This window comes from Dehalobacter sp., from assembly GCA_023667845.1.
GTDB lineage: Bacteria > Bacillota > Desulfitobacteriia > Desulfitobacteriales > Syntrophobotulaceae > Dehalobacter.
The window spans coordinates 230687-288357 of sequence record JAMPIU010000206.1; the positions used below are offsets into that span (position 1 = coordinate 230687).

The window sequence follows — 57671 nt, forward strand, 5'->3', positions numbered from 1 at the left end:
CAAAAATTGCCACATTCACAAAACAGGGAGAACAAATCCTTAAACGGTAAGGTTTGGCTGTACCATCACTCACAATATGGAAACCAAGATGCCCTTTGGAATGCTCGATACGGTGATAGACTTCTCCGGCAGGAGGTTTAATTATTTTCGGGACCTTGGCCAGAACTGGACCTTCCGGAATTTCTCTATAAGCCTGTTCTAAAATTTTGACGCTTTCAGCCATCTCTTCCATACGAACAATATAACGATCAAACGTATCCCCAGTCTGACGGACCGGCACATTGAATTTGAAACGGTCATAAATTCCGTAGGGCTCGTCCCGGCGCAGGTCATAATCAATGCCTGAAGCCCTGGCCGAAGGACCGGATATCCCGTAAATCAAAGCTTTTTCGCGGGAAAGCGGGGCAACCCCCTTTGTACGGGCCTGGAATATCTCATTGCCTGTTAAAATACCGTGGTACTCTTCCATGCATTTCGGCATGATATCGAGCAGTTTGCGCAGGGCAGGCATAAATTCTTCGTTCAGATCAGCAGCAACGCCACCAAACCGCATATAATTCGGCATCATGCGGCTACCGGTTGCCATTTCAAATAAATCTAGAATTGTGTCTCTCTCGCGGAACCCATAAGTCCAAGGTGTGAAACCGGCCATGTCCAGCGCCATCGAGGAATAAAATACCAGGTGGCTGGCAATACGCTGAAGTTCCGCCATCATCACCCGGATATATTCAGCCCGTTCAGGAACCTGATCGGAAATACCCATCAATTTTTCCACCGCACGGACATAAGCCTCTTCATTCAATATGCCTGAAACATAGTCCAGCCGTCCGTTGTACGGAATAAACTGGGTATAGGTGCGGGACTCCGCTAATTTTTCAATGCCGCGGTGCAGATAACCGATATGGTTCACGCACTTGGTAATATATTCGCCCTGCATCGTGAACACACCGCGATACACCCCGTGCGTACTGGGGTGCTGAGGACCAAAGTTTAAGTTCATCTCCTGGGTTCTTATGTCATTCATTCTTACACCTCAAATTCTGTTTCGCATTTTGGTGTTTAATCAGCCTGCTGCGTAAAATCTTTGCGCAAAGGATGTCCGGCAAAGTCCTCCGGCAGCAGAATTCTTCTGAGATCAGGATGATCATTAAATAGAATCCCCATCAAATCGAAAACTTCCCTTTCGTGTACCTGAGCCGCTTTCCAGACAGAACTGACCGACGGTACCCAGCAGGGATTCTCTTTGCTTATTTCCACTTTTACAGTCAAATAATGCTTATGCTCAATCGAAAACAGGTGATAGATCACAGTGAAGTTTTCCGGATAATCCACAGAGCTCAGATTCATCAGAACATCGAATTTGTACTGTGGATTTTCCCTAAGTTTCTGCATGGTCTCCACAAGCTTCAAGCGGGGTACTTTTATGGAAGCTTCCGTATTGTCCTCAAAGACTTCCGCTTGCGCATCCATCTTCTCATTAAGAAAGGCAACCAGCGCTTGACGATCAATCTTTTTATCCATTCTGCATGATCCTCTCCTTGTTGTTCTCAGCGAACTTTCTGGGATTCGTCACTTTTTTCCGCAGCTCGAGAAGTCCGTAGAACAGTGCTTCCGGTCTCGGCGGACAGCCCGGTACGTAGACATCTACCGGCAAGAACGTATCGGCTCCTTTCACAACACTATAGGAGTCTTTGAACGGACCACCGCTGATCGCGCAACTGCCCATTGCCAGCACGTATTTCGGTTCGGCCATTTGTTCATACAGTCGGGCAACAATCGGTTCCATTTTTTTCGTGACTGTGCCCGCGATAATCAGAAGGTCGCACTGACGCGGCGAAGGTCTGAATACTTCGGACCCGAAACGCGCGATGTCATAGCGGGCATCTCCGGCCGCCATCATTTCAAACGCACAGCAGGCCAGACCGAACGTCAGCGGCCAGAAGGACCGGGAGCGGCACCAGTTCAGCGCATCTTCGATCTTGCACATGATAATATTGTTTGGCATCTCATATTCCGGCACTTCAACTTTATAGTTTTTCTTAACTACATCCATTCCAGAGCGCCCTCCTTCCAAGCATAGGCAAAGCCAAGAATGAGAATCGCAATGAAGATCACCATCTCAACAATAGCAAACAAGCCCAGATTTTGGAATAACATGGCCCAAGGATAGAGGAAAATTGTTTCAACATCAAAAACCACAAAAATTAAAGCATACATAAAGTAACTAATTTTGAAACGAATCCACGTATCCCCCTGGGTATCAAGGCCACACTCGTAAGTCAACAATTTTGCCTTGGTTGGATTGCTAGGACAGAGCAGCCTCTGAACCACCAGCAGAATTACTGGGAATACAATTCCCCACGCTAAAATTACTGCGATCCCTGCGTAGTTAATTAACATTGTCTACCCCCTCTATATATAAATGAAAATGAATTTAGATTCTCACCAGAGAATTATTGCAAGATGCGTGCCAGAAGTATCCGACACTCAACTTATAAAAATAAAGGCCCAAATACAGGCTTTTTCTCAAATTGTTAAAGCCTGGTAAAAACAAAATATCATTCCGAAAAATTCATAAGTGTACAATTTATTTTCAATTTGATCAATTGAAACAAAAAAGAGATGGTAATCTCAGTCTTTATTATACCATCCCTCTCCTATGATCTCATTATCAACTATTAAGAATAAAAAACCTTAGGTCTATTTTGTTTTCCAAAGCCCATGCAGATTGCAGTATTCCCTGACCTCGAGAACGGCTGCAATATCTACTGGGAAAAAAGCCTCAGGCTTCTGTCCTGGTTTTAGCTCGGCACGACAGATTTTATCTGCAGTCAGAACTTCAATAAACTGAATAAAATGTTTTTCTTCCATGGGGTGCTCAATGCTGCCAACCGTTACTTTAATGCCCTTTTCTGTTGGCTGGACCATCGGAAGATGTTTTTCCAAACCCATATCTTCTGAACGTCCCTCAAGCTTTTCCATGGGCTGACCGCAGCATACCAAGGCCGGGGCCCCTGTGTGAACAATCTCCACAACATTGCCACAGACGTTGCACTTGTAGATCTCTCTTAAATTCGTCATAGGATATTTCCCTCCAATTTCTCTTTCATTTCTTCCAGTTGATCCTCTTCCGGAATATATTGGATCCTGATATTTTCCAGGGTTTCAAAACCGCAGTCCTTCAGATACTGCTCGACTTGCCCGATACTCTGGCCGCTCCAGCCATAAGAACCGAACGCCAGTCCAATTCTGTCTTTCGGAGCCAGACCCTTAAGATAGGTTAAGAAACTGGCTACACTCGGCATCAAATTATTATTCAGGGTCGGTGAGCCGACGCAGATATATTTTGCTGTGATCACTTCAGTCATAATATCTGAAATATGGTTATTTTTTAGATCCATAAACCGGACGTTATAGCCCTTTTTCTCAAATACATCGCTGATGCTCTCCGCAATGATCTCCGTTGCGTTCCACATCGTGTCATAGACGATCACGGCCTTTTTCTCCGTGGCATTCGTGGACCATTTTTGATACTCACTAAGAATTGCCGGGATGTTGGAGCGCCAGATCAGTCCATGGCTGGTCGCAATTACCTCAACATCCAGTCCGCCTAAGGTTCCTAAAGCTTTTTGGACCTGACCGCCGTACGGCAGGACAATATTCGCGTAATATTTCCTGGCTTCTTCCAGGATGACCCCAAGCTGGAGTTCATCATCAAATCTCTCGGTTGAAGCAATATGCTGGCCGAAAGCATCATTCGAGAACAGAATTTTATCTTCCTCAAGGTAGGTCACCATATTATCCGGCCAGTGTACCATTGGGGTCTGGACGAAAGTTAGATTCCTCTTGCCGATATTCAGGACATCTCCTGATTTGACAATCCGATAGTTCCAGTCTTCCTGGAAATGCGCCTTGAGCCCTTTTTCCCCATTGGGGGACGTGACCAGGGTTGCCTTGGCGGCAATCTCCATGATTTCCGGCAAGCTTCCTGAATGATCCTGCTCGACATGATTGGAGATAACATAATCAATATCTGCTGGGTCAATTACGTCCGAAATCCGTTCCAGCATTTCGTCAAAAAGGTAATGTTTTACCGTATCAATTAATGTAATTTTCTCATCAATGATCAGATAGGCATTATATGTACTGCCCCTTTGAGTCAGATACCCATGAAAATTTCTGATGTTCCAGTCAATTCCGCCTACCCAGTATACATTCTCCTTAATTTGAATTGCTTTTATAGGAATCACCTCATATCTTTGTCTTGATATTCCCTTCCTGGAATTCACATTTATTGATTATTTTTTCTTAAAACTAGTTTATAATATTTTTATTATTTTTTCAATATCTTATTTATTAGGAATCATTATAACATAAAGTTATTTTTAGTCATTAGGCAAATTATTCAGTGAAAAAAGGAAATCATCACGCCCTTCAAGAATATATCTTCAAATACAATGGAAGACTCTATTTTTGCATGACAAAGGAGGATGAACACATGTCTTGTTTTAATCTTATGGCTGTAGCTGTTAACCATAGGGCGAAAAATGCTGCCGAAGTACAGGGCGTCTTGACAAAATATGGTTGTTTGATCACCGTAAGACTAGGTCTTCATGAGGGCGGTAATGTATGTTCGGACTCAGGGTTAATCATTCTTCAGCTTTCCGGTACTCCCGAACAAACAGAATCTTTTGCTGGAGATTTGAACTCGATTCCCGGCGTCAACGCCAAATTTATCGAGATCTGCACCGAGTAAGAAACCTACTTTTAATCTTTTGTCATTTTTTACTTTTTTACAAATTATGCTAAATTATTTACACCTTTTGTAATCAGATAAAGATACGAATACTACGATAGAGTCGAAAAGGAGGTATCATTTATGTCGAAAACCCAAGTAAGCGAATTATTAAAAATTCTTGACAGAGAAATTATGACAAAAAAAATACTCTCCGAACTGAATAATTATATCAATTTGAAAGACTCAATCATTGCGGTTATGAAGCATTTAAAGCAGATCACTAATTGTGACGCTATCGGTATTCGCATATATGATGGCAAAGATTATCCCTTTTATGCCTGCGAAGGCTTGCCTGAGATGCGAATTTCTGAAGAACCACCCCTGTGTTCCGTAAACCCTGAACTCAAAATCCTGAAGCTCTCTCAGGATGAATTCTGGTCTACAAAGTGTGTCTGCATGGATGTTATCCACGGAAAAGCAGACAGGAACATTCCTTTTTTCACTTCTCTGGGAAGCTTCTGGGCCAATGATCTGCCTTCTGTCCTTAAAACCAAGGATAAACATTGTATTGCGGCTGGCTTTAAATCTGTGGCTTTGATCCGTATCATGGCCAGGGATAACTGTATCGGTCTGATTCAGTTGTTGTGCAAGTCAGCGCCGTTTTATCTTGATATGATTCTTTACCTCGAAATGGTAGGGACCTACATCGGCATGGCTATCAACAACAGTCTGACCTATGCCCGTATGAAGGAAGCCTACGATTCTCTGAATCAGCTCATCCCGATATGTTCAAGCTGCAAAAAAATTAATACGGAAGAAGAAAATTGGATCACAATTGAAGAATACCTATTCCAGCAGACTGGTTCTGAATTCACCCATACTATTTGCCCTGAGTGCATTGAAAAATTGTATCCTGCGCTCTATCATAAACTCAAGGAAAAGGAAAATAAAGAAGAAGCGTTTAAAGCTATGTAATTACAATACCATTATGAAGGTAAGTCTGAGGACCACAATAGCCGCGTGCCACGGATGGCACAATACAAAAAGCCGCGCTCCGCATCGTGCTCCGCTCACAGCGGAACTGTGGCCCCCAGACTGATATCATAGGATAACTTGCTGAAAGCCCAGAGATTTTGGAATGTTAGCGAGGATTCCTGTTCAAATCTACACTACCCAAAAAAGAAAGACATCATATGAAATGACATCTTTCTTTAGCCAAGCTTAGTTACCGTATAATGTTTAATAGTTCTGTGCAATCACTTCAAAGTACGCTTGCGGGTGGTCACAAACCGGGCAGGTCTCAGGCGCTTCAGTCCCTACATGAATATGTCCGCAATTACGGCATTTCCAGGCCGTATTTTGTTTTTTTGCAAATACTTCCTTGTTCTGCAGATTCAGCAACAGCTGTTTGTATCTTTCCTCATGTTCTTTTTCTATTTTTCCAACGCCGTCGAATAATGCGGCAATGTCATCAAATCCTTCTTCTCTGGCCTCTTCCGCCATTCTGGCGTACATGCTGGTCCATTCTTCTCTTTCCCCTGCGGCAGCTGCGACCAGATTTTCCGTCGTGCAGCCAATTCCCTGGAGTTTCTTAAACCAAATCTTCGCATGTTCTTTTTCATTTTCTGCTGTCTCTAAAAAGATGGCGGCAATCTGCTCGTAACCCTCTTTCTTGGCAGCAGATGCGAAATAGGTATATTTGTTTCTCGCCTGTGATTCTCCGGCAAAAGCCTCCATTAAATTTTTCTCTGTCTTTGAACCTTTTAAATCTTTCATTTCATTACTCCTCTCTAACTTTTTCAACTGGCGCCAAGTACCTTGTCAACTCAGCGGGAACATGTAGATTTGGACTGATATGGTGCTAGACAATTGATCTAATATTTGAGGACCTAGAAAAAATTTTAAATGATTCAAAACAATTTTGCAATAGTTTTTTATAATAATTATCAATTTAATATGATTATTTATACCACGTAATTCTTCAACACACCTATCTTCTCAATATGAGCTTCTACCCTGTCTCCAGGGTTCATTGCTCCGATCCCGCCAGGTGTTCCGGTCATAATAACGTCGCCTGGCAGCAAGGTCATGATTGCCGACAGATATTCCACGAGCTCAAAACATCTGAAAACCAGATTCTTTGTGTTGGAGTTTTGGCGTACTTTCCCGTTCAGGGTAAGCTTGACGGCCAAGTTGTCAGGATTAGCGATATCAGTCTCAATCCATGGTCCCAGCGGACAAAATGTATCAAAACCTTTTGCTCTTGACCATTGACCGTCTTTATTTTGAAGATCCCTGGCAGTCACATCATTTCCGACCGTATAACCAAAGATATATTCAACGGCTTTGCTTTGCGCCACATTTTTTGCTTTTTTGCCAATCACGATCGCCAGCTCCGCTTCATAATGCAGGTTTTGCGTTTGAGGCGGATAGACAATATTCTCTTCAGGTCCAATCACACTCGTAGAAGGCTTAAGAAACAGCAAAGGTTCCGCAGGAATGGGCTTGCCAAATTCAATCGCATGATCCCGGTAATTCAATCCGACACATAATACCTTGGACGGTTCAACAGGTGCCAGAAGATGCACATCTTCCAGCGAACATATCCGGTCCGTTACCTCATAAACTCCAAAAATATCCCCTTTGACATAGCGGATCATCTGACCTGTCAATACGCCGTACCTAACCTGGTTTTCTGCATCCGTGAATCTAAGAAATTTCATGCGTCTTTACTCCCCTCTATGATTGCCTTAACCCATGACATACCGGTAAATAAAAAGATAATGCACGATACTCCCTGCTAATATAAAAAGATGAAATATTTCATGGAACCCAAACTTTCCCAGTCTGATCCGCTGAGGTTTCACAGCATAAAAAACCGATCCGACAGAATATAACAGTCCTCCTAAGATTAGAAGAAATAAGCCCTGGCCAGGCATAGCCAGAGAAATTGGGTAAATAAAGAATACGGCAATCCAGCCCAGAAGCAAATAAAAAGCGGTATATAACCAGCGGGGAGCATTGAACCAGACAAGCTTTAAGACGATCCCTAAAACGGCCAGCGTCCAGATCCCGATCAGCAAGCCCATTCCCAGTGCACCCTGCAATGTGATCAGACAAATCGGCGTATATGTACCTGCGATCAGAACATAGATCATACAATGATCGATTTTTCGCAGCGTACGGATGACCTGTGCGCTGGAGACTACCCAGTGATAGATCATCGAAGCAGAATAAAGCAGAATAAGACTCCCCCCAAAGACCAGGGCAGAACCCAAATAGGCCATACTGTCATGTTCCAGCGACCGCAGTAGAAGCAGAACCAGCCCGGAAAGCGAAAGTACAGCCCCGAGCATATGGGACATTGAATTGATCGGTTCCCGAATTCTTAAAAACATTTCTTACACTCCCGCTGAAGATTTATTCTGGTATAGAATGTCAAAAACTGTGTAGATACAAAATGAGGCGGGAAACCCGCCTCATTTTTTATTTTTGCAGTGACTTTGGTGTCTTTGGCTGATACGCCCAAAAACCACAGGCAAAGACAGAACTTGCAGTAGCGAGGAGTACGAGCATGGACGCCATCAGTGTGTAGAGAATTTTCTTCATGTTGTTATCCCCCTTTTTTTATTAAATACAGGCAGAAGGGTCATCGTCTGGAAAACGATCCCCAATACTGCACTGGTATTTACCAGGAAGTTATTACTGACTAACACTACACCAATCGTCAGGATAACGAAACCTATGGAAATAATCTTAAGTTTTCTTCTGAAATTTTGAGAGTGAATAGGTTTGGCCTCACAGTCCACCGGAGCAAGAATAGCAACTAGGGCTAAAGAAAACAGTAAAACGGCCAGGAGAACACCGGAACTCTGGAAACCGTAGTTAACAATTTCCTTGGCAATAACACCAAGACTAGAATAAACTACCGCCCCAAAAGCCAGACACTTTAGCGGCGTATCGAAATGAGCCCCACCGGATACTCTCCGTAGAAATCCCCCGAAAACAGCAGCGATGACCGTGGGTACCAAGGCTTTAAAAAGAAAGGCCATTCCCATTATTGCCAGAAAACCCAGCACTGTTAAAACAAGTGACTCAATACCATAAGCTACGATTTCTTTTTTATCGTTATCAAAATCCAGTTCAGCTGTCATATTACGGGAAATACGCTCGCTGATTTGAGAGAGATCCATTTTCTTCCCCCCTGGTATACTTATCTTCTAACATGTTTTTTTACTTTTAAAATGATTAAACTCGCTATGAATAAAACAAATACTTGAGGTAAAGTAATAAATATCCTTAATCCAACATCTGTGTTTAGCATCTCAGCTGAAACGTGAAATAATGGCATTAACAAAGCTAAACAAACTGTCTCACTAATAATTAAGGCTAAAAAGCTAAGAAGGCTTGCTACCAAACCAGCATAAAAATTACTCTTACCCCAAACAAACAAAAGAACAAATAAAAAGACCAACATAATCACAGTGTGTAAGCCAAACAGAATTGAAAAAACCCGAAGTAAATAAGAGGTCAAAGCCAAAATTATCCCCATGGAAACAATTTTTTTCCAAGCAAAAGGCATGTCTGCAATAATATAGGCTAAAGTGACAACAGCGATCTGCTCCGGTATTCCTTGCAAAATGAGTGCTATTATCGGAATTTTCATTGATTTCCTCCTTTGGCATTATATGCATCTAAATTCTACAGCTTTGGTATTTTCCCTTTATTAATCTCAAAAATATTTCATAAGTCCTATAGTTTTTTGTAGTCCGGCAACTCAATCGTTAGATCTGTTCATTTTCATTATTGCTATAATTATTAAGCGGGAAAGTAATAAAAAATGTGGTCCCCTCCTCTCCTGTCAAAAATTCAAGCCTGGCTTGATGTCTGCGCACAATACCTAAAGAAATCGCAAGGCCTAAGCCTGTCCCATTCTCTTTCGTCGTAACGAACGGTGTACCCAGAGTATCCTGAACACTCTGGGGAATCCCTTTACCATGGTCTTGGATTGCCAGAACGACCCCTTCCTGAACCTGGTACGTTTTGATGTAGACCTTTCCCTTCGTAGCAGTCTCTTCCAGAGCATTTCGGACTAAATTAAGGATAAGTTGTTTAATCTCTGACTCATTGAGATCAATGCTTGGAATATCATTCAATTCCAAAAGCAGCTCTTTGCCTGAACTATTCGCATCAGCCTGCAGCATTGGGTACAACCGGTTAATAATGTTGTTGATATTCTCCTCTTTTGTTCCTTCAGCACTAACTTTGGCCACAGATAGAAAATCGGTAAGGATCTCATTGGCTCTGTCAATCTCCGTAATCATCAGATCCATGTATTCTATCTTAAGTTCCGAATCAGACTGGCCCTCCAGCAGTTGCAGAAAGCCCCTGACCGTACTCAGCGGATTTCTGACTTCATGGCTGATCCCTGCCGCCATTTGTCCGATCAGGTTGAGCCGCTCTAGACGCTGCATTTCTCTGTCTCTTTGTTTCAGCTCAGTGATATTCCTGACAAAAACTGTGAGGCCTTGTTTAAACGGGTAGGCATGATACTGAAAATATTTATTTTCCGGAGAGATATATTCCTCCCAATGCAGAGAGATATTCTCTTCTAAAGCCCGTTTCAGGTTGACATGCGTTGCAGAATCAGCTAACACACTGTAAACGTCCCAAATATTTCTTCCAATCAGGTCTTCAAGATCGTGTCCCATGTTTCTCTTCATCTCTTTATTGACATAGGTAATGCACCACTCTCTGTCCAAAGCAAAGAATCCGTCACCAATGCCCTCCATGATGGTCAGGAGTTTGTCATTAGAGCTTTCCAATTCGATATTCAATTGATACAAGTTTTCCAGGTGATTTCTGATCTCTTCAAATACCGGTTGAAGTTCCGGCAGCCTTTCCAGGTCCTCCACGTTTTCCAGACTGTTGCTTTTTATTGTATGGGCAAAGGACTCCAATGAAGCCTTGATTCTGACAATATTCTTTTTAATAATGGCCAGAACAATGATCCAGAGAATAATGCTTGGGATCAGCACTTTAGCATATTTAAACGATGACAGATAAAAGATATTATTGGTTCCCATCTCGGCCCAGGTGTAACCAATCACTGTATTCTTGTAATAAGATGGTATCGCAACCGCAACAATGCCTTGACCATTCCAATCAATGACGCCCGTTTGATTGACAAATTTCATAGTCCCGGATTGAAAAATCTTAGCGGAGATCCCAGCATCAAAGTGATTCGTAGCGACAGATTCCACACTAGGTGCAAAAATAATATTCTGATCCATTTCCTTGTCAAAATAACCTATACGGATATTGGAATACTTCGCGGAAAGGTCAGCAATATCTTGTCCGAGCAACGTATTGATTTTTACTATCTTTTCTTCTGCTGAAAGATTGTCATTATTCTTATAAAGCTGGATATCCGTATATTGCGCCTGGATTTGATTTTCTAAAACTGATGCTACACCCATCAGTTCAAACTCCTTCTTTAAAACCTCTTCATTCCAGTAAATATTTGTAATAAAAAAATACAAGATAAGAAAGATACAGAACATAAGCAAAGTTATCTTAATCATCGTCGACTGAATAATTGATTTACTGAATCCCATTTTTCTACCTCTTTCCACAAATGCCAATAACGTTTCAAAATATGCTCACTTGTGTAAACAGCTAATTATATATTACTTGTTGATATTACTTTCCATTATTTCAGAACTTTGGCATTAATTCAATAAGTTTCTTAAGAATAAGAAGCAAGAAACTGCAAATAATAACAGAAAAAAGTAACAAAGGAAGTATTTATATGGGATATTTTACAATAAAAAGTAGGAATTGGTCTACAAAATTATTCTGCTTTTTTATTATTTCTTTATTGTTGTTTCCGGGATGCAGCATGCTGAATAAAATTACAGGCAAGCAGCCCGAAGAATCGGTAAAGTCCGAAACAGTCCCTAAACAGCTCGAAGACATCGAGTCATCGATCGAAAAAATCTTTAGCGTTTTAAAAGGGCCATCCCTCATGGCGGAAGAAACAAAAGACCAGAATGAACAGACACAAGCCGGTGGACAGAATCAAGCAGGTAGTCAGAGCCAAACGAACGGTAAGAGTCAAACCGAAGGAGGCAGTCAGCAGAAAGAGCAGTCGGGACAGGACACCTCCGGACAGGCAAAGACGACGAATCAGACCCCGGATCCGTTACAGCAGGCAGCACTCGAAATTAGCCAGCTCCATAATCTCTGGAATGAAGTTATGCCTAAAATCAATCAAAAAGGCGCTGCCAAAAAACTCATCGAGAATTTCAGCGATGCCCTGAATACTCTTACAGAATCCGTGATTACCAAAGACAAAATGAAAATCATGATGGCCTTAAATGCCCTATATGAGAAGATTCCGGATATTTATGCGCTTTATCAAACCAATACTTCTCCTCAAATCAAGAATATCATCTATTTCAGCCGAAGCTCCATTTTGTTCGCCGAGTCTAAAGACTGGGAAAAAGCATCAGCGGCGATCAAAGAGCTTAAATCATCCTGGGCCATGTTCAATAACGCGCTGGAAGGAAAACAGCAGGATGATTCCAGCAAGCTTGACCTGTCCATTCTGGAGCTCGAAAAAGTAGTTCAGGAAAAAAATACGCAGCTGGTGCAAATCAAAGGGAAAATTACGTTGGCCAATATTGCCGCACTCGAAAAGTCCTTGCAGGCAGCAGAGCAGAGCAAAAAGCAAAAGAAATAAACAAAACCCGTCGACAATAAATGGGTTTTAGAAGGCACCCTTCATATGTCTCCTCACGCTTAAGATCTAATAATTGGCGTATCCATTTGCGTTGCAAACAGGTTCCTCATCCCGCTGAAGCTTCCACGGGTTGAGATCCAAAGCAATATAGGCTTGTTTCAATCGTTTTGTATTCTGCTATTTTAACAAAAATTATTGGTAAAACTTCATCCATTTATATTTTAGACATAATTGTCCATACAAAGGAAAATCATGTACAATTAATTCTGTATTCCGGTATTTTTTTTCTGAAGGACTTTTTACAGCACGCTCGATGCCTTATAATAGTAGGAATAAGATGATTGATTTCAAGGCCAAAGGAGATACCAAATGAAAATACAGAATTTTAATAAAGTGCTGGTCGCAAACAGGGGAGAAATTGCGATCAGGGTTTTTCGGGCCTGCAAAGAGCTCGGGATCAGAACCGTTGCTATTTATTCGGAAGAAGACAAATACGCTTTGTTCAGAGCGAAAGCGGATGAATCCTACCTAATTGGTGAGAAAAAGAAGCCGATCGAAGTATACTTAAGCATTGGTGAAATTATTAACCTCGCCCTAAAAAAGGGCGTCGACGCCATTCATCCCGGCTATGGCTTCTTATCCGAAAACCCGGAATTCGCGGAAAAGTGTGAGGAAGCCGGTATTGTTTATATCGGACCATCTGTTCATACACTTGAAAATCTTGGGGATAAAATCAAATCCAAACTGCTGGCCCAAAGTGTAGGCGTTCCTGTCATTCCCGGCGTGGACAAACCGATGACTTCCGTAGACGAAGCTGTGGTCTTTGCCGAGAAATATGGATATCCCGTGATTCTGAAAGCGGCAGCAGGCGGCGGCGGCAGAGGAATGCGCGTCGTCTACAGTGAAAAGGACCTGGAGCGTGAATTTAATAATGCCAGAACAGAGGCTAAGAAGGCTTTTGGCATTGAAGATATTTTTATTGAGAAATATCTGGAAAGACCCAAACACATTGAAGTTCAAATTCTGGCCGACAAGTACGGTAATATCGTTCATCTGTATGAGCGGGACTGCTCCGTGCAGCGCCGCCATCAGAAAATTCTCGAATTCACACCAGCTTTCTCAATTCCGCAGGAAGTCAGAGATCGACTGTACCAGGATGCGCTTAAACTTTCCAGAGCTGTCAATTATGTTAATGCAGGCACTGCGGAGTTTCTGGTTGACAAGCACGGCAACCACTATTTTATTGAAATGAATCCCCGGATCCAAGTCGAGCACACAATCACTGAGATGACGACAGGGATGGATATTGTTCAAAGCCAAATTCTGGTCGCTCAGGGCTACCCGCTAAATTCGAAAGAAATCGGAATTTCGTCCCAGGAATCGGTGGTTCCGCGCGGATACTCGATTCAGTGCAGAATTACCACGGAAGACCCGCTCTCAAACTTTATGCCGGATACAGGGAAAATTGACGTATATCGGACGAGTTCGGGTTTCGGTATCCGGCTCGATGGCGGCAACGGCTACACCGGTGCGAACATCTCACCTTACTATGACAGTCTGCTTGTTAAGATCATTTCCTGGGCCAGAACATTTGAAGGGACTACACAAAAAGCAATCCGTTCCGTTAAAGAAATGAATGTCAAAGGGGTCAAGACCAACGAAGCCTTCCTTATCAATGTCATGAATCACGAGAAATTCTTAAGCGGAGAATGTGATACCCATTTTATCGATGACACGCCGGAGCTTTTTGACATCAAACCCAAAAAGGATTACGAAACAAAGCTTCTGAAATATATTGGCGAAAAAATTGTCAACGAAGTCAAGAGCACCAAGAAAGACTATAACATCGCCCCAGTCCCAAAGATTGAACTGCCTTCCGAACGTGCAGGAATCAGAGGCATCCTGCAGCAGCGCGGCGCTGATGGCTTCGTATCCTGGGTGAAAGACCAGGACAAACTACTGCTGACCGACACGACTTTCCGGGACGCGCATCAGTCCCTGCTGGCAACGCGGGTTCGGACCAAGGATCTTGTGTCAATTGCCGAAGCGACTTCCGTCCTGGCCAATGAGCTGTTCTCTATGGAAATGTGGGGCGGAGCCACGTTTGATGTTGCCTACCGCTTTTTACGGGAATCACCATGGCGCAGGCTGCAAAAACTCAGACAGCTTATCCCGAATATCCCGTTCCAGATGCTTATCCGTGGCGCCAATGCCGTAGGCTATACCAACTACCCCGACAACCTGATCAGAGCCTTTATCCAGGAAGCCTCAGTGCAAGGCATCGATATCTTCAGGATCTTTGACAGCCTGAACTGGCTGAAAGGTATGGAAGTGGCTTTTGACGAAGTGATGAAAACCGGAAAAATTGCGGAGGTTTGCTTATGCTATACCGGGGATATCCTCGATGAAAGCAGAGAAAAATACTCGCTGAACTATTACCTGAAGATGGCGAAAGAAATCGAGAAGATGGGTGCCCATATACTCGGTATCAAAGATATGTCCGGCCTGTTGAAACCCTATGCCGCAGCTAAACTGATCAAAGCCCTGAAACAGGAAATCTCCATTCCTATCCATCTGCATACGCATGATACCAGCGGAAACGCTGTCGCCACGATTCTGATGGCGGCAGAAGCAGGGGTGGACATCGTCGATGCGGCGCTCAGTCCAATGGCAGGAACCACGAGCCAGCCTTCCATGGATTCAATCATTGCTGCACTCCGCAATACCAAGATGGATCCGGGAATGGACCTCGATGATATTCAAAAGCTCTGCAATTACTGGAGTGAAGCCAGAACGTTCTATGAGCAGTTTGAATCCGGACTGAAATCCGGAACTGCCGAAATATACAAATATGAGATCCCTGGAGGCCAGTATTCCAATCTGAAGCCGCAGGTGGAAAGTTTCGGTCTTGGCCACAAATTTGATGAAGTCAAAGCGATGTATATAGAGGTCAACCAGATCCTCGGTGACATCGTCAAGGTTACCCCTACCTCCAAAGTGGTCGGAGATATGGCCATCTTTATGGTCCAGAACGGACTTACCAAAGGAAATCTGCACGAAAAGGGAAAAACGCTTGCGTTTCCCGATTCGGTCGTCGACTATTTCAAAGGGATGATGGGCCAGCCGGAGGGTGGCTTCCCAGAAGAACTACAAAAAATTGTTCTGAAAGGTCAGGATCCGATTACCTGCCGGCCCGGTGAAATCCTCGAATCGATCGATTTTGAAAAAATTAATCAAAAGCTCCAGGAAGAATTCCATATAGAGCCCAATATCCGGAACGCCCTGAGTTATGCGCTTTATCCGAAAGTATACAGCGATTACCTCAAATCCCTGGACGAATTCGGGCATCTCTATAACCTGGAAAGCCACGTCTTTTTCTACGGGTTGAAAGAAGGCGAGACCAGCGAAATCGAACTTGACGAAGGCAAGACCATGATCTTGAAGTTGGTTGAAGTCCGCGATGTGGATGAAGAAGGTTATAAGACGCTGCTTTTCGAGATCAACGGCAACAGAAGAGAAGTACGAATCTTTGACCGGAACTTTGAAGAAAAAGAAAAGGTCTCCGTCACCCTGATGGCAGACCCGAATAATCCAAAGGAGATCGCCTCATCGATCACCGGAATTATCTCCAAAGTATTTGTTAAAGAAAACGAAAAAATTGTCAATAAACAAAGTATGCTGATCATTGAGGCCATGAAAATGGAGACGAATATTATGGCCCCAACGGACGGAGAAATCGAAAGCATCCTGATCAGCGAAGGCCAACAGGTAAAATCCGGCCAGTTGATTATTAAACTCAAGTAAAAGCCATCGTTAATAAATAAACCTTAAGTAATAAGATTCCGTAAGAATTGCGCAGACAAACCTATTTTTGTCTGCGTTTTCTTCATCCGAAAAAAAGAAAACCCGGCATAACAAAGTCCGAATAGCGACACAATGTGTCCGCCTCGACATCTGTAATACCGGGTGTTTTTTCAATCATGGTTATTTACAGTTTGGCAGCCGTTTCTTTAACCGTCTCTGCCAGCTTTCGCAAGTGATCGATCGTGGCTGCATTCTCCTGAGTGGCCGCAGCCTGCTGCTGGGCGATCTGTCCCGATTCTTCAGCTGCATTCGTCATGTCGGTGACCGCCGAAGAAATCGACTCAATGATCTGACGGACTTCTTCCGCTGCTTTTTTACTGTTTTCGGCTAACTTCCGGATTTCCTGGGCAACTACACCGAAACCGCGGCCGTGTTCCCCGGCCCGGGCTGATTCAATTGCCGCGTTTAAGCCAAGCATATTCGTCTGATTCGAGATGTTTGTAATGGTGTTGATAATGACTTCAGTTTCATTGATTTTCTGGTTAGACTCCTGCGCTTTCACTGTAAGGCTCTGACCGACTTCGGCCAGTCTTCCGGCTCCCATGGCGATCTCCTCGACTGCCGAGGCAATCTGATCAAGATAATCAGACAGCTGTACAGCGACCTCATTAACATCCTGCTGTTTTTTCCTTCCGCTCGCACAGATCAACGTTCCGACAGGAATTCCGTTCTCATCATGTATCGGTATATTAACTCCACGAAACAGGGTTCCTGTCCGGACATTAAATACGGTCTTCCTGTTCTCATTCACACATTTTTCGGTAGCCGTTCCAAAAACTTCATTACCGACTTCAATACCAATAGTAAGCTCTTCTCCTTCGGATGCCTGAAGATACTTTTTCCCATCCGTCACATATAAGGCCATATCAGGAGGAAGAGCCTTCACAACATAAGGCAATATGCCACAGAGTGCGTTAATTGCATCTTGTCCCTTGAACAATTCCATTCTATTCCACCCTTACTCAAACAAATATTTGTACTTTATTTGGTATTCGACGTAATTAAGCCAGATTCCTTTTTGTTAAATAAATAACTTGTATATCCAACTTTGCTTTTATTTATCAAAATTTTGCGACATAAAAAATACCCGCTTAAACTTCCTCTGCCTAAGCGGGCTCTTGGTCTAAGTGGGCCGTATTTGAATGTACCAGATAAAAAATCCCGCAAGCAGGAGGAATACTGTCGTGGCAGTCCATCGGAGAATAGACAGGACCCCTTTCACTGAACCGGCGAGACTTTCAAGATCTTTTTCTTTTTTGACACATTCCATCTCCTGCTCTTTAATCCTTTCATCATGACTGCTGAGCATCTCCTTGATATCGAAGCTAAACTCCATCAGCTGCTCACACAGACTATCCATACGCTTGGATTCCAGCACCGAGGAAGATTCCAGGATCGTCAGCCGTTCATCATGCTTTTTGAGCCTCTCTTCATGCTCTTTCAATCTTTCTTCAAGTCCTTTCTTACTCTTTTCATTTTCAGCCGTCATGTCCTTTCCTCCCTTCGTTTTCTTATTGCAACACCTCGCTGATTAAAGCATTATCTTGGTCGTAAGTCAGGAGATAGGTCTTGATTACCTTGGCGGTCACGCCATCTTCGTGATAATAGGTATCCGTCCGCAAGGAATAATACGGCGGAGTTCCCCTGCTGAAGACCGACCGCTTGGCAAGCTTCCCATTCTCCCGTTTCCACTGCAGCTCAACAAAGACGCCAAAAGCGTCTTTGTCGAGCTTATACAGGCTTAAACATTCAAAATGTGCCATCCGATCCGCAAAATGTTCCGTAAGCGCATTGTCGATTGCATCCAGGTTGTCGTTATAGTCTCTTGGCTCCACCTGTTCGGTTTCGGTGGGTTTTTTTAGATAGAATTTTGGGGTGAAAAGTGGCATTTTTTTAGCCTCCTTCAAAAACAATTGTCAGAATAAACATTATTTTGTCCCCTTCTTGGAACACTGTAAATTTTTCTAAAATAATAGATGATTATCCTGGCTTCGTCGCTATATAAGTCTATTGCGCAGTAATGTAATCATACTCTTCCTGAGTTATTTTTGATTCCGTAAGAAGGTTATTCAATTTTTCAATGGTAACTTTTCCTGACGTATAAAGCCTCTTTAAACTCTCCACAAAAATACTCATCAGATGATGCCTCCATCAATAAGACTTAACGTATATTCGTCGATGGCCTGTTCTTTAATTCCGTCTGCTGATGCTTGCCATACTGGATTGATACCAACGACACCGTCGATAAGCGTGTTTTTGAATGGTGCTATTTCTAGGTCTGTTTCGGAAATGCTTAGATTCTGCTCAATATACACGCAACCATCACAGAGTATACCATTCTCTACTTGGCGTATATCTACGCCTTTTGCCACAACAACATTAAGTGGATTAAGAATAATTTTCATAACGTACCTCCAAGTTAATAATCAGTATTTAAGGCATATAAATTTGCACTTTTCCGTCTGTTATTGCTGCACTTTTTGCTACACCATCAATAAATTCACCGCCTGCTGTGACAGCTGACAGTTTTTTCGCCTTAGAAGCCCCGGATACCATAGCAGCACATGAATAATAGTTTGAATCATTGATATAAAAAACTAATACTGAATTATTTCCAACTGAACAAACAGAACCATATACGGGATTATTTGGTGATATACAAATCGCAACCTTTTTCTGGATACTATTTATACCATACACACTAATTATTATTCCGTACGTCCATCCAGAGGCACCCCACTGATTAAACACAAATATTTGATTAGGACTAATTGTCACACAACCCTTTGGAATAACAGTCGTCTCAGTAGACAGCGTTATTGGTATAGACCATGTAGTGAAAGAGGTTCCATCAAAGTAGAAAACCGTAGCCATCAAACATACTGAGCTAGCACCCCTATAAACAGCAATTATTCTATTGCCAGAAATTACTGCTGACTTTATATAGTCCGTTCTTTCATTAGCTGTAAACGCTATGCCACTGGAACCCCCCACTACATGGTTATCCTGACCTACTGTTAAAAGATACGCCACACCTCTTTGATTACTTCCGTCTGTAATCCCAATGAAAACTTTTGTTGGTGTAAGTTTAGATAAAGTAATATAATTCATTGCAAATCCTGTTATAGGCGTATCTATAGTTAAACAAGTAACGGTAAGCCCAGAAATAGAACATACCATTGTATATAAATAATTCTGTGCTGATACATTTCCTGCAACTAATACTATTGTTTCGGTAAGAACTACTATTTCTATGTTGCCCATACTGCTTGGTGGTGTATATAAAATAGTTGCATTACCTACAGAAAGAGCTGACCCAGAGATGCTTATTGCAAAAAGATAAGGGTTCCCTGAATTTACATAGGTTACTGCTACTAGACTATCTGAAAGTACGGTTGCTTTAACTTCTGTAATACTTCCAGACATCAGATTTGTTCTTTCTCCAACAGTTATTGACGTCCCAGATATAGTTAAAATATGAGCGTATAAAACTGTGTTCTGATAATAGATTGCGAGGGCCTTTCCCGTTGCAAGTGGGAGAATTATTGAATGTGCCGAAGATGCTACAGTGGAAATGTAAGTTAGACTTCCACTGGTACATGTAGGATATAATCCTACAAAATCACCAGCTGATAATGCTTGACCAGCGTTTGTTTCATATAGGTTACCATTTATCTGCATCCCAGGATCGCCAAATATACTTGCTTTACTCCCCAACGAATTACTCAACAATCCCTGCATTACGAAGTCACCTCGTTTACTCCCCAGATATAATAATCCATATCTGTAGCAACTTCACCTTTGACTTTTATCGTCTTTGTTGTTGCTACTGGAATATTGAGATCGCTACGAATCAAGGCGTCGCCCGTGGGAATGGCTTTAATATATGGAAGAATTCGCTTGTCATCAATGAGAAGTTCTGCTTTTTTGTCGGCGGCATTGGCGTTTGAAATACAAAATCCTTTCATTATGAACGTGGTGTTTGCGGCTATTGTTGCCACAGTTACACTACCTGTGGTAAGCGTTCCGGAATACACCTGATCTGAATATATTTTAGTCAAGGTAACGGCACCCCCTTAAATTCAAGAATTGTAAATCTGCATTTCTAGAATTGTATCCGCTTAGAAATGTCGCATAATCCGCCATATGCTCCGTTAACGCATTTCCGATATTGGTATCAATTGCCTCCACCAAACTATTATGCGCGGATAAACTAACATTTTCATTGGCCAATGCTTTCGGTAAGTTGAATTGAGTCGTATATTCCGGCATTCTTCTTCGCTCCTTTATCCTTTATTGTTCACTTTAGATTGGTTCCTGCTCCGGATTCCAGGTTTCAAATTCCGCCCAGGTGAATTGGGCTGCATCCAGCCCCCCCCAGGTTAGCCCTGCCCCATTCAACGCTGACCAAGTCAGATACGTATACAGATACTCGACCATGAGGTGCGCTGGAATGACCCGATTAATCGCTGGCTGAAAATCGGACATATTTGGGGGAATACCGTAAATACCGGTAAACTTGATCTGCACTTTGTTCTGCCCTGGAAGTTCCAGGACATCGACATTCCCGTTTTGGTAGCTTTCGGCCGTTGCTTCGATCAACGCAGCGGTGGTCGTACCGGCACCCCTAAGTTTGGATTTGATAACACTTTGCCTGTAGCTTAACGGTTTGCTTTCATTTACAGGTATATCAAGGTACTCTTCCCAGTATTTGATCCCCCAGGTAGCGGTATCAACAAAGCATTGGGAAAGAACATCCTTGATGGTGTCTTCCGCCACTCCGGTATCCTGTCCAAGGGACTCCAATACCGATTTGATTGGCTCTTTCTCCGTTAGCCAGTTAGGAAGATAGGTTTTGACGATGGCTGTCCGGTCACTCATGCCAGCGTCACCGTCCCGGCTATAGCAACCCGGCAATTATTAAAGGTTGTGCCGATCACAATATTTGCTGTTCCGCCGTTAACCGTAAGTCCGGTATGGTCCAGTATCCCGGGCGTCTCAAGCAGTGTGCTACCGATCCTGGCAAAACTGACATAATCCTGTTTGAACGCAATGTCTTTCAGATGCTCAGTTAATAGTGCCCGAAAAGATGCTGTCACTTGTTCCAGATTTCCGCCAGGGTGACAGTCGCCGCCACATTGATATCGACTCCGGCAGCGGATTCGACCGTCACCTCCGCCCCGACCGGTCTCATTGACTCGATATGCGTAGCCGCGGCTGCCACAATCTCTGGTTCAGCCGGTGTTTTCTCCGAATCTACGATAATGACTTTTACTGTCCCGGCTCCATCCCATAATGGAAAAACCTTAGCATCGCCTACCCCTGTGACCTCTCCTGCCCACTGCTGGTAATGGGCTGCATTGCCGCTCGTTGCCGGATTCCGTACTTTTAGTAATAGCCTGGAAAGAAGGTCTTCATCGCTTTCCTGATCTGTCCCTCCGGTTATCGCGCTTTCATTGGTGATTTCCGTGACTCCCTGCTGAGCGATCTGCACTGTTTTGACTGCCCCAGCAGGAATATTTCCTGTGATACCCGCTTCTACAGCCTGAATTGGAATATTGGCAGACCCATTTTCCTGAATGATAGCCGCTTCCGTCGATTCAAATTCAATCCCGCCTTCGGTCAAAAAGATAATACTCTTGCCGATTGCCACACCCGGATTCCCTGAGACTTTGACAATTCCGGCAGCTTTCAGCGCACTTTTTCTGGTTAGTCCGCGCTCGTCAGCCCGGTAATCAAGATACTGCCCGCTGGTCGTCTGTGCAAAAGCCAGAGTCAAAACCAAATCCAGATTGGTATACAGCTGGGCAATCTCCAGGGCTGCAGGTGATAAAGTATCATGGATAAAACTGCCTTCCGAAGTATCCATCCCGGAAGGTACTTTGTTTTTCAGTCTTTGCAGTATTTCCTCATAAGTTTGTGCTTCAAACAACAACATTCACCTCCCCATCGTCGGTTATAAGGCTGCACGACACTTTCAATGTCGTTTCCTCCAAATTGACCTTTAAATTTTTAATATCTCGGATATGCGGATTGACCAGCAAGGCCTCTGAAATGTACCGCTTCGCTTCACTCAAGGCCGCCTCTTTGCTTAAACTTTGGCCAAAAAGATCCTCCAGTTCATGGCCGTAATTCCAGGAATAAGCCAAATATCTGTACCTTGGCACACGTAAGGCTTTCATGGCCCAGGTTTTCACTGCATCCTGCCCGGTTACGGTGCTTAGCTTTCCGTCGACCAATTGAAAACAGTCGCGGTCGAAATCCCAGGCGTATTCCCTTGGTATGGTTGTTTGATTACTTGCTGTGGCATTTTCTGATGTAACAGTTCCCAGGATAAATGGGAAAATTAACTCACCCATTTGGGGTCACCACCTTGCTTAAAACGATATAGGTTTGTTCTTTTTCCAAAGGAAGCAAAGCAACAAAAGATCCTTTTTGCAGACAGTTCCCAACCTGAAGCACACCCTCGGTGGTTTCCCCATAGCCTTCAGTTGCATTAAGGGTAGCCTGCCGATCATGGTCAAGCAGAACATCGGAGATCAGCAGGTTTTCCTGATCGAGCTGAAGGTCGCCCATTTTGATCCGGAGCTTCGGCGGCGGATTCGTCACCTGGCCGACACGGATATAGGGCGGATTATATTTTGCTCCCTGGGCCTGCATCAGCATTACCAATTCTGAATAAGGGTTCTTCGGTTCCATGTTGGTCCTCCTTGTTTGCTTATTCGATATTGCTGAATTTCAGCCCGAGGTCCATCATATAGCTGCCATCCTGCCAGGTATGGGCATCCGTCGCGATTTCAAACAACCCCTTGAGTCCTGTAAACGGTTCTATAATCTTTACTGATTTACCGGTAAGACATTCACTGTTCCCCAGGACGGAAATATTTCCGTCCCGTTCCAATCCTTTCAGCATGTTTTTCGCTACAGTTTTTGGATCGCTGCCGGCTTCCTTTTGATAAATTTCCTGAAGAACACCGTATTTCTTCATCCATTCCTGGCTCTCGACTTTACCCAGACTGTCTCCGTTATCGTTATAGATCATGACCCGGTTGATCATATTTTCAATGCTTTCAGAATAAGTGGCATCCGTAATATTCAGATTCGACCCAATAACTAGGGATGCTGTAATCGTCCCTTTTTCGAGTACGGACAACTTTCCATTCTGCATTTGGACGTTGTATTTTTTGCCGGTTTGCTTACCCGCTGCTGTGTAAGCCGCTGTAATAATCTCATACGGACTTTGCGCATTGACAAGCAGGTTTTGGATAATACCGGTTTTCTTGAGCTCCCCGACCGCGAGAAGGAAATCACTGGCGATCCTGGCTGCAATTGATTCAGCCGTAGTCTTCTTAAAGTTATAGGTTGCTTTGGATTTTAGTAAGTAGATCAGGCTGTCATAGGCCATTACGCGGATCATATGATTTGACCTGGATCTTTCCTGGTAAAAAATAACCCCTGCAAACAGCTCTTCTCCGTTATCATCCAACAGTTTGAGCATGTTGCCCGGGCTTAAGCTTATTTTCGGGATGTTTTCATCCGTTGAGGCGGTCACTTCAAGTTCCATCTTTCGGGCTGCCTGTTTTTCATCCCCGCTCCAGACAATTTTTTTGGTCAATTGGGTAATGTCGGTCCTTTGGCTGGGTTCAATCAAATAGATTTTCATAGCTTCAGCACCTGCCCAGCATAGATCAGACTTGGATTTTTGATGTTATTCTTCGCTGCCAGAGTCGGATACTTTGCCCCATTGCCATAGAACCTTTTGGCAATAGCCCACAAAGTATCTCCCGATTTTACGGTGTAGGATGAGGGCACATTTCTGTCGGATGATCTGGAGTTTTGGGATTGCGATGGACTTGTCGAAGATGTTATTGATTCCGTCTGCGCAGTGATTTGCCGATATTCCTTCAGTTCAAGTGTGAAATAAACATCTCCGGTACCTTCTCCCTTTTCGCCGTACTGAAATCTCTCTATGGACGCCGAAATATTGATGTCCGTAGAGGTAATAATCAGTCTGACCGGTTTTCCGGACTTCCGCCAGCTTTCAATGCGGCTGACACAGTCATAAGGAGACGGGAATCCGCTATACTGGCAAAAATAATACGCTTCCTTTGGAAAGAAAGAGTTCAAGGTGATCGTCGCCAGCTTTTCTTTGCCAATCAGGTTGATTTCCCCGGCATCCTGTATGTTAACCGTTGTATTAAGATTACCCTGAGTAATATCAAAGGAAGATGGTGGAACTGGAAGCTGCAGTGTCTCCGTATTATTGTAGTTTTTGAGCCAAAATTCCATAGCTTTTCACCTCCTGACTGCTAAGCCATGTTTAGAGCTGTCATCTTGATATTGCTGACCAGGGCATTAGCGATCCGATCAATATCGGCGTCCTCACGGACGATAATCGTATCCGAGAGTTTGGCAATACTGACCAAACCAAAACCGGAACGCATATTGTTGGTTTCCCTTTTCGTAAGAACAGATTCGCCCTCATGCAGGAGTGCAGGATAGTTATCATAAGGGACGCGGGGAATGCCGATGGCAAATTGTTTCGTTTTATTTTTTTTCCCTTGACCAACAACTTCTATCCCTGTTGAATTAAATAGTTTTTGTAGCAAATTATCTATTATTGTTGCAGCAATTGATCCGACAACAACTGATATGACCGCTAGCGCTAAGGGATTCACTGCAAGGCTGCCTAATAATCCTGCAAACCCAAGGGAAGCACCTAGCGTTCCCAGTCTCCCCACTAATATTTTGGGAATTTGTTTTATCATTTGTTTTACTAACCTTGAAAAAATTCCTTCAAATATAGATTTTAATCCAACCTTTCCGAAAATTTCAAGTTTGTCCCTAAATCCAAGTGTGCCTTTTTCCTTTTTTGCCGTAGCTATCTCATACATTATTTGTGGAAGAATAGTTAACGGTTTAGTATGACCTTTCACAAAAAATTTTTGGGATTTTTTCAGTTCTTTTAAAGCGGTTTCAGAAAGCCAATCGTCAAAGATAGAATACATTCTTTGTATATTATCAATGATAAAGCTACCTAAATACGTCGGTTTAGATTGTTTATTTTGAGAAGGAGATTTAATTTTTTGGTTTTCAGTATTATTGTATAACGCATAGCGATTAAAATATGGATTAGAATTTATCAGGTTACTGCGATATTTCTGACCTTTGCTTAATTCCTGTAAAAAATTCCCCCTTAAAATAGTTGTATCTTGCAAAATAATCACCTAGCTTTCAATTGTTCTATAAAGCATTATTTTTAACAATAAATAATTTCAGCATTAAGAGTATCTCTCGTTTTCTGGCATAAACGTTGATAATCCAAGGTATTATTTATTGTTCAACTTTTAATTCCCGAATCTCCCTCTCATAAAACGCTCTAATCACAATCTTCTCCCCGTACGGCAGCGAGACGAGCACAGATGGACGGATGCCTTTGGTCACCCAATAGTAGTACAACATTTCTGCCCAGCCATCCGTGCTGATTAGTTTTTTATTTCTTTAATCACGTCGTCTCCGAAGCCGCTGATTTCGGAAATAACATTGAAAATCGTTACAATCTCCCCCGGAAGCAGCAGCTTTTTAACCAGCTCAGCCGGTGTGGGGACTTTAAAATGGGCCATCAGCGCTTTATCCTTCAGATTTGGCTCAATGATTCCCGCCAGTACCGTGGCCATCTGGACTTCTCCCATGTCGATCCCCTGAATCTGGCCATTGGTAAAGTCAGCAGCAGCTTCCTGGATTTCATTGTATTTAGACGGCGACAACGCTTGACAGGTAAATACCGCCTGGCCGCCAAATAGAGCAGACAGTCTGGGAATTTCCACCTTCCGGGTTGGAAGCTTAAATTGATCTGTATCTGCTTTTAACAACAGCTCCAATGTATTCATTTCTTTTGATTCCTTTCTGATTTATACTTTTAAAACTTTGAGACTTAGTTTTGCTTGGTTCAAAGTTCAGCGTATACAAGATAAACTCTGCCCAGCATTAACTCGCATCAATCAGCGTGGCTGCTGAGCAGGCAAATCTCTTCTAGCAGGACGATCCCAAAGTTACAACTATCACTATCCCTAGATTAGGTCTCCGTAATGGATGGCCAGCGACAAGCGGAGCACGATGCGAAGCGCGGGGTTTTGTGTCACGGATGACACAACGACCGAAAGCGGCCATCCATTATGGAGACTATCTCAAGCAAAAACTACTGTATCTTTGATGTAAATATGATTGACCAAAAAAACTTGTAACTCTGCTTACCCTTGAACCATCCCCGGATCAATCACATCCAGCAAATCAAAATCACTGAAGGTAAACGGAATCGTCTCCTCGCCGTTTTTCCCTGCTTCCCAGTCGGCCAGGGATACTTCGTCAAACATCACATTCTTTAGGGCGACACGTTCCGAGCCATAGGCATCGGGGTCCGCCAGCTTGGAAACAATCGTACAGATGGTCCCCTTGCCATTTTTTATGTCCTGCGCGATCTTATTGATCATCCGGCTGGAAACCTTATGCAGCTTCAGGCTTCCTTTGCCTTCCCATCCGGTGACCTTATATCCTTTCGCCATTCGGCCGCAGATCTGGACATCACTTTTCATCAGATTAATCTTGGCCTGAAGGCCGCTGCATTCTGCCACCTTTTCATCATCCAGCCAAACTTCGCCGTGAGTTCCGTTTATAATTCTTTCAGGACTCAGTGCCATATTATTTTCCTCCCTTGTCTTTTTTCTAAATATTATTTAACTGGTAAACTCACTTGGTGCGTTGACTAGAGAAGCTTTCACTCTCCCAGACTAGGTCTCCGTAATGGATAGCCAGCGTTAAGCGGAGCACGATGCGAAGCACGGCTTTTTGTGCCACGGATGGCACAACAGCCGAAAGCGGCCATCCATTATGGAGACTATGCCAAGCAAAGCTACCGTATCTTTGATGTAATAAAGTTATCAAATAATTCACTTAGATGCTGATTTTCAGTTCGAAATCTTCGATCGCATCGACGATTTTGATCGGTCCGGAAAGGAAGATCTTGTCTCCGGTATTGGCCTCTTTGATTTGCTGATCTGTCATTGTACTGGTATCTACCCCAACGGACTGCAGGTAAGTTTTCTGGGCGGCAATGTCGATATCGACAGAATTTTTCCCGCGGTCCAGCAGCTGCTGGTTTTCCAGAGATTCGTAGTAGGCCCGGATCGCGGTAATCAGCAGGCATTTATTGTCGTAAGTATTAGGCAGTTTCCCAATATACGCATCATTCGTGGTCTTCTTAATATCGGCATAGATCATATCCATGATGTCCACAAGCTTGATCTTCTTAAAGGCTGCACCTTTATCCGCAGTCGTCGTGGTCAGACTGTTGACAGCGCGCGCAATCTTCACCTTTTCTCCATCATTCATCAGCATCAGTTTCCCGGCATCGATCGCCGTGTCAAACTGACTGTTTGTTAAATGCGGAACATCGTCAACTTCGGACAAGACCTGGAACGTCGAACTGATTGAAAGCGGATTTCCTGCCAAAATTCCAGCAATCCTGGAGCAATAATTTGCCGCGCTGTATGTGGATCCGCCGATCACGATACTATCTGTGGCAAAATTGATAATTCCTTCGTGGTCGGCAGCTGCATTCGGCAGAACGACTTTGACTCTGAGGTTTTGTGTGCCTCTTAAGCCTTTGAGCCAGGTTGCCATCGAAGCTGCATCAGCAGAGCTGATCCCAGGGACTGCTAGATAGTTCCATTGCGACCCTTCCAAATAGGTCTGAGCATCCGTGTAATTCTCGGCTGTGGTTGGCAGGATATAGACCAAAAGCTTCAACGGCGGATTCACCCCGCCGGTTAAAGCCAGCTGAAGTTGTTCCTTGTTCGCGGTGCTGAGATCTGCGGGAATATCACTGCTCGTTTCGTAGACATTGGCTCCATTGTGGACACTATCTTTCAGGATTAGTGCCACAATTCCGCGCTCTCCTCGGAGGATGGCTGTATTTGCAGCCTCCTGAAATAGAATGTTGATTTTGGGTAATGGCATATTTTTTGCCTCCTTTTTTATTTCCAATTTCATCAATCTGACTACTTTAATTAAAATAGGTTACAATTAAAAACGTTTATACCATCTCAAGAACATGTTCACATATCAAACTGAATCTGCACACTTCCCGCTAGCTCAGTCTGTCCGGAAGGTTCCGGTCTACTTTCGGTAGTATCTAGGTTAAATCCAAGATAAATTTCTTTTCCTTTCGGTCCTCCGGTGATTTGCCGAATCTTGATTTTCCTGTCTCCGATACTAAAGAAGCCGCTGCTGAATAACTCCCGAATGTTTTCGTAGACTGTATACTGCATCGCTTTGTCAGGGTTGTTATTGGCATTCAATGCCGCATTAAAAATGACATATAAAATAATGTTTCGGGCATAAAAATGCTGGTTTTTATCTGTCTGTGTTTCCTGAATAAAGACCACAGAAAAAGAAGGTCTGCTAAAACCTTCCTGCATTTCTTCTAGATAGATGTCATAATCCGGATAAGCGGTCTGGACCAGACTGCTGACTGCATCAATGATTGCTTGCATTTTTTGTTCTTACCTCCTTTCTACCAAATCTATATTTTATGCACTCCGGCCCCTCCCTGCCTTCTGGATTGCATCATACCCGCCGTCTCCGGCACTCCGTTTTAGAGACTTAAAATAAAAACGCCCTTACAAGGACGTTCCAATTAAGTGCCAAACTATGTTTGATGTGATTCTTACTGTACTCAGCATACCCGAAATTTTGCTTCAAAATCGGCAAATACCCGGAAAAAATTCGGAAAACTTTATCCGTTAGAAACCTTTTATCCAGATATGTTATTTGAATTAGATATGTTTTTTGCCTCAGATGATCCTTGTCTTTCAAGATCATTTTTCAAATTTTCTTTGTCCATAGCCTGCAAAACAGCTTTCTCCTTCGTTGGAGCCACAATATAGTCATGGGCCGCTCCGGCAATCAACGCGACAAGAAAAGCATTGATGACGGCCAAACCAATGTTTTCGCCACTAACTTCTACTCGAATGACCAGTGTCCAAATGATAATCAGGAAGGAAATCAGGACAGAGGACGGACGCACGATCCAGTCCCCTGACCCGTCTTTGGAAATCCTCTTTCCCAATATTTTCAGGTAATCTTTCAGAAAAGATACAATGACGTAGACAGCGATTACCGTGCCGCCGAGCGATGAAAGATCCTGCAGGGTAAAAAAAGTCTGGGGTAGTGTAATCGTATCCATAATTTCCTCCTTACTTGCCTTTACAGATATCAAGCACTTTTTGGCAGGTATCGTAACGGTCCGCACCAATGATATTAATTGATTTTTCTGCTGCTTGATAATCGTTGCCGATCACATAGACTTTTTCTGCACAGTCAATGAACTCTTTCGTCACATTTGCGAGGTAACATACCGGTGCCTTTAAATGATCTGCCAGATAAGCTGCTGCTCTTTCATCGGGGCCCGGATTGCATAAAATAATGTTTTGAACCACCTTTTTTCCCTCCTCACTTGAATTCGCAGAAATATTTTTTACAGGTCCTTCTTTGTTCTCTATCCCCAGAAAAACAGCTGGATTAATTTCGTTATTGTTTGTCCAGGGCGCTCTTCTGACCTCAAAATGAAGATGAGGGCCGGTGGTGTTTCCGGTTCTGCCCATCATACCGAGAATGGTACCTTCATTGACTGTCTGTCCGCGACTCACCTTCACGGAGGCAAGATGGGCATGGATCAAATCGTAATTGCCATTCCTGGTTCTCAGGATAACGTAATTTCCCCACCCTGCCGGATCTGCACCCTGACCACCGGCATAGACTGCCTTAATGACAGCGCCCGCAACAGCAACATATATGGCTCTATTTTCTGAGACCAGATCAATTCCCTCGTGATAGCCTTTACCATATACACTATTTTTGACACCATAGGGGTAAGATACGCTTGCTGACTTTAAAGGCATCATCCGCTTTCCCACCTTTCCGATAGACCAAAGAAAATAAGACCTGTCCTTTATTAGATAAATATTCATAAAGTCTCAGGTCTTATGCATAATATGTGGCTTGTCTCATTCTTGTGCTATTAGCCGGATTTAACGAGGTGTTTTACCTTCAAATAATCGCTGAGTTTCTGGTTAATATTTTTCCGGCGATATCTTATGGTCTTTTCGTCCATATTCAACGCCAGTCCGATTTGCAAATTACTTTTTCTTTTTAAACCATAATACTGTTCACAAATCATCCGTTCCACAGGATCCAGCAAGTTCAGCGCAAAACCAATTCCCTCAATGGAAGATTCCAGATGCATGATCTCCATTTTTAGCCTAATCTTTTTTTCAAGCAAAACCACAAGCTCCCTTTGCGATCTTTCCATGGAGCGTGTAAATTCCGCATAAGCTTGCGCAGTTGGATCACAGACCAAGCCGCTTCCTCCTCCCGTGACGGGGCGATAACTCGATACTGTTCCTTTCGAAGGAATAAGCTGATTTACATCCAATAATATTCTTCTGATATCTTCGGCGTTTTTTTCCACCGCTTCCAAAGCTCTTTTCTTGACCTGCCGTTCATCTAATTTCCGGTAATAGCTTCGCAAGGCGGCTTCCATACCTTTCATAGCGGTGTCGTTCATGTTCACCCTCCTCTCCGGTTGTTCCTGTATGTTCTTTATGGAGAATACTTCCACTGTAATAAGCATACGTTATTTTCAAGGATTAATTCGGCAAAAGCCAGGAAAAAATTCGGAAATCTCTTTGCATGTCTAGCACCTTGTCAACCCTAAAATTATTATATAATGACGACAACGCGGTATTACGAGAAATCTGCCGCCAGGGTATATAAGGTTCAGGGCTGACAGGTTCTCGTTATTGATTCACACACAAACAATCCTGCAGGAAAAGGTTGAGTTTCTGATTAATTTTTTTCCTTCTGTACCGAATCGTTTTTTCGTCCATCCGAAGTTCTTTGGCAATTTGAAGATTGCTGTACTCCTTAAGGCCGTAACACTTCTCACATATTGTTCGGTCAACAGGATCAAGTAGACTTAAGGCATAAGTGATCCCTTCAATGGCTGATTCAAGATAGATGATCTGACTCTTCAGTTTGACACCGCGGTGTAGTAACGCGGCTAATCTCTTCTCAAATTTTTCTACGGATGAAGTAAATTCATAATAGTTTTGCGCAGACCTGTCGCAAACGTACACACAACCGCCTGAAACAGCCATATATTGTGTAACAATCCCTCTGGAAGGTACCAGTTCGTTGACATCCAGCAAAATATTCCTGATCTCATTAGCATTTTTTCTAAGGTTTTCAATAATCGCCTTTTTTACCCACAGTTCATTCAAGCTTCGATAGTAATTTTTCAGCATGTTCTCCGTGTCTGTCATCTGTGATTTTTGCAAAGCCTCACACCCCTTTTTTGCTCGCAACCAAATGTCCTTACGCTTTAATTCAAAGCGTATATTAATTATATTGCTACATTGCGTAGCAGTCAACTTCTATTTTTGGAATTTTATGTTGTTATTTATATTTTGTCCTATTGAATTGCTACTCATTGTAGAGTAAAATATTTTCTTAGAGGTGATGATGTGAGTTTTGGTGAAACTTTAAAATATTTGCGCCGGACGAAGAAAATTACGCAGAACCAGTTGGCCTTACACCTGGAGGTATCGCGTTCAGCTTTGTCTTTGTATGAACTTGGTTTAAGAGAACCGGATTATAAATTTCTGCAGAAAGTCTCCGATTTTTTTGGGATCTCTCTGGATAGTCTGCTGGGCAAAAACCCTGCGATGAACGAACTGCCGAATTTTAATAACGGGCATACCATTCCTGATCTTGCTATGGTTCCAATCGTCGGCCGAGTCCCCGCCGGAACCCCGGCCATTCCTTTCGAAGATATTGAAGATTATTTGCCGGTTCCCCGTTCGTTTGTCCGCGAAGATGAATTGGTCTTTGCCCTGAAGATTAAAGGCGATTCGATGATTGATTTAGAAATCAATAACGGCGACCTTGTGCTGGTAAGAAAACAGCAAACGGCCCAAAACGGGCAGACGGTAATAGCCAGGATCAACGGGGAAGAAGTGACCTGCAAAAGGTTTTACAATGTTGATAATCGAATTACGCTTGAACCGGCCAACCCTACCTACCGGGCGTTGGAACCTGATCATGTTGAAATTGTTGGCGTTGTGTTCAAAGTCATCAAAGATATCTTCTAAAAGAGGAAGTAAAGGAATAAAAAAAGCAAAAGACTTCGTTTCACTTAATTCGAAACGAAGTCTTTTGTTTGGGGAATAAGCTGTTGACTATTGATCCATCAGCTCATTTCTAGATAAGTATTTTCTTGCTTCCTTTTTTGAATAGAGGATTGCTTCAACAAGCATTTTTTTATTTTCAAAGACTTTTGGTCCTGCTAATATTTCCGGCGTATTGTCATCCTCAGACAGGCAGAGTCTGGCTTTTTCCCCCATGCAATCAATGATCCAAACTCTTATCTTCATAATGATTTCCTCCTCCTGATGTAAAAGAAGATCATGAAAGGAAATATTAATGGTTTTACTGCCGTGAAGCCATAATTTTTTTATTAATATCAATTTTGTTAAGACAGATCTTCATGTTGAAATTGACTAAAAATTTATCTGTTATCTCCTCCCTTAGTATTTGGCTCAAAATCTTAATGAGTAAAAGTAATTATACCATTTACTTCCTGCGAAAATTGTAGAAATACTTGATTTTCATAAAAAATGACCTTAGGATAGTACTTTCGTCCTAAGATCAATCTTCGGCATAGAATAAAAAGATCTATTCAAAGATCACAATCACAGCAAGCCCTTCTCTCGCAGGATTTTAACAATACCAGCTGTTGATTCGCTGCGGTCCATAGTGTAGAAATGGAGGCCGCAGGCTCCTTCTTGGAGGAGTTCTTCGCACTGTGCCACAGCGTATTGAGTACCAAATTCCAACAAGGCATCCGCATCACCTTCCGGCAATGCAGCGATTCCTTTTTTCAATTGTTCCGGTATGGTTGCGCCACAGTTTGCTGCAAGCATTTCCATCATTTTGACACTATAGACAGGCATCAGTCCGGGAATAACAGGAACGGTAATGCCGCTCTTTTGGCAACGCTCCAGCAAATGATAGAAGTAAATATTGTCATGAAAGAAGTTGGCAATGACAAAATCCGCGCCTTGATCCACCTTATACTTTAAATATTCAATATCCTTTTCCAAACTTGGCGCCTCAAGATGACCCTCGGGATATCCTGCTACCCCTATGCAAAAGTTATAATTCTTTTTGGCAAACGTTACGAGCTCATAAGCGTAGTGAATGGTATCCGTAGGAATTTCCTTCGCTCCGTCTTTGCCCAGATCTCCGCGCAGCGCCAGGATGTTCTCAATCCCAAGGTCCTGGTAAGCATCCAGCACTGCAGCCACTTCGTCCAGCCTTAAACCATAAGCCGCGAGATAGGCAACAACTTCGAGCCTTTTCTCCTGCTTCAGTTTCTTGACCAGTTCATAAGATCCTTCCCTTGTTGACCCACCTGCCCCGAAGGTGACCGAAACAAAACTCGGATTAAGGCCTGCTAAGACATCAAGTGTCTTTTCGAGGGTTTCTGCATTTTTTTCCGTCCGTGCGGGAAAATATTCAAAAGATAAGGTTGGCTTGCCGGTTTTGAATAATTCAGATATTTTCATACTTCTCTCCTTATCCATTTTTTTATTGTTATTACTGCGTCAACCATACTGCGTTAACGTTTAGGCGGTTACCAGGTCATGGTGATTGACAGCTGCTAGTGATATATTAATTCAGAACGATGATTTCTGCAAGCATATACTTTTATAACAAATACTTTTATGCAGATACTTTTATAGCGTTACTTTTGGACACTAACGGCATTTTATTATGTATATAGAATACATAATTCTTTATGAAAAGCATCATCTTGTTTTCTTTTTTCTGATAAAATGGCTGTGAGGCTCTTACATCAAAATACTCTATTTCAGCTTTATTTTTATAAAGAAAGGAAATACAACATGCCAAAAAGAACCGATGTTAATAAGATCCTGATTATTGGGTCAGGTCCCATCGTGATCGGACAAGCCTGCGAGTTTGACTATTCGGGGACCCAGGCCTGTAAAGCGCTTCGCAAACTGGGCTACAAGATCGTACTGGTCAATTCCAATCCTGCCACCATCATGACAGACCCCGGAATTGCTGATGTCACCTATATCGAACCATTAAACCTTGAAAGTCTGACGAAAATCATTGCCAAAGAACGTCCCGATGCCCTGCTGCCGAATTTGGGTGGTCAGTCGGCCTTGAACCTTTCCTCGGAGCTGCACCAGGCAGGCGTCCTTACGAAGTATAACGTTAAGGTCATCGGTGTTCAGCTGGACGCGATTGAACGTGGTGAAGACCGAATTGCTTTCAAAGAAACCATGAACAGGCTCGGCATTGAAATGCCCCTCAGCAAAGCGGCCTACAGCGTAGAAGAGGCTGAAGCGATTGCCCAGGAACTCGGGTATCCGGTCGTTATCCGCCCGGCCTACACCATGGGCGGAACGGGGGGCGGTCTGGTTTACAATGCTGAAGAACTGAACGTAATTGCGAGCCGCGGTATTGCCGCAAGCCTGGTCGGTCAGATCCTGGTGGAAGAATCCGTACTTGGCTGGGAAGAACTCGAGCTCGAAGTCATCCGTGATGCCAAAAACCAGATGATCACCGTATGTTTTATTGAAAATATCGATGCGATCGGTGTCCACACCGGCGATTCTTTTTGTTCGGCCCCAATGCTGACGATCAGTCCTGAGCTTCAGGAGCGCCTGCAAAAATATTCTTATTCTGTCGTCGAAGCCATTGAAGTCATTGGCGGCACCAATGTGCAGTTTGCGCACGATCCGAAGACCGGTCGGGTCGTCATCATTGAGATCAACCCGCGTACTTCCCGATCCTCAGCATTGGCCTCCAAAGCAACAGGTTTGCCGATTGCGCTGATCTCTTCCATGCTGGCGGCAGGGCTGACCCTGGACGAAATTCCGTACTGGAGAGACGGCTCTCTGGACAAATATACACCTTCAGGCGACTACGTTGTTATCAAGTTTGCACGCTGGGCGTTCGAAAAATTCCCGGGTTCCGTGGACAAGCTTGGTACCCAGATGCGCGCCGTCGGCGAAGTCATGAGTATCGGGAAAAATTACAAAGAAGCGGTGCAAAAGTCCATTCGCTCTCTCGAGATCAACCGTTACGGCCTAGGCTTTGCGAAAGATTTCCACCAGCGGTCTCTGGACGAACTGATGGCCTTGCTAACTGAACCAACCAGCGAGCGTCAGTTTATCCTTTACGAAGCACTGCGCAAAGGCGCAGATATCCATGATCTGTACGCTTTGACCTATATCAAGCCTTACTTCCTGCAGCAGATGAAAGAACTTGTGCTGCTGGAAGAAGAAATCTTAAAATACAGCGGCCAAAAGCTGCCGGATGAACTGCTGACTCAGGCCAAAAAGGACGGCTTTGCAGACCGTTACCTTGCAATGCTCTTAAACTTAAGTGAAGCGGAGATTCGCAAACAGAGAGCTGCTCTGGGGGTAGTGGAAGGCTGGGAAGCTGTTCCAGTAAGCGGCGTTGAAGATGCCTACTATTATTTCTCTACCTATAATGCTCCCGACAAGACCACAAGCAGCAACCACCCAAAGGTAATGATCCTCGGCGGCGGACCGAACCGGATCGGTCAGGGCATAGAGTTCGACTACTGCTGCGTGCATACCGCCTTTGCGCTGCGTGATCTTGGCTATGAGACCGTCATCGTGAACTGTAATCCCGAAACGGTCTCCACGGACTACGATACCTCCGATAAACTTTATTTTGAACCGCTTACCGTCGAAGATGTTCTGAGCATCTACGAAAAAGAAAAACCACTCGGCGTAATCGTGCAGTTTGGCGGCCAGACACCACTGAACATTGCAGATGAGCTCAAAAAAGCCGGTGTCAAGATTCTCGGTACAACGCCGGAGACCATCGCGCTGGCTGAAGACCGTGATTTGTTCCGTAAGATGATGGAAAAGCTGGATATTCCGATGCCGGAATCCGGAATGGCCGTCAACCTGGAAGAGGCCCTTGTTATCGCTGACCGGATTGGTTATCCTTTGATGGTCCGCCCTTCATTTGTTCTGGGTGGACGCGGCATGGAAGTTGTTCACGACGCGGAGATGCTAAGCCGTTACATGGCAGCTGCGGTAGGTGTGACGCCCGACCGGCCGATTCTGATCGACCGTTTCCTGAGCAATGCGATCGAAGCGGAAGCCGACGCGATTGCGGACGGCAAGGATGCTTTTGTACCGACCGTCATGGAACATATCGAACTGGCCGGTATCCACTCCGGAGACTCGGCCTGCGTCATCCCGCCGATCAGCATCCCTGAAAAACACCTCGCGACGATTGTGGAATACACGAAAAAAATTGCCCAAGAGATGAACGTTATCGGGCTGATGAACATGCAGTATGCAATCGCCGACGACAATGTTTATGTTCTGGAAGCAAATCCGAGAGCTTCAAGGACTGTGCCGCTCGTATCCAAAGTCTGTAATATTTCCATGGCCCGGATCGCGACCGAAATTATGATGGCTGTCAATGACGGTAAGGAAACATCCGTCAAAAACTTGACTTCCAAGACAGTACCTTATTTTGGAGTCAAGGAAGCAGTCTTTCCGTTTAATATGTTTACCGAAGTTGACCCTGTGCTCGGACCGGAAATGCGTTCAACCGGTGAAGTGCTCGGCCTGGCTGATTCGTTTGGTCTGGCTTACTACAAAGCACAGGAAGCAACCAAGTCCCCGCTGCCGGAATCGGGTACTGTGCTGATCAGCGTCAATGACGACGATAAGCCTGCAGCGCTCGATATAGCCAGGAACTTTACCCAAATCGGCTTTAAAATCATGGCTACGGAAGGGACCCACAAATTCCTACTGGAGAACGGAATCGAAGCCGAAAAAATCAAGAAGCTGTATGAAGGCCGTCCGAACATTGTGGATAGCATCACCAACAAGGAAATCCATCTGGTGATCAATTCGCCGTCCGGCAAACGCAGCAAACATGAGGATGCCTATATCCGCAAAGCGGCGATCAAGTATAAGGTCCCATATATCACCACGATGACCGCTGCCGCGGCAAGCGCCAAAGGCATTGCCGCCTATGGCGCGAATGGCGCATCTGGAATTACCTTAAAGTCCCTGCAGGAATATCATGCTGAGATTAAAAGATTCTAATATATAAGGATGTGAGACCATGATCAAGATATTTGTTAACGGCGGCGCCTGCGGCTTTATGACCAATATTGAAGCCAACGCTGAGCGCCAGAATGCGAATATCAAGATTAATACGGAATGCCCCAGCCTGAAACCTTTAAGCGAAGAACTGAAAACAATCAATGGCTATGAAGAATGCTTCGGCAAAATCGGTGATACCTCTGTCTTTCAAATCGCGCGCCAATACTGTAAGCATGCCGCCTGCCCTGTTCCTACCGCGATTATCAAAGGTGTGGAAGCAGCCTGCGGCCTTGCTCTGCCCAGAGATATTGAGATCAAGATCACCAAGGAAGAGTAGCTCATCAAGCAAGACCATCTTATCAAGGAAAGGTTAGCATATAAAAAGAGGATTTTCGAATCATCAGACTGATACCAGTTTTTTTGTTCTCCACCTATTTCGTATTCTTCACCACTCCGAGCTTTTCCATGACCTCCAGAAATTTGACGGAATCAATGGGTTTGGATGCATACGCGTCACACCCATATTCAAAGGCCTTTTGCACAAAATCCGATTCAGCCAGAACGGTCGTCATAATGATCTTGGCTTGTTTTTCACGCAGAACCCCTTTTTGTATTTCCAGATCACGAATAGCCTTTAACGCCCTGACTCCATCAACTTTCGGCATCATGACATCGAGACAGATCAGCTCATAAGGGCTCTCTTCCTTAAGCGACATCAAATAAGCATCGATCGCTTCCAGTCCGTCAACAACCAGATCGCACTCACCATATTCTGATAATAATTTGTACAAATATTTTCTGCTGGCTAAATCGTCTTCAGCTATGAGTATCTTTAACATCCCAGTCCCTCCTATTACGTCGTTACGTCGTTACGTCGTTACGTCGTTACTTCATTGCCTAAGAGCTTAATTGCTAAGCGACTTTTTGAAAACATAATACGCTTCTTTAAATAAGCTGAAATACTCAATCTCATCCTCAATATTATTTTTTCTTCTCGCCAATTCGATTTTAAAAGCACAGAATTTTAATTCATCTGCTTCGATCTGATTGCACAGGTTTTTCAGCCGGTTGGCAATCGGTTCTATAGCTTCATATTGCATGCTCTCAAAATGATCGTCGAGTTCTTTAATGCAATGCTCGATTTCCTGCATTGCCAAGGTATAATGTTCAGTGTCTTTATTCTCAGATTTATTTGTAAAAATAATTTCGCCATGGTCCCCAAGCTCAACCTTATCCGGAAACTCTTGCCGGTTTTGACTCACCATACCAATTCGTTTCATCAGACCATTGATGTCAATCGGTTTTGCCAGATAACTATCTATTCCCATCGCCAGAAACCTTTGTTCGTCACCCTGCAAAGCATAGGCAGATACTGCAATAATTGGTGTATGGGTTCGGCCGCCTTCAGATTCCCTGATAATTTTCGTTGCTTCTATCCCGTCCATCACGGGCATCTGGATATCCATCAGGATCAGGTCATATTTTTTTTTCTTAAAAAGATCCAAGGCCTCCAAACCGTTGTCTGCAGTATCGACCTGATGGCCCCTTTCCTTCAGCATGCGGCGAAGAAGGACTTGACTTACCTTATCATCTTCAGCAAGAAGAATATGCAAAGGCCGGATGATTGGGCTGATGTCAGGTCTAAGGAACGGTACCGTTTCGCTTTGTATTCCTATTTTAAATTTGATCGAAAAATAGAACGTGCTTCCTCTTCCTTTTTGACTGCTTACCTGCATGGTCCCGCCCATTAGCTCGACTAGCTGCTTGGAAATTGCCAACCCCAGGCCTGTTCCGCCATATTTTCGGGTAATAGAACTGTCGACTTGGGTAAACGTTTTGAACAGGAAGGTCTGATCTTCTTCGGAAATACCAATTCCGGTATCCTGGACAGCAAATCTCAGTTCAATGTCCTGATCTGTCTTCAGAACGTTGTTTACAGTGACAGATATTTTACCGGTGTCCGTGAATTTTATCGCGTTATCAACCAGGTTATTCAGGACCTGCCTAAGTCTGTTCGGGTCACCGATCAGATACTTCGGGATGCTGGGATCGAGATCGTACGTTAATTGAAGCCCCTTTTTACTGGCCCGCAGCGTATGCACCTTCGAATTTTTCTCAACCAGATCATGCATGTCAAAATTGATATTCTCAACAACGAGTTTCCTGGCCTCAATCTTGGAAAAATCAAGGATATCACTGATCAGCGCCAGCAGGGAATTGGCACAGATTTTGGCCGTTTCGAGGTTATCCTGTTGTTCAGGATTCAAGTCAGTGGACAGCGTTAAATCAATCATTCCGTTGATACCGTTCACCGGCGTCCGGATCTCATGACTCATGTTGGCAAGAAATTCACTTTTGGCCCGATTCGCGGCTTCAGCTTCTTCTTTGGCCTTGATGAATATCTCCTCATTCTTTTTTCTCTCCGTAATATCCCGTGCAATGAGAATGAGATAGTCTATATGATTAAGTTTAAATTGCCGTATATTGATCTCAACGGGAATTTCTCTGCCATTCTTGGAAATATGGATATCTTCAAACACATAGGTTTGATAATTTCGAACTTGAGTCATTAATATATCCACTTCTGCTTTGCCTATTCTGGATATCATTTTCGGTGAATGCCCAATCAACTCATCCCTCGTATATTCGAGTGCTTTACAGGCAACTTCATTCACCTCGACAATCGCAATCTCACCATTTTCATTGATCTTCTCCAGGAAAATGGCATCTTTGGCATTTTCAAAAACGCTTCGGAATTTTTCTTCACTCTCGATTAGTGCCCGCTCCGAAGCTCTCCGCTCGGATATATCCCGTGCCAGGGAATATATGCACGTTTTGCCATCAATATTCATCAGATGCGCACTGACTTCAACCGGGATCTCCCTTCCGTCTTTAGTGACCTGCACATGTTCGGCTGTATCGAATCCCTGCTGTATCAGCTTTTCCAATTGTTCAATTTGATCTTTTGTATCATATTTAACAATATCCGGCAGATATAGCTGAAAGAGTTCCTCTCTCGTATAGCCGAGTCTTTGACAGGTAATATCATTGACTTCAATTATTTTCCCGATCCGGTCGTCATTCTCAATAATTTCAACGATGTAGATTGCATCCGTAACATTGTTATATAAATTCCGATACCGTGTTTCGCTATCCTGCAGCTGTTTTTCAATTTTTTTACGTTCGGTTATTTCTCTAAGGACGCACAACAATACCTGTTCACCATTGATCATCGTGGTCTGTGCGCTCACTTCAACAGGAACTATACTTCCGTCTTTCCGTCTCGTGTTTGTTTCGATAAAGAATCCTTTTTCCACGGCAATCTTCAGTTGTTCTCTGGCAAACGTCATATCTTCTGCAAAATCAAAAACTGTTTTTTGCACAATTTCATGATGATCATAGCCATAAGCTTTCAAAGCTGCTTTGTTGGCTTCAAGAATTTCCCCATCCTGTGAAACGAACAGGATCATATCCCTGGCATTCTCCGACAACAGTTGATAGCGTTTTAAAGCGTCTTCAGCAATTTTTCTGTCGGTGATATCCAGAATAATGCCGATTAGTCCAGCATACTCTCCTTCAAGGTCATAGTATGGGCCGCCGGAACTGAGACACCATCGATACTCCCCATCATAATGTCTTAAGCGGTGCTCATATTCAAAAGATGTATGGTCCGCTTTTGCATTATTTAGTATTTCTTTATAAGCGTCTTTGTCTTTTGGATGTAATGCTGATAACCAAGAACTGCCTATACATTCTTCAAAGCTCATACCCACAAAATCCAGTAGATTTTTATTCACATAAGTTATTTCTTTTTCTGCGGAACGCCAGACGGAAACTGGAAAATAATCCAGTAGCTTCAACTGGAAATCGCGAGACTTAATCAGTGACTCCTCAAGTATTTTTTCTTCGGTGATGTCATTTAACGCAATAACAATATTTCTTTTGCCGTCTACGATTAGCGGGGAGATACTGACATTGAACCATAATTGTTTTGTTTTGCCGCCAAGGATAAATGTCTGGGAGAATTCAAGCCCCTCAATAGATTCATTGTATTTTAGTGCCCGCAAGCCGGCACGTGTAATCTCACACTGCTTGCATTTCGCTGCGTAGCCGCAGCCCTTGGGATTTTGAAAACCGGCTACACATTTGAAAGCTTGGCCGAATGTTTTGCCAAGTACATCTTGTTCTTGCACATGCATCAGTTTGAGCGCCGCGTTGTTTACGTGGCTGATGTGCATCAGCTCATCGACAATGACCATATTGACCGGCGACGAATAAAAGATCGTCCTAAAATTTTCTGCTTCATTTTTATAATCGTTTTCAATTTCTTTGATTCTAGTGATATCCCTGAAAACAAAGATAACTCCTCTGACCTCACCGTCATCTTCAATTACTGGGGAACTGTTGCCCGAAATATAGATGATTTGGCCATCTTTTTTGATCAGGGCCGAATGGTTTTTTAGGCCCAGAGCTTCCTTTTTTCTGATGGTAAGTTCAATCGGGGAATTCATCATTTTCTGGGTTTCGTTATTGATAATCGGAAAGACTTCTGCAAATATTTTACCCTGCACCTCTTCCGGCAGCCAGCCCGAAAGGTTAGCGGTAGAATCGTTGATATATAAAATGGTTCCCAGATGATCTGTGTACACGACACCATCTCCGATGCACGCTAAAGCCAATGCCATTTCATTTGTTGTGACAATGTAATTTTTTTTGTTATTCATTGGCCTTCATTCCTTACTTCAGCATCCTACAAATCAACTGAGGGATGTTCATTAAAGAAGTTTGTCTTTCAACGGCCCCGATATCATGAGCAACTTTCGGCATACCGTAGACCACACAGGAATCCTGATCCTGACCGATCGTTCTGGCCCCTTTTCTTCTCATCTGCAGGAGTCCCTTGGCCCCGTCGTATCCCATACCGGTCAAAATGATGCCCAGCGCATTTTTGCCTGCTTCCTTGGCCACAGATTCGAATAAAACATCGACGGAAGGACAATGACCGTTGACCTTCTCTCCTGCAAAGCACTCAATCCTGTATCGATTGGCTATCTTTTTGATTCTGACATGCTGGTCCCCAGGCGCAACCAAGGCCATTCCCTGTTCCAGGTAATCTCCGGTCCGAGCTTCCTTGACCTTCAGCTTGGTCTGATTATTCAGCCGTTCGGCAAACATCCGGGAAAAAACAGGAGGGATATGCTGGACGATAACGATCCCAGGCATATTCGCAGGCAGTCGCTTCATAATACTGCAGACGGCCTCCGTTCCGCCGGTGGAAGCGCCGATCGCAATGATTCTTTCCGAATTCTCGGCATGCTGGCTTTCAACTTTTTCAGTCGTGTCCTTCATGGACGGGATAATCCGGGCGACGGAGGCTACCTTAATCTTAATCTTCAACTCATTCAGAAAGGTTTCCACTCTCTGCGCGGCATTCATATCCGGCTTGCCGACAAACTCGACAGCCCCGGCATTCATCGCATCAAAAACAGCATCGCTCACCGTACTGATCACAATCACCGGAATCGGATATTGCGGCAGCAGCTTGCATATAAATTCAATCCCGTTCATTTTGGGCATCTGGACATCACAGGTCATCACGTCCGGTTCAACTTCCAGGATTTTATCCCTGGCTTCAAACGGGTCTGCGGCCATACCCACGACTTCGATCTCCGGGTCACTGGCGATTCCTCTGGCCAGAATCTCCCGGAAAACGATGGAATCATCTACAATTAAAACCCTAATCTTTTTTTTGGCCATGATATCAACCTACTTCTAAATATTATTCTTTTCTGTATACGGCTGGCATGACATATTTATATTGGGTTGTATCTTTGTTGAGCGATTCCGAATGACCGATGAACAGGTAGCCGCCATACTCCGTCATGTCATAAAATTTCTGAACAAGCTGTTCTTTGGTTGGCCCGTCAAAGTAAATCATCACATTTCGGCAAAAGATCACATGGAACTTCTTTTTAAAAGGAAATACCTTTTCCATCAGATTAAAATTGCGGAAGATCACTTCATTCTTAATTTTTTCTACAACAATCGAATTTTCCCTGTCGAGCTTTTTAAAATAATTTGTTCTCCACAGCGCTGGCAGCGCCGCAACCTTATCATTGGCGTATTCGCCATTTCTGGCAATCGTTAAGGCTTTACCGGAAATGTCCGTTGCGAGAATCTTCGTATCCCACCAGACTTTTTCCCTGCCAAAAAACTCATCAATGATCATCGCGAGGGTATACGGTTCTTCACCACTGGAGCACGCCGCGCTCCAGATCCGCAGATCCTTATCCCGGCAATGGGCCGCCAGCACAGGCAGAACGTTCTCTTTTAAGAAAGCAAAATGCTCAGCTTCGCGCATAAAAAACGTATGGTTGGTGGTAATCTTATTAATAAATGTGGTAATCGCATCTCCGCCATTATGTGAAGTGATAAAATCGTAATATTCCGAGAAGCTCTTAAAACCATTCTCGACAAGTACACCCTGCAGCCTGCCGGTAATCAGCGATTGCTTTTCTTTTTTCAGATGAATCCCATAATTAGCTTCGATATACGCTGCAAACTTCACAAATTCTTTTTCCGTTATCGTTATCATAACAGACCACCATCTTCTCCAGCCATTTTTTTGAAGAGAGGGCCTAGAATCAGGCCCTCTCTTCTCTTGCATTTTACTTAGTACTTGCCGAATTCGTCGTCACTCAGGACAATTTTCTTTTTTGGCTTTTCCTTTAGTGCGGGAGTCGGACTACTACTGTTCATATTCTCGAGCATTTTCAGAATATCCGGGCTCATGTTTTCGATTCCTTTTAAGGAAGCGTACTGGCCCTTTTTCCGCAGTTTGAATTTGGCAACCTGAACATTCAGCAGTTCGGACTGGCTCGCCAGTTCTTCACTTGCAGCGGCACTCTCTTCAGCAGTTGCCGAATTAGTCTGAACGACTTCCGCGACCTGAGCGATACCCTGGTTGACCTGGTTGATGCCAACGGCTTGTTCGTTGGAAGCTACTGCAATGTTGTTCACCAGGTTGGCTACCTTCGATATTCCTTCGACAATGTTGTTTAATTCTTTTGCCGTGTCGCTTGCTATCCTGGTACCGTTATCAACATTCTTGATCGAACCCTCGATCATATCCGTTGTTTCCTTAGCAGCGTTGGCTGAGCGAGCCGCGAGGTTTCTGACTTCTTCTGCTACGACGGCGAACCCTTTGCCGTGCTGTCCTGCCCTTGCAGCTTCAACAGCAGCATTCAGGGCCAAGATATTGGTCTGGAAGGCAATATCGTCGATGACTTTGATAATTTTGGAGATATTGTTGGAAGAATTGTTGATTTCATCCATCGCACTAAGCATTTCCTTCATCTGGCTGTTGCCCTGGGCAGCATTTTTCTTGGCTTCTTCCGCCAGCTGGTTTGCTTCATTGGCATTTTGGGCATTGAGTTTAGTCTGGGAACTGATTTCTTCCAGAGAGGCCGTCAGCTCTTCAATCGAACTAGCCTGCTCGGTTGCGCCCTGGGAAAGGGCCATACTGGAATCGGACAGTTGTTTCGAGCCTGAAGCGACCTGCTCGGAAGCACTGTTGATATTGCTGATCACTTCATTCAGGGTCAGCGTCATGGTTGAGAACGATTTGGCAAGCGCTCCGATTTCATCTTTACCGCGAACATCGATATCGACATTTAGATCGCCGTCAGCAATTTTATCGGAAACTTCCACCAGCTTTTTGACCGGTCTCGTGATGGAACGGGCCATCATGAGTCCCAGGATCATCGCCAAAATAATCGCAATCAGTGTAGATACAACAAGTATAATAGTGGTTCTTGATTCTTTCACCGCAATGAGGTTTTTTACTTCTTCGATATTCTGCGCCCTTTTTTGTGCCATTTCGGAATTTACTGATACCAGAGCTTGCGTTTCCGGAGCTATTGTTGCGCCTATACTCGTTATTTCTTCTTGATTCCCTCTTACAACGGCAGGAAATAGTTTTTCTTTAATTGTTTTGGACCAGGCATTGCTTCTCTCGATCATGGCTTTATTTTCAGACGTATCTGCCAGACTTAATAGCTTATTTTGAAGTTCGGTCGTTGTAGCAGAAACGGTTTCGAAGTCTTGAACGTATTGTTGTTTTCCGTATAACATGTAAGCCCTGACAAGACTTGCCCCTTCCGTAAAGTTAAATGCCAGTTCCTGGTCTATCTGATATAAAGCAAATTCCACCTCGGTCATTTTGTTGACTTCTTTGACCATTGAATTTACCTGGGTAAAGGTAACTACGGAAATGACTGCCAGGATGACGACAATGACAATATAGCCAGCTAAAATCTTGGTTTGAAGCTTGTTGAAATTCATGATATTACCCCCTCACTAAGTGTAGATGTCAGATTAGACAGTTCTTCTTCTTTTAATAATTTGTCGCAATCAAGAATGAGCTTGATACTGTTATCGACCTTGCCGATTCCTTTAATGTATTTGTTGCTGGCACCTCCGTTAACACTGGGAGGAGGCACGATTTCGTCTTCAGGGATGACAAGCACCTCGCATACGCTGTCCACGATCAGACCAATTGATATTTCCTGAATGTCGATCACGATGACACAGGTCCGGTCACTGTATTCCATAAATGGCTTTTTGAAGCGCAGGCGCACATCGATGACCGGAATGATCTTCCCTCTCAAATTGACAATTCCACGAACATAATTGGGCAGTTCCGGCACTTCAGTAACCGGCTGGATACCGATAATTTCTGTCACGTACTTAATTTCAATCCCGTAGATTTCGTTGCCAAGAGAAAAGGTTAAAAACTTGTTTTTCTGAGTATCTTCTTCCAAAAAATCTTCTGCAATCATTTCTGCCATTAAAATCACTCCTTTCCTGTTATTTCTTCACAAGTCTGGTTATACTCTGGATGTCAAGAATCAGACTAATGTTTCCGTCACCTAAAAGCGTACACCCTCCTAACTCGTTATCTTTTTTTAAATTTTGAATGTAATACGGCAGTGCTTTAACAACGACCTGTTGTTCTCCAAGCAGTTCATCGGCAAATATACAACAGGACTTTTCTTCATCTTCAACCATGATAAATATGCCCTGGCTGAATTCTGTAACTTCAGTTTTCACTTTGTACAGCGTATGGAGCCTGATAACCGGATAACACTCACCCCTTACCATAATCATTTCATTTCCGTCAGGATCTCTGATAATATCGGATTCTTTCGGCCTGAATGATTCTCTGATGGATATTGTCGGTATGGTATACCTTGAATTTCCGACTTTAATATTCATTCCGCCGATAATCGCCAATGTTAATGGGATCTTCATCGTAATGGCAGTGCCTGCACCTTCAGTGCTGTCTACCGAAACGGATCCGCCTACCGTCTGGATATTCTTGGAGACGACATCCATACCTACGCCTCTGCCGGAAAATTCCGTAATGTTTTCCTTGGTTGAAAATCCAGGCAGGAAGATCAAGTTAAAGATCTCGCGGTCGCTCATCTCCTGTTCCGATTTGGCCAGAAGACCATTCTGTCTGGCCCTGCTCATAATTTTTTCTTTATTCAGCCCTTTACCATCATCCCTGACAATGATCAGAACATCGCTTCCAGCATTTTTTGCTTCCAGGGTGATTGTCCCAGCTTTGGACTTCTCTGCCGCAATCCGTTCCGCAGCCGCCTCAATCCCATGGTCAATCGCGTTGCGGATCAGATGCATCAGCGGATCAGAAATATGTTCAATAATATTTTTGTCAACTTCCGTTTCCTCACCGATGATCTCCAAGCGCACTTCCTTGTTCAGCTTCTTACTCATATCGCGTACGATTCTGTGCATTTTGTGAAAGGTCGTCGACAGCGGAACCATCCGGATTGCCATGACCATATCCTGCAATTCCCCGGTGATCTTTCCGAGCTGCCGGGCTGCCTTATAGAAATTATCGAGCTGCAGCCCTTTAAGGTCAGGGTTTTGGGTAACCATGGCCTCGGCAATCACCATTTCCCCAACCAGGTCCATCAGTCTGTCCAGTTTGACAACATTGACACTGATGATGCTTTGCTGGGCAGAAGATGAAGAAGAAAGTTGGCCTTCTTTCTCAGCCTTTTCCTCCTTTTCAGCTGTCTGTAGGACAGGAATCTGTGGGGTTAAAGTATTCTCATGCTGATTCATCACCGGTTCGTCTTCCTGATCTTCCATCTGCTCCAACTTCAGCTCTCTGAGGAAAATCGTCTGCATGAAGAATTCATGCATTTCTTCATAGCTTTTATCTGTCCTTAAGACTACTGTAAAGCCCTGTTCTTTAATGACCTGAGCACTCAGATCATTTTCAATAATATCTTCCGGGGTGAAAATGTACTTGTCTGCAATTTCTTTCAAATTATGGATGACGGTGTAGGCTCTGATATTTTCCATTTCACAGCCGTCCTGATAGAAAATTACAGCCTTGTACCAGTTCTTTTTAGACAGGGCCGCCGGAGGCTCTGTTATGTTCGGGGCAATATAATATCTGGGCTTTTCTTCAGGTATTTTTTCAGTTATTTCTTCTATGTCTTCCGGTACGTCCTTCAGATCTTCTACTGAATTTTTCTTCGTTTCTTTCCTGGATGTAGATACTTTTTCTGCTGAAAAATTTTGTAATTTCAGTTTGTTCAGGAAATCTGCAATCGTCTTTTTCAGAGGCTGTGCATCTCCGTCAACGGGGTCTTTGGCTTTGACTTTTTCCAGTTCGACTTTGAGAAAATCGACACCTTCGAGCACAATATCCGAAAGCGCGGAGCAGTCGACCTCCCGTGGATCGTTTTCGCGGATGAAATAGAACAAGTCCTCAATGGAATGGGCGAGAGAAGCGATGTTGTCAAAAAGCATCATTGCAGATGAGCCTTTAATGGTATGCATGATCCGGAAGATCTCATTGACATCGTCTTTGGAAATATGATTCGATTTTTCACTGGCCAGAATGGAATGCTCCAGCTGTTCAAGCAGATTGGACGTTTCAAAAATATACAGGTCTAACATGGATTCATTGGAATAATTACCAGCCATTTTTATCCGCCCCCCAAACATATGGACTGACTATTTTAATGCATTCACCTGATTTAAGGTTTTGACTACGACATCTTCTTTGAACGGTTTGATAATAAAGGACTTTGCACCAAGCGCAACAGCCTGCCTTACCATACTTTCCTGTCCCATCGCGGAAACCATCACGACCTTGGCTTTCGGATCAAATTTCATGATTTCGGGCAATGCATCCAAGCCGCTCATCTCAGGCATCGTGATATCCATGGTTACGACATCAGGCCGCAAATGTTTATAGCTTTCCAGGCCTTCCAAACCGTTCGCGGCCTCACCGACGACCTCAAAACCATTGTTTTGAAGCATATTTTTGATCGCCAGCCGCATAAATGCCGCATCATCTACAATCAGTACTTTAATCAATGGACTCCCTCCTTTGAGGATTAATCTTGTCTTGAATGAAAGAACCAAGGATCGTGTTAATTGCCTCCAGGCATTTTCCCCGTAAAGAGAAAGAATACTGCTGTAGTCTCCACCTTGCGCAGAGCGCTACGCAGGTCCCGATAATAATATCAGTCAGCATCTCACTCGATAGTTTCGGAGGTATTTCCCCTGTCTCCTGGCCTTTCTGAATAATTTTCTTGAAAAAAACAGACCACGTTGAATAAATGTCTTCGACTTTTGATTTTAACGTTTCGTCATAGCGCATAATTTCCAAAGATAGAAGTACTGCGGTGATTGACGGATAATTTTCGTAATACGAAGAAAGTGATTCGACAAGAAAAATAATTGATTCTTCCGTGGTTTCTTTCTGCTGGGCCGTAAGGAACAGGTCGCTGTCATACTGCGAGAAATAATCCAGAACGCCAAGCATCAATTCATTTTTGCTTTTAAAATGCTTATAGATGGCTCCCTCGGTGATATTCTGCTTCTTTGCAATCTCCCGTGTCGAAATTTGGTGTATGCCGTATTTATCGATCAGATCAATTGTCGTCAGGATGATGCTTTCTTTGCGATGTATTAGTAAATTCATATGGTAATAAACTCCTATCTTGGAAAGTAAGTGTTTACTTACCATCTTTTACACCTAATATACTGCATAATTTGTCGAATGTCTATGGTTTTTCGACAGAATATTTTAAATATTTTTATATTCTTCGTTTAACAAAATATATATTTGGATTGGCTTACATGCAATTTTAGGGAATAAAAAAAGGCTTCTGTTAAATCAGATAAGCCTGTTTCCCTATTTAATATTTTTTTGTTAAATTTGGATTAAAGGAATCAAAAAAGAGATTGATGCAATTTGATTGATTCAATCTCTTTTTTGAGCTTTATGATTCACAGCTTCCGGAACTGCAGTCCGATCCACACTCACCTTTTAGGGGTGACTTGATTTCAAATTGGTCTCCATCGGGGGTGTCAATATAATTGATCACAACACCCTCTAGAACTTCTGCAAATTGCTTGTCTGCAACAATTTTTAGTCCATGCTGTTCGTCAAATATATCGTCAGGGGTCTTTGACTCATCCAGAGTCATGCCGTAATTCGGCCCCCTTCAGCCAATGCCGGCTACATAGAGCCGCAAGTAAGAATTATCCATGTTCTGAGTTACCATGATGTTTTTAATTCTCTTCGCTGCGATTTCAGTAACTTCAAACATAATCGCACCTCCTTTTTAGTCTGACAATATTATTCATATTACATGAATAAGAAATGCTTGTCAAAATGATTGAAAAACAAATTAAAAAGTTGTAGTATGTCTAATTAATTAGCAGATTTTACGTGTCGTCAAGCAGGTTATTAAACCGGTTTGTTGCCTTTATATATTTCACGAGTCCGTTAATCATAATTCCGGTTATGATTCCGGTAGGCACTGAAAACAGCAACATAACAGGCAAGTAGAAAAAGATCCCTGAAAACCTTAAAACCAAGGCTGCCATGGCCAATTGCCCAAGATTATGGGCTACAGCCCCTGCTACACTGATGCCAACCATACTTAGACCTGCAAAAAAATGCAACAGCACCGCCATGATGACCGCAGCTGCAACAGCGCCTAAAAAGCTCATAAAAAAACCCATGCCGAATAAGGTCCCACTGAGCAGAGAGCCGAGGACTGTCCGTAGTACGGTAATCTGCAGGGCCGTCTTAAAGTCAAATACGACCAAAGCCACCAACGTAATAATATTGGCCAAGCCCAGCTTCACTCCCGGTATAGGCAGCGGATTAGGGAACATACTCTCAAGATAATGAAGAACGGAGGCTTGCGCCACGAGAATGGCAATAACAGCCAGTTTCTTTGTTGATATCACATTTTTGACATATTCCATAACTGGATCTTCCTCCGGATTATGTAATCCTCTTCAGATCATGCAATTTTTATCTGATGTCTTATTTTAAGCAAAGCTTTATTTTAATGAACAGATTTATTTTATTTGCATTAAACCCATATAAGTACTATTATTCATACGAAACAGAAATTGTCAAAGGAGCCTTTTCAATGCCCGGTATGAAATTAGGCCAATACGTCTATGGGAATTCCCTGCTCCATTTATTGGATCCCCGAACGAAAATATTGAGCTGCTTATTGGTCATTTTTTCCGTTATAATTACGGATAATTTGTATTTTCTACTTTTCCTGGTTCTATTGATGGCTGCTGCCATTATTTCTTCCGGATTAAGCTATCAATTAATTCTAAGCAGTTTATTGAAATTAAGATATCTGCTTCTTTTTACGCTAGTCTTCCAGGGATTTCTCACGCCGGGCGAGACTGTTTTGATGGTTGGAAAGCTCAGTATGACCAGAGAAGGTCTGATCTTAGGGCTGATCAATATATTGCGGCTGGTTATTTTATTTTTAGGCTCCATGATTTTACTGATGACAACATCAGCCCTCAAATTGTCCGCAGGAATTGAATACCTGCTGCTTCCATTAAGGAAATTACATATTCCTATTCATAATTATACAACAATCCTTAGTATTTCTTTTCGCTTTCTTCCTACTTTGTTTGAAGAAGCGACCATTATAAAAAATGCTCAAAAATCAAGGGGCGCCCAATTTGATTCATCAAATATTGTCGTCCGGATAAAGAGCTATACTGCCATTCTGATCCCCTTATTTGAAGCTTCCCTGGTCCGAGCCGCTGACTTGGGTGAAGCGATGGACAGCAGGTGCTTTACTTCCCATCCCAATCAGTTAAGGCTAAACCGCTTACAAATAAAACGCAGAGATATCCTGTTCTTAATCCAAATGACCGCCGTTTTAGGCACAGGTATTACGATTAGCATTCTTCTATAAGTCAGGAGCCGAAAGTATGACTGGTCAAGGTATCGAATTCGTCAATGTCACAAAGCATTATATAGATTCCTCCCAAGGAAAAACACCTGCGCTGAAAGATATCTTCTTGTCGATCAGGAAGGGCGAATATGTTGGTTTGCTTGGGATGAATGGTTCGGGAAAATCTACCCTGGCCAAACTATTAAATGGCCTGCTTAAACCGACGGATGGAAAGGTCTTCATCAATGGGCTTGATACAGCAAACATCGAACAACTGCCTGAGATCCGCAGACTGGTCGGTATGGTTTTTCAAAACCCAGATAATCAATTAATCAGTCCTGTTATTGAGGAAGAAATTGCTTTTGGCCCTGAAAATTTAGGGTTGCCAGTTCCAGAGATCAATCGCCGGATTGATTGGGCACTCCAGGTGTGCGGCCTCGAAGACAAAAGGCATCATGCACCGCATCTGCTTTCAGGCGGACAAAAACAAAAAGTGGCTCTGGCCTCGGCTTTGGCGATGCTGCCGGAATACCTCGTTCTTGATGAGCCGACTTCGATGCTGGATCCGGCAGGCAGGAAGGAACTGCTTGAACAGCTGCGGGTCTTAAATAAACAGGAAGGCATGACCATCCTGATCATCAGTCATAATCCCGAGGATTTGGTCCAGGCAGACAGGCTGATTGTTCTGGATCACGGATCAATCTTTTTACAGGGAACCCCAAGGGAAGTCTATGCCAGTGCAAAGTTGGCAGAACTGGGACTGGACACCCCAACGGTTTACCAATTGATCAGCCAATTGGGGTCAAATGGATATTCTGTTCCCGAAAATGTCAAATCTATCCGGGAGTTGGTGGATTATCTATGCCTGCAGTTGTAGAAACGAATCATCTTTCTTATACGTACTTACCCGGTTCAGTTTACGAACATCAAGCCCTCAAAGACATTAATATCTCTCTAACAAAAGGAGAGTTCCTTGGCATACTCGGACCTAATAGTTCCGGCAAATCGACACTCGCCCAGCATTTCAACGGATTAATCCGGCCTACCTCCGGTCATATGACTGTATGCGGGATTCCAACTTCGGACCCCAAATTAAGTAAAGATCTCTGGAAAAGAGCAGGACTGGTTTTTCAATATCCCGAACAGCAGATTTTTCAAGTTACGGTCTTTGATGAAGTGGCCTATGGCCCAAGGAACTTAGGCCTGCCTGAAACAGAAGTCGCAGAAAGAGTCTACGATGCTCTGCGGCAGATTGGCATAAACCAGGAAAATATCAACCAACTGTCCCCGGTCACACTGAGCGGCGGCATGCGAAGAAGGGTCGCCATTGCCGGGATGCTGGCCATTCAGCCGGAAATACTCATCCTCGATGAGCCCATGGCAGGTTTGGACGCTGCCGGCCGGAAGCTGCTTTCGGATATACTCAAAAAACGTCACGAAAAAAAAGAAACGACGGTCATGATCTCTCATAACCTCAAAGAAATCATGACCATCACGGATAAGATTGCTATTCTGGACAGCGGATCCATGATCTTTTTCGGAGATGTCAAAGACCTGCTGATGAAACCTGAAATTCTTGGTCGATATCAACTGGAATTGCCGGAATACTTGCAAGTTGTTTATCGGCTGGCTGAGAAAGGGTTTGCTATCAAAACGGACATCAGCAGTACGCAAGAAGCCGGCGAAGAGATCCTAAGATTTCTTCAAGAAAATAAGCATGGGGGCGTAACGAAAACTTTAGTTTAAGTTTCGATGCGCCCCCTGTCTCTGTTATAAGATGTAATTTTGGATATTAAGTTTCTCTTTAACTGGCCATTTTTCATAGGGTCTTCCTTCATACGCATAAAGGTGGCATCATGATCCGTCTTGGAGTAACTATTTCTTTCTTCCAGTATAAGCTCTTGCTGTTCATATTTCTGCATTCTTGGACCCGGTTTCTCTTCATCCGATTTCTTGGCCAATCTCTCGGCCCCTTTTTACAGGTGCGCCGGCGGCAAAAGTAAAATAAATCGATAGAATACGCCTTTAGGGGTGGTTGTGTTTTGTCCATTTTCCAAACCTGAACATATCATATTCCAGCAAATGTTTGGAATATTTTTTTGTTTCAGGAGGAATGAATGCAGAACATGTTTTTTGAACGGGAAGACTGGAAATTATTCAGAAATATGGAAACCTTGCCCCAAAAAGCGGGGGTGCCGAGAAGTAAATTATCCAGGCTGGTTTGCAAGGAACTCACGGATAATGCGCTGGATCTGGGCGGCGATTGTGAAATCGGTTATGAGGGCGGTTTTTTCTATGTCAAGGATCACGGCAGCGGCCTGGATCCGGAATTGTTCTCCATCAACAGGCCGCTACGGTCCTCCAAGTATTTAAGACTGCCAACCCGAGGGGCACTGGGTAACGGTCTGCGCGTGGTAGCCGGGGCGGTAGTGGCGTCGGGCGGCGAACTCTATGTTTCAACCCGAGGCAAAAATTATAAAATCCATTTTCAAAACGACGGTACAGCCTTCCCGGAAAGCTTAAGCGATTATCACGAAGACGGAACAAAAATCAGATTTACTTTGGGCGGAATGCCTATCGATTCAAGCTGGGCCAGCCTGGCAATGGAATATGCCCAAGGTGAAACCTACCGGGGAAAGACCTCGCCCTATTGGTATACCAGTGAAAACTTTTTTGAATTATTTCAGTCCTATAGCGGATCGGTCCGGGAACTCATCACGCAGTTCGACGGTTGTGCCGGTGGGAAAGCCGGGAAGATAGCCGCAGAATATACCAAGACGTCTGCCGCTGCCTTGGAGTTTGACGAGACGGAAGCGCTTTTGGCTGAGCTCCGAGCAGCGGTTAAAAATGTGAGTCCCGAGAGGCTGGGGCGGATCGGCAAGCTAGATGGGTACAACGGCTATTGTAAATCAACCGGCACCTTTAAGGCCAGGACCGTCAAAGGGGAACACGACGCGGAAATAGCGTTTGTCCTTGAAGTATACGCGATACCCTCCGATACGCCCCTTATAACGGTACTACTCAATAAATCCCCTGTGACCGGAGATGTCAATATTTACCACAACAAAAATTTGCTGAGTATTTTCGGCTGTGGTTTAATCCAATATGTAAAAGCCAAACCTGCCGTTATTCTGATCAATATCATAACGCCCTATATCCCGATTGTGACGGATGGGAAAGAACCGGATCTCTCGGTCATCAGCGACGCCATAACAGAAAGTATTCAAAAGGCGGTTAGCAGAGCCCAAAAATCCCTGCCGGGCGATGCGACGGAGCGAAAGAAATCCCAGAAGGAAGTCGTGGCGGCATGCCTGGAACAAGCCATTGCTAAAGCCAGCGGCAACGGCGAATACCGTTTCAGCCTGCGTCAGCTTTATTATGCCGTCCGGCCGTATGTGATCAAGGAAAGCGGCAAAGAACCGGATTACGCTTATTTCTGCACGGAATTGATCGGCAGTTATGAAGCGCAGCACGGTGACATTCCGCTGATGTACCGGGATGAACGGGGGACGCTGTACCATCCCCACTCAGGCCAGGATATTCCCATCGGCACGATTGCGGTGGAAAACTATCAGAAGCCCGTCTGGACGTTCAATAAAATCCTGTATATTGAAAAAGAAGGCTTCTTCAATGTGCTCAAAGAAAAGAAAATCCCGGAGAAATATGATATGGCTTTACTCACCAGCAAAGGTTACGCCAGCCGGGCGGTCAAGGATTTGCTGGATGCGCTCGGGGAGAATTCGGAGGAAGAGATTACTTTTTTCTGCATTCATGACGCAGACGCATATGGCACGACGATCTATGATACCCTGCAAAATGAAACCAAAGCCAGGCCCGGCAGAAAAGTGAAAATCATCAATCTGGGGCTGGACCCGGAAGAAGCCGTCAGCATGAGGCTGGAAATCGAAAAGGCAGGAAAAACAGGCCGCAGGAAGGGCGTGGCCAGTTATATTGATCCCGAGTGGGAGAGCTGGCTGCAGAACTACAGAGTGGAACTGAACGCCATGACTACGCCGCAGTTTCTTGCCTGGCTGGAGGGAAAAATCAAGCTTTACGATAAAGGCAAAGTGATACCACCCGAAAGTACCATGCTGGAGAGCCTGGATCACAGCCTTCAGGATAAACTCGGCCAAAAGCTGGCAGCGGAAATCTTGGAACAAAATCACTATGCTGATCAGGTCGCGCAAGCAGTCCGGCAAGTTAAAGAGCGCTGCGGCGACAGCCAAACCCGGTTAGTTGAGACAGTGCAGGCGGAGCTTAAGAAGGAACCGGTCAATCTATGGAAGGATGTCATTAAGGCCGTGTCTGAGGATATGATTAAAAATTGCCGTTTTTTAAATTGAGAATACTAGTGTAATTAATTTAAAAACAGCCGAATTTTAAACAGAGGCTGTGATGACCCCCTCAGGGAAAACCAGACTTGCACAGATCCGCAAGCGGACGTTAGTGGCAGCAGCGTAATCATCAAGAGATGGTTTCTTATCTGTAAACAATTTGTAAACTTTATTTACAAACTGTAACATTTTCACCTAATTCTATGCCTCAGAAATAAAAAAAATGACCTCCCACTAAAAAAGCAGGAGGAATGTAACCGATTCTTTATAAAAATTACTTCGTTTTAGGAGTTTTGAAAATAAATTCTGAATAACTGATCAATTCGAGAGAAAACAGCATTTTCGTTACTTGTCAAATCTAGTATAATACTGGTCATAGGAAACCTCCAAAGTACTGGTTGGTATTATTGGGTTTGTTGCTATTTCCATTATATCATTCTTGGTGGTTTTCTTGCTGTTTAAGCCTTATTTCTATGGGTTTATTCCCTTAAATATGGGGTGAGAAAGTTGAGTTATCTAATAATGATTTACAATATTTATGACTAATTAATTCATGAGAAATGAATAATTTCTGCTTAGAAAATTTTATTTTACCTTCAGCTTTATAATTATTGAAGATTTGGCACACTGTAACCCTAGAAGTACCAATTATCTGCCCGATTTGAGTATGTGACAAGTTAATCGGTAATTCATACCAATCCATAGCCTCTTTATATTTTGAGAAATGAAGCAAAGATAGGAAGTAGTAAATTATCCGCTCTTCCGGAGTAGCTAAATTGGAAAAAAAGTTAACCGATCCGAGAAGGGTCCTACATCTTGCGTTTACATTACTTATCACTTCAATGCCTAATGTTATATCTTCTTTCATTGCCTGAATTAAATCTTTTCGGGTAAGCATGTAAATCTTACATTTCTGAATAACTCTAAGATTTACAGGAATCGGCAGTTGGTCGAAAGCCGACCCTGTGCCAAAAGACCTTCCAGGCCCAACTAAACTGGCGATCCTAGAATCTCCATTGGGATTGTCAAGACAATAAGCAACCCATCCTTCATTAACGTAAAACATATGTTGTACGATATCTCCTTCATTCAGGATGGTTGTCCCTTTTTTGAATTCAGCCTCAATTCCATTGCATTTTACGTAATTGGCGAATCTGTCACTAATAGGCTGACCTGTAAAAGCAGAATAAAACATGAACATTTTTATTCACTCCTTAAATCAACACAAAACCTCTAACCAACCAGATTAACCTTCAATAAAAAACTCATTGCTTTCTTGCGTAAAAACTGGAGCTCTACGACATGGATGTCAGTAAAAAGTTCAGATGATATTCCCCTTTCCTGGTCTTTTTTTATCCGTTCCTTGAGATACGCAATTTCTTCTTCTGTCGCCCGGATTTTTTCCATCTCGATCACAGCGTCTAAAATCTGCTCCTTGATCATTCTCTTCGCTGCTTCTTCCTT

At 43.6% G+C, this 57671-nt stretch carries 64 protein-coding genes (2 of these 64 running past the window's edge); 11 read left to right on the forward strand and 53 right to left on the reverse strand.

Annotation, left to right across the window (positions count from 1 at the left end; all coding sequences use genetic code 11):
- The 6 genes from NC238_17545 to NC238_17570 all read right to left on the reverse strand — a co-directional run.
- Nucleotides 1–1024, reverse strand: the 5' portion of a protein-coding gene (locus tag NC238_17545; protein ID MCM1567714.1) for an NADH-quinone oxidoreductase subunit D. 86 nt of this gene lie to the left of the window's left edge; 1024 of the gene's 1110 nt are visible here — the first part of the coding sequence; it begins with the start codon at nt 1022–1024; its stop codon lies off the left edge, out of view.
- Nucleotides 1025–1059: 35 nt separating this feature from the next.
- Nucleotides 1060–1521, reverse strand: coding sequence for an NADH-quinone oxidoreductase subunit C (locus NC238_17550; protein ID MCM1567715.1), 462 nt, complete (start codon nt 1519–1521; stop codon nt 1060–1062).
- Complete coding sequence (locus NC238_17555) at nt 1514–2053, reverse strand: NADH-quinone oxidoreductase subunit B (GenBank protein MCM1567716.1); 540 nt, start codon at nt 2051–2053, stop codon at nt 1514–1516. The genes NC238_17550 and NC238_17555 overlap by 8 nt, the downstream gene beginning before the upstream one ends.
- Nucleotides 2044–2400, reverse strand: a complete 357-nt coding sequence (locus NC238_17560; GenBank protein ID MCM1567717.1) for an NADH-quinone oxidoreductase subunit A — start codon at nt 2398–2400, stop codon at nt 2044–2046. Before NC238_17560 ends, NC238_17555 begins: the two co-directional genes overlap by 10 nt.
- 300 nt (nt 2401–2700) lie before the next feature.
- On the reverse strand, nt 2701–3081 hold the full coding sequence (locus NC238_17565; GenBank protein MCM1567718.1) for a desulfoferrodoxin: 381 nt from the start codon (nt 3079–3081) through the stop codon (nt 2701–2703).
- Nucleotides 3078–4250, reverse strand: a complete 1173-nt coding sequence (locus NC238_17570) for an FprA family A-type flavoprotein (protein ID MCM1567719.1) — start codon at nt 4248–4250, stop codon at nt 3078–3080. The genes NC238_17565 and NC238_17570 overlap by 4 nt, the downstream gene beginning before the upstream one ends.
- A 248-nt stretch (nt 4251–4498) precedes the next feature.
- Here NC238_17570 and NC238_17575 point away from each other — a divergent pair, with 248 nt between their 5' ends.
- Both NC238_17575 and NC238_17580 read left to right on the forward strand, forming a co-directional pair.
- The gene (locus tag NC238_17575; GenBank protein ID MCM1567720.1) at nt 4499–4756 is read left to right on the forward strand and encodes a hypothetical protein; all 258 of its coding nucleotides are present in this window, start codon (nt 4499–4501) and stop codon (nt 4754–4756) included.
- Between the two features lie 123 nt (nt 4757–4879).
- Nucleotides 4880–5713 carry a histidine kinase gene (locus NC238_17580; protein ID MCM1567721.1) on the forward strand — a complete coding sequence of 278 codons (834 nt, stop codon included), beginning with the start codon at nt 4880–4882 and terminating at the stop codon, nt 5711–5713.
- Nucleotides 5714–5977: 264 nt separating this feature from the next.
- Here the strand turns inward: NC238_17580 and NC238_17585 are convergent, their stop codons facing one another.
- The 7 genes from NC238_17585 to NC238_17615 form a co-directional block, all read right to left on the reverse strand.
- Nucleotides 5978–6514, reverse strand: coding sequence for a rubrerythrin family protein (locus NC238_17585; protein MCM1567722.1), 537 nt, complete (start codon nt 6512–6514; stop codon nt 5978–5980).
- A gap of 188 nt (nt 6515–6702) precedes the next feature.
- Nucleotides 6703–7461, reverse strand: coding sequence for a fumarylacetoacetate hydrolase family protein (locus NC238_17590; protein ID MCM1567723.1), 759 nt, complete (start codon nt 7459–7461; stop codon nt 6703–6705).
- A gap of 27 nt (nt 7462–7488) precedes the next feature.
- Complete coding sequence (locus NC238_17595; GenBank protein ID MCM1567724.1) at nt 7489–8136, reverse strand: hemolysin III family protein; 648 nt, start codon at nt 8134–8136, stop codon at nt 7489–7491.
- Between the two features lie 88 nt (nt 8137–8224).
- On the reverse strand, nt 8225–8347 hold the full coding sequence (locus NC238_17600; protein ID MCM1567725.1) for a cyclic lactone autoinducer peptide: 123 nt from the start codon (nt 8345–8347) through the stop codon (nt 8225–8227).
- A complete protein-coding gene (locus tag NC238_17605) occupies nt 8344–8931 on the reverse strand; it encodes an accessory gene regulator B family protein (GenBank protein MCM1567726.1) in 588 nt (195 codons plus the stop codon). The genes NC238_17600 and NC238_17605 overlap by 4 nt, the downstream gene beginning before the upstream one ends.
- A 20-nt stretch (nt 8932–8951) precedes the next feature.
- Nucleotides 8952–9404 (reverse strand): hypothetical protein, encoded by a 453-nt coding sequence (locus tag NC238_17610; protein ID MCM1567727.1) that lies wholly within the window; start codon nt 9402–9404, stop codon nt 8952–8954.
- A 118-nt stretch (nt 9405–9522) separates the two neighbouring features.
- Nucleotides 9523–11355, reverse strand: coding sequence for an ATP-binding protein (locus tag NC238_17615; protein ID MCM1567728.1), 1833 nt, complete (start codon nt 11353–11355; stop codon nt 9523–9525).
- Nucleotides 11356–11639: 284 nt separating this feature from the next.
- On the opposite strand from NC238_17615, the gene NC238_17620 reads away from it, so the two are divergent.
- Nucleotides 11640–12482 carry a hypothetical protein gene (locus tag NC238_17620; GenBank protein MCM1567729.1) on the forward strand — a complete coding sequence of 281 codons (843 nt, stop codon included), beginning with the start codon at nt 11640–11642 and terminating at the stop codon, nt 12480–12482.
- 369 nt (nt 12483–12851) lie between these two features.
- Nucleotides 12852–16286 (forward strand): pyruvate carboxylase, encoded by a 3435-nt coding sequence (locus NC238_17625; protein MCM1567730.1) that lies wholly within the window; start codon nt 12852–12854, stop codon nt 16284–16286.
- A gap of 184 nt (nt 16287–16470) precedes the next feature.
- Here NC238_17625 and NC238_17630 read toward each other — a convergent pair whose 3' ends face one another.
- The 24 genes from NC238_17630 to NC238_17745 all read right to left on the reverse strand — a co-directional run bounded on the left by NC238_17630 (nt 16471) and on the right by NC238_17745 (nt 31741).
- Nucleotides 16471–17292, reverse strand: coding sequence for a methyl-accepting chemotaxis protein (locus NC238_17630; GenBank protein MCM1567731.1), 822 nt, complete (start codon nt 17290–17292; stop codon nt 16471–16473).
- Between the two features lie 177 nt (nt 17293–17469).
- On the reverse strand, nt 17470–17835 hold the full coding sequence (locus NC238_17635; protein MCM1567732.1) for a hypothetical protein: 366 nt from the start codon (nt 17833–17835) through the stop codon (nt 17470–17472).
- A 22-nt stretch (nt 17836–17857) separates the two neighbouring features.
- Nucleotides 17858–18235, reverse strand: a complete 378-nt coding sequence (locus NC238_17640; protein ID MCM1567733.1) for a hypothetical protein — start codon at nt 18233–18235, stop codon at nt 17858–17860.
- A 118-nt stretch (nt 18236–18353) separates the two neighbouring features.
- On the reverse strand, nt 18354–18482 hold the full coding sequence (locus NC238_17645) for an XkdX family protein (protein MCM1567734.1): 129 nt from the start codon (nt 18480–18482) through the stop codon (nt 18354–18356).
- Nucleotides 18482–18751, reverse strand: coding sequence for a hypothetical protein (locus NC238_17650; protein MCM1567735.1), 270 nt, complete (start codon nt 18749–18751; stop codon nt 18482–18484). The genes NC238_17645 and NC238_17650 overlap by 1 nt, the downstream gene beginning before the upstream one ends.
- Nucleotides 18752–18779: 28 nt before the next feature.
- Complete coding sequence (locus tag NC238_17655) at nt 18780–20087, reverse strand: hypothetical protein (protein ID MCM1567736.1); 1308 nt, start codon at nt 20085–20087, stop codon at nt 18780–18782.
- Nucleotides 20087–20407: a hypothetical protein gene (locus NC238_17660; protein ID MCM1567737.1), complete on the reverse strand. Its 321-nt coding sequence runs from the start codon at nt 20405–20407 to the stop codon at nt 20087–20089. Before NC238_17660 ends, NC238_17655 begins: the two co-directional genes overlap by 1 nt.
- On the reverse strand, nt 20400–20618 hold the full coding sequence (locus tag NC238_17665; protein ID MCM1567738.1) for a hypothetical protein: 219 nt from the start codon (nt 20616–20618) through the stop codon (nt 20400–20402). The genes NC238_17660 and NC238_17665 overlap by 8 nt, the downstream gene beginning before the upstream one ends.
- Nucleotides 20619–20651: 33 nt before the next feature.
- Entirely contained in the window at nt 20652–21227 is a 576-nt protein-coding gene (locus tag NC238_17670) for a YmfQ family protein (protein MCM1567739.1), read from the reverse strand.
- Complete coding sequence (locus NC238_17675; protein MCM1567740.1) at nt 21224–21445, reverse strand: hypothetical protein; 222 nt, start codon at nt 21443–21445, stop codon at nt 21224–21226. The genes NC238_17670 and NC238_17675 overlap by 4 nt, the downstream gene beginning before the upstream one ends.
- A complete protein-coding gene (locus NC238_17680) occupies nt 21442–22278 on the reverse strand; it encodes a baseplate J/gp47 family protein (GenBank protein MCM1567741.1) in 837 nt (278 codons plus the stop codon). The genes NC238_17675 and NC238_17680 overlap by 4 nt, the downstream gene beginning before the upstream one ends.
- On the reverse strand, nt 22271–22705 hold the full coding sequence (locus NC238_17685; protein ID MCM1567742.1) for a DUF2634 domain-containing protein: 435 nt from the start codon (nt 22703–22705) through the stop codon (nt 22271–22273). Before NC238_17685 ends, NC238_17680 begins: the two co-directional genes overlap by 8 nt.
- Nucleotides 22698–23045 (reverse strand): DUF2577 domain-containing protein, encoded by a 348-nt coding sequence (locus NC238_17690; protein ID MCM1567743.1) that lies wholly within the window; start codon nt 23043–23045, stop codon nt 22698–22700. The genes NC238_17685 and NC238_17690 overlap by 8 nt, the downstream gene beginning before the upstream one ends.
- A gap of 19 nt (nt 23046–23064) precedes the next feature.
- Nucleotides 23065–24009 carry a hypothetical protein gene (locus tag NC238_17695; protein MCM1567744.1) on the reverse strand — a complete coding sequence of 315 codons (945 nt, stop codon included), beginning with the start codon at nt 24007–24009 and terminating at the stop codon, nt 23065–23067.
- Entirely contained in the window at nt 24006–24635 is a 630-nt protein-coding gene (locus NC238_17700; GenBank protein ID MCM1567745.1) for a LysM peptidoglycan-binding domain-containing protein, read from the reverse strand. Before NC238_17700 ends, NC238_17695 begins: the two co-directional genes overlap by 4 nt.
- Before the next feature lie 20 nt (nt 24636–24655).
- Nucleotides 24656–25564 carry a hypothetical protein gene (locus NC238_17705; protein ID MCM1567746.1) on the reverse strand — a complete coding sequence of 303 codons (909 nt, stop codon included), beginning with the start codon at nt 25562–25564 and terminating at the stop codon, nt 24656–24658.
- 267 nt (nt 25565–25831) lie between these two features.
- Entirely contained in the window at nt 25832–26236 is a 405-nt protein-coding gene (locus tag NC238_17710) for a hypothetical protein (GenBank protein MCM1567747.1), read from the reverse strand.
- Nucleotides 26237–26596: 360 nt separating this feature from the next.
- The gene (locus tag NC238_17715; GenBank protein ID MCM1567748.1) at nt 26597–27043 is read right to left on the reverse strand and encodes a phage tail tube protein; all 447 of its coding nucleotides are present in this window, start codon (nt 27041–27043) and stop codon (nt 26597–26599) included.
- A gap of 253 nt (nt 27044–27296) precedes the next feature.
- The gene (locus NC238_17720) at nt 27297–28361 is read right to left on the reverse strand and encodes a phage tail sheath subtilisin-like domain-containing protein (GenBank protein MCM1567749.1); all 1065 of its coding nucleotides are present in this window, start codon (nt 28359–28361) and stop codon (nt 27297–27299) included.
- A gap of 98 nt (nt 28362–28459) precedes the next feature.
- On the reverse strand, nt 28460–28897 hold the full coding sequence (locus NC238_17725) for a hypothetical protein (protein ID MCM1567750.1): 438 nt from the start codon (nt 28895–28897) through the stop codon (nt 28460–28462).
- Between the two features lie 260 nt (nt 28898–29157).
- On the reverse strand, nt 29158–29589 hold the full coding sequence (locus NC238_17730; GenBank protein ID MCM1567751.1) for a hypothetical protein: 432 nt from the start codon (nt 29587–29589) through the stop codon (nt 29158–29160).
- Nucleotides 29590–29599: 10 nt separating this feature from the next.
- The gene (locus NC238_17735; protein ID MCM1567752.1) at nt 29600–30307 is read right to left on the reverse strand and encodes a M23 family metallopeptidase; all 708 of its coding nucleotides are present in this window, start codon (nt 30305–30307) and stop codon (nt 29600–29602) included.
- Between the two features lie 116 nt (nt 30308–30423).
- Nucleotides 30424–30969 (reverse strand): hypothetical protein, encoded by a 546-nt coding sequence (locus NC238_17740; GenBank protein ID MCM1567753.1) that lies wholly within the window; start codon nt 30967–30969, stop codon nt 30424–30426.
- Nucleotides 30970–31201: 232 nt separating this feature from the next.
- Nucleotides 31202–31741, reverse strand: coding sequence for a hypothetical protein (locus tag NC238_17745; protein ID MCM1567754.1), 540 nt, complete (start codon nt 31739–31741; stop codon nt 31202–31204).
- Nucleotides 31742–31927: 186 nt separating this feature from the next.
- On the opposite strand from NC238_17745, the gene lexA reads away from it, so the two are divergent.
- The gene (gene lexA, locus NC238_17750) at nt 31928–32554 is read left to right on the forward strand and encodes a transcriptional repressor LexA (protein ID MCM1567755.1); all 627 of its coding nucleotides are present in this window, start codon (nt 31928–31930) and stop codon (nt 32552–32554) included.
- An 87-nt stretch (nt 32555–32641) separates the two neighbouring features.
- Here the strand turns inward: lexA and NC238_17755 are convergent, their stop codons facing one another.
- Both NC238_17755 and NC238_17760 read right to left on the reverse strand, forming a co-directional pair.
- The gene (locus NC238_17755; protein ID MCM1567756.1) at nt 32642–32836 is read right to left on the reverse strand and encodes a hypothetical protein; all 195 of its coding nucleotides are present in this window, start codon (nt 32834–32836) and stop codon (nt 32642–32644) included.
- Nucleotides 32837–33154: 318 nt separating this feature from the next.
- Nucleotides 33155–34030, reverse strand: coding sequence for a methylenetetrahydrofolate reductase (locus NC238_17760; protein MCM1567757.1), 876 nt, complete (start codon nt 34028–34030; stop codon nt 33155–33157).
- Nucleotides 34031–34369: 339 nt separating this feature from the next.
- On the opposite strand from NC238_17760, the gene carB reads away from it, so the two are divergent.
- Together carB and NC238_17770 are read left to right on the forward strand one after the other, a co-directional pair.
- The gene (gene carB / locus NC238_17765; protein ID MCM1567758.1) at nt 34370–37597 is read left to right on the forward strand and encodes a carbamoyl-phosphate synthase large subunit; all 3228 of its coding nucleotides are present in this window, start codon (nt 34370–34372) and stop codon (nt 37595–37597) included.
- A 19-nt stretch (nt 37598–37616) separates the two neighbouring features.
- Nucleotides 37617–37934, forward strand: coding sequence for a hypothetical protein (locus NC238_17770; protein ID MCM1567759.1), 318 nt, complete (start codon nt 37617–37619; stop codon nt 37932–37934).
- A gap of 94 nt (nt 37935–38028) precedes the next feature.
- On the opposite strand, the gene NC238_17775 is transcribed toward NC238_17770, so the two are convergent.
- From NC238_17775 to NC238_17825, 11 genes are all read right to left on the reverse strand, one after another.
- On the reverse strand, nt 38029–38436 hold the full coding sequence (locus NC238_17775) for a response regulator (protein MCM1567760.1): 408 nt from the start codon (nt 38434–38436) through the stop codon (nt 38029–38031).
- Between the two features lie 66 nt (nt 38437–38502).
- Nucleotides 38503–42321, reverse strand: coding sequence for a PAS domain S-box protein (locus NC238_17780; protein MCM1567761.1), 3819 nt, complete (start codon nt 42319–42321; stop codon nt 38503–38505).
- 13 nt (nt 42322–42334) lie between these two features.
- Nucleotides 42335–43354: a chemotaxis response regulator protein-glutamate methylesterase gene (locus NC238_17785; protein ID MCM1567762.1), complete on the reverse strand. Its 1020-nt coding sequence runs from the start codon at nt 43352–43354 to the stop codon at nt 42335–42337.
- 22 nt (nt 43355–43376) lie between these two features.
- The gene (locus NC238_17790; GenBank protein ID MCM1567763.1) at nt 43377–44192 is read right to left on the reverse strand and encodes a protein-glutamate O-methyltransferase CheR; all 816 of its coding nucleotides are present in this window, start codon (nt 44190–44192) and stop codon (nt 43377–43379) included.
- A gap of 77 nt (nt 44193–44269) precedes the next feature.
- On the reverse strand, nt 44270–45940 hold the full coding sequence (locus NC238_17795; GenBank protein ID MCM1567764.1) for a methyl-accepting chemotaxis protein: 1671 nt from the start codon (nt 45938–45940) through the stop codon (nt 44270–44272).
- On the reverse strand, nt 45937–46446 hold the full coding sequence (locus NC238_17800) for a chemotaxis protein CheW (protein MCM1567765.1): 510 nt from the start codon (nt 46444–46446) through the stop codon (nt 45937–45939). The genes NC238_17795 and NC238_17800 overlap by 4 nt, the downstream gene beginning before the upstream one ends.
- Before the next feature lie 19 nt (nt 46447–46465).
- Nucleotides 46466–48622: a chemotaxis protein CheA gene (locus NC238_17805; protein ID MCM1567766.1), complete on the reverse strand. Its 2157-nt coding sequence runs from the start codon at nt 48620–48622 to the stop codon at nt 46466–46468.
- A gap of 30 nt (nt 48623–48652) precedes the next feature.
- The gene (locus NC238_17810) at nt 48653–48982 is read right to left on the reverse strand and encodes a response regulator (protein MCM1567767.1); all 330 of its coding nucleotides are present in this window, start codon (nt 48980–48982) and stop codon (nt 48653–48655) included.
- A gap of 28 nt (nt 48983–49010) precedes the next feature.
- A complete protein-coding gene (locus NC238_17815; GenBank protein ID MCM1567768.1) occupies nt 49011–49628 on the reverse strand; it encodes a TetR/AcrR family transcriptional regulator in 618 nt (205 codons plus the stop codon).
- Nucleotides 49629–49929: 301 nt separating this feature from the next.
- Complete coding sequence (locus NC238_17820; protein ID MCM1567769.1) at nt 49930–50136, reverse strand: hypothetical protein; 207 nt, start codon at nt 50134–50136, stop codon at nt 49930–49932.
- A gap of 241 nt (nt 50137–50377) precedes the next feature.
- Nucleotides 50378–50926: a Gx transporter family protein gene (locus tag NC238_17825; GenBank protein MCM1567770.1), complete on the reverse strand. Its 549-nt coding sequence runs from the start codon at nt 50924–50926 to the stop codon at nt 50378–50380.
- A gap of 170 nt (nt 50927–51096) precedes the next feature.
- On the opposite strand from NC238_17825, the gene NC238_17830 reads away from it, so the two are divergent.
- The 3 genes from NC238_17830 to NC238_17840 are packed head-to-tail and all read left to right on the forward strand — an operon-like array spanning nt 51097 to nt 53619.
- The gene (locus tag NC238_17830) at nt 51097–51894 is read left to right on the forward strand and encodes an energy-coupling factor transporter transmembrane protein EcfT (GenBank protein MCM1567771.1); all 798 of its coding nucleotides are present in this window, start codon (nt 51097–51099) and stop codon (nt 51892–51894) included.
- 16 nt (nt 51895–51910) lie between these two features.
- Nucleotides 51911–52750, forward strand: coding sequence for an energy-coupling factor transporter ATPase (locus NC238_17835; protein MCM1567772.1), 840 nt, complete (start codon nt 51911–51913; stop codon nt 52748–52750).
- Nucleotides 52735–53619: an ATP-binding cassette domain-containing protein gene (locus NC238_17840; GenBank protein MCM1567773.1), complete on the forward strand. Its 885-nt coding sequence runs from the start codon at nt 52735–52737 to the stop codon at nt 53617–53619. Before NC238_17835 ends, NC238_17840 begins: the two co-directional genes overlap by 16 nt.
- On the opposite strand, the gene NC238_17845 is transcribed toward NC238_17840, so the two are convergent.
- A complete protein-coding gene (locus tag NC238_17845; GenBank protein ID MCM1567774.1) occupies nt 53616–53834 on the reverse strand; it encodes a hypothetical protein in 219 nt (72 codons plus the stop codon). The two genes, NC238_17840 and NC238_17845, sit on opposite strands and share 4 nt — an antisense overlap.
- Nucleotides 53835–53990: 156 nt before the next feature.
- Here NC238_17845 and NC238_17850 point away from each other — a divergent pair, with 156 nt between their 5' ends.
- Entirely contained in the window at nt 53991–56216 is a 2226-nt protein-coding gene (locus tag NC238_17850) for a hypothetical protein (GenBank protein MCM1567775.1), read from the forward strand.
- A 478-nt stretch (nt 56217–56694) separates the two neighbouring features.
- On the opposite strand, the gene NC238_17855 is transcribed toward NC238_17850, so the two are convergent.
- Together NC238_17855 and NC238_17860 are read right to left on the reverse strand one after the other, a co-directional pair.
- Complete coding sequence (locus NC238_17855; GenBank protein ID MCM1567776.1) at nt 56695–57408, reverse strand: Crp/Fnr family transcriptional regulator; 714 nt, start codon at nt 57406–57408, stop codon at nt 56695–56697.
- A gap of 32 nt (nt 57409–57440) precedes the next feature.
- Nucleotides 57441–57671, reverse strand: partial view of a trigger factor gene (locus NC238_17860; protein MCM1567777.1) — the 3' portion only. The gene runs 720 nt beyond the window's last position; the window shows 231 of its 951 coding nt (coding positions 721–951); the start codon falls outside the window, past its right edge — the gene reads right to left on this strand; it ends in the stop codon at nt 57441–57443.

Excerpts from the sequence above, each read along its gene's own strand:
- NC238_17550 (MCM1567715.1), bottom strand. The coding sequence starts at position 1,521 with ATGGATAAAAAGATTGATCGTCAAGCGCTGGTTGCCTTTCTTAATGAG.
- NC238_17555 (MCM1567716.1), bottom strand. The coding sequence starts at position 2,053 with ATGGATGTAGTTAAGAAAAACTATAAAGTTGAAGTGCCGGAATATGAG.
- NC238_17560 (MCM1567717.1), bottom strand. The coding sequence starts at position 2,400 with ATGTTAATTAACTACGCAGGGATCGCAGTAATTTTAGCGTGGGGAATT.
- NC238_17565 (MCM1567718.1), bottom strand. The coding sequence starts at position 3,081 with ATGACGAATTTAAGAGAGATCTACAAGTGCAACGTCTGTGGCAATGTT.
- NC238_17575 (MCM1567720.1), top strand. The coding sequence starts at position 4,499 with ATGTCTTGTTTTAATCTTATGGCTGTAGCTGTTAACCATAGGGCGAAA.
- NC238_17580 (MCM1567721.1), top strand. The coding sequence starts at position 4,880 with ATGTCGAAAACCCAAGTAAGCGAATTATTAAAAATTCTTGACAGAGAA.
- NC238_17585 (MCM1567722.1), bottom strand. The coding sequence starts at position 6,514 with ATGAAAGATTTAAAAGGTTCAAAGACAGAGAAAAATTTAATGGAGGCT.
- NC238_17590 (MCM1567723.1), bottom strand. The coding sequence starts at position 7,461 with ATGAAATTTCTTAGATTCACGGATGCAGAAAACCAGGTTAGGTACGGC.
- NC238_17595 (MCM1567724.1), bottom strand. The coding sequence starts at position 8,136 with ATGTTTTTAAGAATTCGGGAACCGATCAATTCAATGTCCCATATGCTC.
- NC238_17600 (MCM1567725.1), bottom strand. The coding sequence starts at position 8,347 with ATGAAGAAAATTCTCTACACACTGATGGCGTCCATGCTCGTACTCCTC.
- NC238_17605 (MCM1567726.1), bottom strand. The coding sequence starts at position 8,931 with ATGGATCTCTCTCAAATCAGCGAGCGTATTTCCCGTAATATGACAGCT.
- NC238_17610 (MCM1567727.1), bottom strand. The coding sequence starts at position 9,404 with ATGAAAATTCCGATAATAGCACTCATTTTGCAAGGAATACCGGAGCAG.
- NC238_17615 (MCM1567728.1), bottom strand. The coding sequence starts at position 11,355 with ATGGGATTCAGTAAATCAATTATTCAGTCGACGATGATTAAGATAACT.
- NC238_17620 (MCM1567729.1), top strand. The coding sequence starts at position 11,640 with ATGCTGAATAAAATTACAGGCAAGCAGCCCGAAGAATCGGTAAAGTCC.
- NC238_17625 (MCM1567730.1), top strand. The coding sequence starts at position 12,852 with ATGAAAATACAGAATTTTAATAAAGTGCTGGTCGCAAACAGGGGAGAA.
- NC238_17630 (MCM1567731.1), bottom strand. The coding sequence starts at position 17,292 with ATGGAATTGTTCAAGGGACAAGATGCAATTAACGCACTCTGTGGCATA.
- NC238_17635 (MCM1567732.1), bottom strand. The coding sequence starts at position 17,835 with ATGACGGCTGAAAATGAAAAGAGTAAGAAAGGACTTGAAGAAAGATTG.
- NC238_17640 (MCM1567733.1), bottom strand. The coding sequence starts at position 18,235 with ATGCCACTTTTCACCCCAAAATTCTATCTAAAAAAACCCACCGAAACC.
- NC238_17645 (MCM1567734.1), bottom strand. The coding sequence starts at position 18,482 with ATGAGTATTTTTGTGGAGAGTTTAAAGAGGCTTTATACGTCAGGAAAA.
- NC238_17650 (MCM1567735.1), bottom strand. The coding sequence starts at position 18,751 with ATGAAAATTATTCTTAATCCACTTAATGTTGTTGTGGCAAAAGGCGTA.
- NC238_17655 (MCM1567736.1), bottom strand. The coding sequence starts at position 20,087 with ATGCAGGGATTGTTGAGTAATTCGTTGGGGAGTAAAGCAAGTATATTT.
- NC238_17665 (MCM1567738.1), bottom strand. The coding sequence starts at position 20,618 with ATGCCGGAATATACGACTCAATTCAACTTACCGAAAGCATTGGCCAAT.
- NC238_17670 (MCM1567739.1), bottom strand. The coding sequence starts at position 21,227 with ATGAGTGACCGGACAGCCATCGTCAAAACCTATCTTCCTAACTGGCTA.
- NC238_17685 (MCM1567742.1), bottom strand. The coding sequence starts at position 22,705 with ATGGGTGAGTTAATTTTCCCATTTATCCTGGGAACTGTTACATCAGAA.
- NC238_17690 (MCM1567743.1), bottom strand. The coding sequence starts at position 23,045 with ATGGAACCGAAGAACCCTTATTCAGAATTGGTAATGCTGATGCAGGCC.
- NC238_17695 (MCM1567744.1), bottom strand. The coding sequence starts at position 24,009 with ATGAAAATCTATTTGATTGAACCCAGCCAAAGGACCGACATTACCCAA.
- NC238_17700 (MCM1567745.1), bottom strand. The coding sequence starts at position 24,635 with ATGGAATTTTGGCTCAAAAACTACAATAATACGGAGACACTGCAGCTT.
- NC238_17710 (MCM1567747.1), bottom strand. The coding sequence starts at position 26,236 with ATGAATACATTGGAGCTGTTGTTAAAAGCAGATACAGATCAATTTAAG.
- NC238_17715 (MCM1567748.1), bottom strand. The coding sequence starts at position 27,043 with ATGGCACTGAGTCCTGAAAGAATTATAAACGGAACTCACGGCGAAGTT.
- NC238_17720 (MCM1567749.1), bottom strand. The coding sequence starts at position 28,361 with ATGCCATTACCCAAAATCAACATTCTATTTCAGGAGGCTGCAAATACA.
- NC238_17725 (MCM1567750.1), bottom strand. The coding sequence starts at position 28,897 with ATGCAAGCAATCATTGATGCAGTCAGCAGTCTGGTCCAGACCGCTTAT.
- NC238_17730 (MCM1567751.1), bottom strand. The coding sequence starts at position 29,589 with ATGGATACGATTACACTACCCCAGACTTTTTTTACCCTGCAGGATCTT.
- NC238_17735 (MCM1567752.1), bottom strand. The coding sequence starts at position 30,307 with ATGATGCCTTTAAAGTCAGCAAGCGTATCTTACCCCTATGGTGTCAAA.
- NC238_17740 (MCM1567753.1), bottom strand. The coding sequence starts at position 30,969 with ATGAACGACACCGCTATGAAAGGTATGGAAGCCGCCTTGCGAAGCTAT.
- NC238_17755 (MCM1567756.1), bottom strand. The coding sequence starts at position 32,836 with ATGAAGATAAGAGTTTGGATCATTGATTGCATGGGGGAAAAAGCCAGA.
- NC238_17760 (MCM1567757.1), bottom strand. The coding sequence starts at position 34,030 with ATGAAAATATCTGAATTATTCAAAACCGGCAAGCCAACCTTATCTTTT.
- carB (MCM1567758.1), top strand. The coding sequence starts at position 34,370 with ATGCCAAAAAGAACCGATGTTAATAAGATCCTGATTATTGGGTCAGGT.
- NC238_17770 (MCM1567759.1), top strand. The coding sequence starts at position 37,617 with ATGATCAAGATATTTGTTAACGGCGGCGCCTGCGGCTTTATGACCAAT.
- NC238_17775 (MCM1567760.1), bottom strand. The coding sequence starts at position 38,436 with ATGTTAAAGATACTCATAGCTGAAGACGATTTAGCCAGCAGAAAATAT.
- NC238_17780 (MCM1567761.1), bottom strand. The coding sequence starts at position 42,321 with ATGAATAACAAAAAAAATTACATTGTCACAACAAATGAAATGGCATTG.
- NC238_17785 (MCM1567762.1), bottom strand. The coding sequence starts at position 43,354 with ATGGCCAAAAAAAAGATTAGGGTTTTAATTGTAGATGATTCCATCGTT.
- NC238_17790 (MCM1567763.1), bottom strand. The coding sequence starts at position 44,192 with ATGATAACGATAACGGAAAAAGAATTTGTGAAGTTTGCAGCGTATATC.
- NC238_17795 (MCM1567764.1), bottom strand. The coding sequence starts at position 45,940 with ATGAATTTCAACAAGCTTCAAACCAAGATTTTAGCTGGCTATATTGTC.
- NC238_17800 (MCM1567765.1), bottom strand. The coding sequence starts at position 46,446 with ATGGCAGAAATGATTGCAGAAGATTTTTTGGAAGAAGATACTCAGAAA.
- NC238_17805 (MCM1567766.1), bottom strand. The coding sequence starts at position 48,622 with ATGGCTGGTAATTATTCCAATGAATCCATGTTAGACCTGTATATTTTT.
- NC238_17810 (MCM1567767.1), bottom strand. The coding sequence starts at position 48,982 with ATGCGGCTGGCGATCAAAAATATGCTTCAAAACAATGGTTTTGAGGTC.
- NC238_17815 (MCM1567768.1), bottom strand. The coding sequence starts at position 49,628 with ATGAATTTACTAATACATCGCAAAGAAAGCATCATCCTGACGACAATT.
- NC238_17820 (MCM1567769.1), bottom strand. The coding sequence starts at position 50,136 with ATGACTCTGGATGAGTCAAAGACCCCTGACGATATATTTGACGAACAG.
- NC238_17825 (MCM1567770.1), bottom strand. The coding sequence starts at position 50,926 with ATGGAATATGTCAAAAATGTGATATCAACAAAGAAACTGGCTGTTATT.
- NC238_17830 (MCM1567771.1), top strand. The coding sequence starts at position 51,097 with ATGCCCGGTATGAAATTAGGCCAATACGTCTATGGGAATTCCCTGCTC.
- NC238_17835 (MCM1567772.1), top strand. The coding sequence starts at position 51,911 with ATGACTGGTCAAGGTATCGAATTCGTCAATGTCACAAAGCATTATATA.
- NC238_17840 (MCM1567773.1), top strand. The coding sequence starts at position 52,735 with ATGCCTGCAGTTGTAGAAACGAATCATCTTTCTTATACGTACTTACCC.
- NC238_17850 (MCM1567775.1), top strand. The coding sequence starts at position 53,991 with ATGCAGAACATGTTTTTTGAACGGGAAGACTGGAAATTATTCAGAAAT.
- NC238_17855 (MCM1567776.1), bottom strand. The coding sequence starts at position 57,408 with ATGTTCATGTTTTATTCTGCTTTTACAGGTCAGCCTATTAGTGACAGA.